The organism is Streptomyces aquilus (assembly GCF_003955715.1).
In the GTDB taxonomy this organism is placed as follows: domain Bacteria; phylum Actinomycetota; class Actinomycetes; order Streptomycetales; family Streptomycetaceae; genus Streptomyces; species Streptomyces aquilus.
Genome location: NZ_CP034463.1, coordinates 343,780 through 399,311, shown reverse-complemented (window position 1 = coordinate 399,311; position 55,532 = coordinate 343,780). Strand labels below are relative to the sequence as shown.

The following is a 55,532-nucleotide window of genomic DNA, read 5'->3' as shown; positions in this document are numbered from 1 at the left end:
TTCACCGGCCAGGTCGCTCTCGTCACCGGAGCCGGCGCCGGTATGGGCCTGGCGACCGCCCGCGCCTTCGCCGCGTCCGGCGCCGCTGTCGCCCTCACCGACATCGACGAAGCAGCCCTGAACGCGGCCTCGAAGGAGCTCACCGACGCCGGCCACCAGGTCCTCGCCCTCACCTGCGACGTCAGTGACGAGGGGCAGGTCGCCACCGCAGTGGACCGCACCGTGGAATCCTTCGGCCGCCTCGACATGGCCTACAACAACGCCGGCATCCAGATTCCGCCCAGCGACGCAGCCGACGAACCCGCCGAACGGTTCGACCGCGTCAACGCCATCAACCTCCGCGGCGTGTGGGCCTGTATGAAGCACGAACTGCGGCACATGCGCGCCCAGGGCAGCGGAGCCATCGTCAACTGCTCATCCCTGGGCGGCCTGGTCGGCCTGCCCGGCCGCGCCTCCTACCACGCCTCCAAGCACGGAGTCATCGGCCTGACCACCAGCGCCGCCCTCGAATACGCACCCCGCGGCATCCGCATCAACGCGATCTGCCCCGGCACCATCGACACCCCCATGGTCAGCGACATGATCGCCAAGGGAGAACTCGACCGCGCCGCGGCCGAGGCCGATCAGCCCATCAACCGCCTCGGAACCGCTGAGGAGATCGCCCAGGCGGTCCTGTGGCTGTGCAGCCCCGGCGCCGGCTTCGTGGTCGGCGTCGCCCTCCCCGTCGACGGCGGCTATGTCGCCCGCTAGAGACAAAACACCCGCGAAAGAGAGCTGAGAGACATCATGGAATTCATCAAGCAGCAGCCCAGCAGCAAGGCTCCGGCGGACTGGTTCACCGGCGACGTGTGGTGGGACGTCATCGTGGCCGGCCAAGAACCGTCCAGGATGCGTGCCAATCTGGTCCGCTTCTCACCGGGCGCCCGCACCAACTGGCACTCCCACGCTGTGGGCCAGACCCTCCACGTCGTTTCCGGCGTCGCCCTGATCGGCACCCGCGACGGCACCGTCTTCGAGGCCCACCCCGGCGAGACCGTCACCTGCCCGCCGAACGAGGAACACTGGCACGGCGCTGCCCCCGACCGGTTCATGGAGCACATCGCCCTGTGGGAAGGCACAGGTGACGGCACCCCCGAGACCACCTGGGCCGAGCCGGTCACCGACCAGCAGTACAACAGCCCCCGCACCCGCAATCAGTAGCCCAGGCCAACCCATCACGCGGCCCGGGATCACTCAAGGCATCAGGGCCGCCTCGCAGGAGGGCCGTTGTGGGTCCGCCGGCCAGGCATGGAGGCGGCGCGGCTCTGTCCTGCCACTCCCCGAGCGAACGTGCCCGGTGACGTCGGTCAGTTGCTCCTGACGGAGAGTAAAGGGGGAGGAAAGTCTCCCTGCCACGAGCGTGGTCGCTGGTGCAAGACTCCCCGTGCGAGCAGTCGCCGCTGCCAAGGCACGCGGTGGCCCAATTCCCTGCGGTGACGACGATTCAGTCTCCCGTTCCGCTGTCGAGTACGGCCGAACCGTCCGCGATACGAAGGCGTACGTATGTCCACTGAACTCCCTGAGTCTGCCGTTCCATCCCCCACCGGAGCCGCTGAGTCCTCCCCGGCGCCCACTCGGCGCACCTTCATCGCCACCAGTACCGCGGTCGGTGGCGCCGTCGTCGCGGGCGGCGTGATCGGAGGGACAGGCCTTTTCGGGCAGGAGGAAGCGACCGCCACCGAGGCGCCGCCCTCCAGCCACGTGTCCCTGACGGTCAACGGCACCCGGCGCACGGTGACGGTCGACAACCGCACGTCGCTGCTGGACCTGCTGCGCGAGCACTTCGGCCTGACCGGCTCCAAGAAGGGCTGCAACGCCGGTGCTTGCGGCGCGTGCACGGTCCTGGTCGACGGCCGGCGGGTCAACTCCTGTCTGACGCTCGCGGTGCGCTTGGAGAGCGCCGAGGTCACCACGATCGAGGGCCTGGCCGACGGCGATCGACTCCACCCGTTGCAGCAGGCGTTCATCGACGAGGACGCCTTCCAGTGCGGCTACTGCACTCCAGGGCAGATCGTGTCCGGTGTGGGCTGCATCCAGGAGGGGCACACCGGTTCGCCGGAGGAGATCCGGGAGTGGATGAGCGGCAACATCTGCCGCTGCGGCTGTTACGTGAAAATCGTGCGCGCGGTCGAGCAGACCGCGGGCCGGAAGTAAGGAGCGGCCGTCGTGCATCCCTTCACCTACACCCGCGTCTCCGACACCCGTGAAGCCCTCAACGCCGCTCGCAGAGGCGGCCGTTACATCGCCGGCGGCACCACGCTCGTCGACCTGATGCGGGAAACCGTCGAGCGTCCCGAGGCCCTGGTCGACATCGGCGCCCTGCCGCTCGACAAGGTCACCGTCACCGAACGCGGCGGTCTGCGGATAGGCGCCCTGGTGACCATGTCCGAGGCCGCCGCCCATCCCAAGGTGCGCACGCTGTACCCGGTCGTCTCCGAGGCGCTGGAGCTGAGTGCGTCCGCGCAGCTGCGGAACATGGCCACCATCGGCGGCAACATCATGCAGCGCACCCGCTGCGCCTACTTCCGCGACGTGACCGCCGCCTGCAACAGGCGTGAGCCGGGGACGGGTTGCGCGGCCCGGGAGGGCTTCAACCGCACGCACGCGATCCTGGGCACGTCCGCGTCCTGCGTGGCCACCCACCCCTCCGATGCCGCCGTGGCCTTCGCCGCGCTGGAGGCGACCGTCCACCTGCTCGGCCCGGACGGCGAACGCCGTATCGCCTTCGCTGACTTCCTGCTGCCGCCCGGCAGCACCCCGAACCGTGAACAGGCCCTCCGACAGGGCGAATTGATCACCGCGGTGGAGATTCCCGCCCTCCCTCGCCCTCTGAAGTCGGGTTATCTGAAGGTGCGGGACCGGCAGTCCTACGAGTTCGCCCTCACCTCGGCGGCCGTGGCGCTGCATGTGCGCGGCGGGGTGATCCGCGAGGCGCGAGTGGCCGCCGGAGGGGTGGGCACGGTGCCGTGGAAGCTGCCGGCCGTCGAACGGCACCTCGTCGGCGAGCGCCCCTCGGACTCGTTGTGGACGGCCGCTGCCGCACAGGCGGCACAAGGCGCCCGTCCTCTGCAACACAACCGGTTCAAGGTCGAGTTGCTCAAGCGGACCGTGGAACGCCAGCTGCGCGTCGTAGGAGGTACCAAGTGAGCCCCCAGCCGCAGGCCGCCGTGGGCGCGCCGCTGTCGAGGGTGGACGGCCGGCTCAAGGTCACCGGCACGGCGCAGTACGCCGCCGAGTTCGATGTCGAAGGGACGGTACATGCCGTCATCGTGGACGCGAGTATCGGCCGCGGGCGGATCACCGGCGTCGACACCGGGGCCGCCGAGGCCCTGCCGGGCGTGCTGCGGGTGATCCACCACGGCAACGCGCCGAAGCTGCCGTACCGCGACAACCCCGGGTCCAACAACCCGCCCGGGCGCAGGCTCCGCGTGTTCCAGGACGACCGGGTGCTCTTCCACGGCCAGCCGGTGGCCGTCGTGGTCGCCACCAGCCTGGAGGCCGCGCAGCACGGCGCGAGCCTGGTGAAGGTCGAGTACGACGCCGAAAGGCCCTCGACCGACCTGCACGAGGCAGAGCGGGCCGAGCCGACGAACTACGCGCGCGGCGATGCGGAAGCGGGCCTGCGCGGGGCTCCCGTACGGCTGGATCTGGCGTACCGGCTGGCGCGCAACCACCACAACCCGATGGAGCCGCACGCCACCATCGCCCGCTGGGACGGCAACCGGCTCACCGTCTGGGACAAGACCCAGTGGGTCGTCGGTACGCACGACGAACTCGCCGCGGTCTTCGACCTGCCCGCGGAGTCGGTGCGGATCATCAACCCGTTCGTCGGCGGCGGGTTCGGCAGCGGGCTGCGCTGCTGGCCGCACACGGTCGTCGCCGCGCTGGCCGCGCGGGAGACGAAACGTCCGGTGAAGCTGGTGCTGAGCCGTCGGCAGATGTACTTCGGCACCGGCTTCCGGCCCTCGTACGAGTACCGGCTGCGCCTGGGCAGCGACCGGCGCGGCCGGCTGACCGCCGCGATCCACGACATCGACGCCGAGACCTCCTCCTACGAGACGTTCACCGAGGCCGTCATGGCGGCGGGGCAGATGATGTACAGCATGCCCAACGTCCGTCAGGCGTACCGGCAGGTCGCCCTGGACGTGAACACCCCGATCTGGATGCGTGGCCCCGGTCTGGCCACGGCGTCGTTCGCCATCGAGTCGGCCATGGACGAGCTCGCCCACGAACTGGGCGTCGACCCGATCGAGTTGCGCCGGCGCAACGAGCCGTCCGAGGACGAGTCGAGCAACCTGCCCTTCTCCACCCGCCGGCTGCGCGAGTGCTACACCGTGGGAGCCCGCGAGTTCGGCTGGGACCGCCGTAACCCGAGGCCCCGCTCGACGCGGGACGGGGACTGGCTGATCGGTCTGGGCATGGCCGCCGGTGTCTACGATCCGGGCCGTTTCCCCGCGCAGGCCCGGGCCCGCCTCGATGCCGACGGCACCGCCGTGGTCGAGACGGCCACCAGCGACATGGGGCCGGGTACCTACACCTCCCAGACCCAGGTCGCGGCCGACGCCCTCGGGCTGACCATGCATACGGTCACCTTCCGGCTCGGCGACTCCCTCTACCCGCCGACCGGCCCGCACGGCGGCTCGGCCACCATGGCCAGCGTCGGCTCCGCCGTCGTCGACGCCTGCGACAAGGTACGGCAGCAGGCGATCCGCCTGGCCGTCGAGGACCGCGGGTCGCCGCTGTACGGGGTGGACGCCGGCAAGGTGGTGGTACGCGGCGGCCGACTGCACGTGCAGGGCGATCCGGCGCGCGGCGAGACGTACAAGAACCTGCTGGCCCGCAACGACCGCACCCACCTTCAGGCGGACGGCTCCTACACCGGGCCGCCCAACCCGGCACGCCGCTCGTACCACGCCTACAACGCCACCTTCGCCGAGGTCGCCGTCGACGCGACCCTGGGCCTCGTACGGGTCAGGCGCATGCTCGGCGTGTACGACGCGGGCCGCATCATCAGCCCCAAACTCGCCGAGAGCCAGGCGTTCGGCGGCATCGTGGGCGGCATCGGCGCGACCCTGCTGGAGCACACGGTCACCGACCACCGCGACGGCCGGATCGTGAACGCCAACCTCGCCGACTACCTCGTCCCCGTCAACGCCGACATCCCCGAGGTCAGGGCGATCTACCTGGGCGGCGAGGACAACGACGGCAACGCGCTCGGCGTCAAGGGGCTCGGCGAGGTCGTCCAGGTGGGGGTGGCGGCCGCGATCGGCAACGCGGTCTTCAACGCCACCGGACGGCGTGTCCGCGAACTGCCCATCACCGCCGAGGCGTTGCTCTGACGACACCGCCTCCCTGGCCGGGTCCGGCAGCCGAACCCCCCGTACGGCTGCCGGACCCTCCCGGGCCGCCGCCACGCGACGCTTTCCCCGGCGGCGCGGCGGCGGCCCGCTCACCTTCCGTTCCTGGCCCTGCCGTGGAGAACTGCCATGCTCAACATCGCGGACACACTGCACCGCTGGTGCCGCGAGGCCCGCCCCTTCGCCCTGGCCACTGTCATCGACGTCACCGGCAGCGCACCCCTGCCCATCGGCACGTCGGTCGCGGTGGACGAGGACGGCACCGCGGTCGGCAGCATCTCCGGCGGCTGCGTCGAGGGCGCGGTCTACGAACTGTGCCAACAGGTGCTCCGCGACCACGGCGCCCCGCAGCGGGCCTGGTTCGGCTACTCCGACGACGACGCCTTCGCCGTAGGACTGACCTGCGGCGGCGAACTCGACGTCCTCGTCCAGCGCATCGATCCCGCGGCTCAGCCGCATCTCGGCGCGGCACTCTCCGAGATCGCCCAGGGGCGGCCGGTCGCCGTCGCCCAGGTCGTGGACGGCCCCGAGCGCCTCCTCGGCTCCACGCTGAGCGTGCTCGGCGGTGGCCACGCCACCTACGGGCGGGTGGCCGACGGCCCGGCCGACCGGGTGGTCGCCGACCAGGCCAAGGCCCTGCTGCGGGCCGGCCGCACCGCCCGCGTCGACATCGGCGGGGCCGGGGAGGCGTGCCCCGAAGCGCTGTCCGTCCTCGTCCACGTGCACGCGTCCCGGCCGCGTCTGCTGGTCTTCGGCGCGGTCGACTTCGCCGCAGCCCTCAGCCAGGCCGGCCGCTTCCTCGGCTACCACGTCACCGTCTGCGACGCCCGCCCGGTCTTCGCCACGCCCGCACGCTTCCCACACGCGGACGAGGTGGTGGTCGACTGGCCCCACCGCTACCTGGAGCACGCGACCGTGGACGCACGCACCGCGGTCTGCGTCCTCACCCACGACGCCAAGTTCGACATCCCCCTGCTCCGGCTGGCCCTCACCCTGCCCGTCGCCTACGTGGGGGCCATGGGCTCCCGGCGCACCCACGCCGAGCGCCTGCGCCTGCTGCGCGAAGAGGGCGTCACGGACGAGGAGTTGGCACGGCTGTGTTCCCCGATCGGCCTCGACCTCGGAGCCCACACGCCCGAGGAGACCGCCGTCTCCATCACCGCGGAGATCATCGCCCGGACCAACCAGGGCACGGGCCGACCCCTGACCCGGATCACCGGCCCGATCCACCGGCCCCGCGGTTGATGAACTACCGGTAGACCCCAAGAACGACCGCACGCAAGGAGAGACATCGCGATGACGCCCCGGACCACCGACCGGCTCAACGCGATCGAGAAGACCGCCGCACTGCACATCGAGCCCCAGCGGGCCGACGGCCGGCGGCGCACGCTCACCACCATCTGGTGGTGAGCGAACGAGACCACCTCTACGTGCGTTCTGCAACAGCCCCGACGGCGCCCGGTTGCGCACCGCGAAGGCCGGCGGGACCGGCCACATCCGCTGCGGCGGCACCGGCCAGGACCTCACCTTGACCCCGACCCACGACGGCGCACTCAACGACCGCAACGACGGCGCCTACCGCACCAAGTACGCCGCCGCCCTCGCCTACGTCCCGCCGGTGGTCGCCGACCGGTGCCACGCCGCCACCCTCAAGCTCACCCCCCGCGGACCGAAGCCGGCCAGTCCCTCGCAAGGAATACCTCGTGACCACATTGGCCCTCATCCGAGGACTCGGGGTCCGGGTGGTCGGGGTGCTGGGCGCGGGTGGGATGGGCACTGTGTACGCCGCGGTGGGGGAGCGGGGTGAGCGGGTAGCGGTGAAGGCTGTGCACGCCGGGCAGGCTGCGGATGACCAGTTCCGGGCCCGATTTCAGCGCGAGGTGCAGGTTCTGATGTGCGGTCGGCGCTTGGTGGGCCGGATCCGCGTCGACTTTCCCCGGCGGCACGAGGGTGGTACTGCTTCGCGGCCAGGACCAGATCGGCGGCGCGCCGCATCACGATGACTGAGCTGACAGCCGTGGGCGGCGTGGTGGGGTTCGACTGATCAAGGATTTGGCTTCTCGCCGCAGCTTGTCATTGCGTTCTGGCCGTGCGGCTGTGGCCACGGCCTGTCACGGACTCGGATGCTGCGATGAAGGCTTGTACGAGGGGACGGTTGTCTCCTCGGCGGGTGGCCATGAAGACCCGGCTCATGGTGGGAGGTCCGTCGAGTTCAAGCCGCCGGGCACCTGGGGGGAGCAATGTCGTGACGCTGTAGGGGGCGATGGTGACGCCAAGGCCGGCGGCGACGAACATGATGATGGTGTGCCAGTTCGAGCACTCCTGCGCGGCCTGGACGTCGATGCCGGCGTCACGCAACGGCTGTGTGTTCAGGTCGAACGCCTGGGATCCTGCTGAACGCGGGAACAGGATCAGCGGGTCGGTGGCCAGCGCCGATGCTTCCACATGATCGGCCCTTGCGGCTGGGTGGTCCGCGGGGACGACGGCCACGAGTCGTTCCGTTGTCAGCGGGGAAAGGTCGATGTCGTCCCGCTCATCAGCATCCCGCACGATCCCGATGTCGGCCGTGCCCCGTTGCAGAGCCGCCAGGACATCGACGGTGAAGCCGTCGTGCAGTTTGACCTGGACGTCTGGGCGGCAGCGGGAGAATTCACGGATCCGTTCGCCGACGATCGCCGTCGCGGAGGTGATGAAGGCGACGTCCAGGCGGCCGGCTTCGCCGCGTCCGACGCGGCCGGCCTCGTCGAGGTCGGCCGCCAGGCGGCCCAGAAGGTCCCTCGCCCGTGGCTGGAACGCCGCTCCCGCGTCCGTGAGGCGGACGCTTCGGGAGGTCCGCCGGAACAGCTCAACGCCGATGATCTTCTCGAGCTGCTTGACCTGCTGGGACAGGGCGGGCTGAGCGATGTTCAGGCGCCGGGCGGCACGGCCGAAGTGCAGTTCCTCGGCCACAGCCAGAAAGTACCGCAGGTGCCGGAGCTCGATTCGCTGATCCATAGTTCAAGGTTATTGATACGGGCTACTGCGTGTATTGGACATATGAGTACGTGGGGCCGGAGGCTGGCCGGGAACTACACCCGAAGGGAAACCCGCCTCATGCCGCACCTCTCTGCTCCCACCGTGGTCTCCTCGATCGCCTCGCCATGTGATGCCGACGCGTTCCGCGTGTTGAACGAGGAGTGGATCTCTCGCCTGTTCACCCTGCAGGAAGAGGACCGGGCGGTTCTCGGGGACCCGTTCGGCCGCATCGTGGACCTGGGCGGTGATGTGCTCCTGGCACGCGAGCGGGGCAGCGGCGCTGCTGTCGGTTGCGTCGCGCTCTTGGCTTATCCGGACGCCGTGTTCGAGCTGGCGAAAATGGCCGTGGCCCCCGCCGCGCGGGGACGCGGCATCGGCCGCCAACTCGTCGCCGCAGCAATCGACCGAGCCCAGGCACTTGGTGCGGCCCGACTCTTCCTCGGTACGAACAGCAAGCTGGCTCCCGCCATCCACCTGTACGAGGAAGCCGGGTTCGTCAGGATCACCCGCAGCCGTCTGCCCGTAGCCGACTATTACGCCCGCGCCGACATCCTCATGGAACTGAGGTGACCCCGGCAGTGTCCGGGGCTCTGTGGAATGGTTGCCGTCGTGCAGTGGTGTCAGCGGCGCCCTGGAATTGACTGGCTTCGTCTATGACCAAGGTTGTCCCGCAGCACTGGGCTCGTCCCGGCGCCTGCCGTGCTGCTGACGCGCACCCCCTTCGCTCTGATGCCTACAAGAAGGTAGGCCGCACGGTGTGTGGGAGGCGCTCAGTCCAGAGCAGCGGTAACTGCCTCAGACACCGTCAGTCCCGCCTCCTGGATCCGCTGACGCATGTCTCCTTCGTACAGCCAGGCGCACGCCTCGATCGTCGGGTGGAGTTCAGCCAGGATCAACGCCGCACGCTTCGGCACGTGGGTTTCTTCCCTCCAAGCCGTTCCACAGCGATCGATCTCCTCCCGCAGCTGAAGGAGCGCCTGCTCGTTGAACCCTTCGTTCATGCGCAGGGGGATCACGAAACGATCCGCCGCCTCTTCCAGACGACTGACCGAGTCTGTCTCCATGTGTGCCTCCGTCTCGGGCCGTTCGCAGCGCAGTGGGACGATCCTCTCGCGGCTGGTGTGATCACGGCGGCACAGCCGTCATGGATGGGACCGTTCAGCGGGCTGAGCCCGCGCTGCTTCGGCAAGCTGCGCACCAACGTGACGCTGCGCCGGCTCGTGCCGCTGTTCGGAATCTCGAAGTCTGCGGCCGACCGCGTCATCAACCGGCTCGCACCGCTGCTCGCCCTGCGGCCGCGCCGCCGGTTTTGCAAGGTCGCTGTGCTCCTCGTGGACGGCACCCTGGTCCCCACGCGTGACCATGCGGTGGCCGAGCAGTCGAAAAGCTACCTCCTGGCAACCGCAACAACTGCACGGCACGGCAGTTGTCCGGAGCGAAGGCAGCTGTCGGCAGCATCACGGTGATCGCTGACGGCGGCTACCGCGGTACTGGCCTGGTGCTCCCGCACCGTCGTGAAGCAAGCCGGACAAGCGACGCAAGGCGGCGGTCACCCAAGCGTGAGTCGGCCCCAGGGGGTGGTGCCGGGGGCCGTCGGTTCACTGATCCGCGGCGCTCAGCCGACCAGTCCCGTCATCGTGTGCGGCCCTACCGCCGGTTCGAGCAGCGACAACGTCCGCTGCCGCGCATCGAGACCGACGCGGATGCCGACCGGCATCGGCAGATTCGGGCCGGCATGCCCGAACTCGACGTTTCCCAGGACCGGGATGTCACGGTCGCCGAGGACGTCGAGGACTATCTCGGACAGGGTCGGGGACGCGCCGGGCTCCAGTCCACTGACCTCGCGCGGAACGCCAACGACCATGCCGGAGATCCGATCGAGGATTCCGCAGTGTCGCATCACCTGCAGATAGCTCCACACGTGGGATGCCAGGCCGCCCGTCTCCTCCCAGAACAGCACCGCGCCATCGAACCATTCGAGCGGCAGCGCGAAACGCGTCGCCTGCGCCAGCACGATGCGATTGATCACCCCGCCGATCAGCCGACCTTCGACACGACCAGGACGCCAGCACTCCCACGACGGGCTCGCAGGCAGCGCACCGATCGCCGCGGTACCGGTCAGCAACCCGGAGTAGAGCTTCTCGAGTTCCGCTTGGCGCGCCACGGGCGCAGACTGCCAGTGCCCGCCGAAGCCAGGGACGGCCATGTCGGCATGGAACCCGACCAGACCCGTGCGCGCATAGAGCACCAGATGCAGCAGCGAGATGTCGCTGTAGCCCAGGATCGGCTTGGGGTCGGCCCTGATCGCCTCGACGTCGATCAGGTCAAGGTAGCCGAGCGCCGTCTGGCCGCCGTCACTCGCGATGATCGCGCGCACCTCAGGATCCCGCAGAAGACCATTGAGCTCCCCGGCGATCTCCGCCGGCGTGGCCGCGCTCCACCAGTGGCGGCGTCCTACTTCGAGTAGCGGAGCCCGACGCACGCGGAATCCCATGCGCTCGAGTACGACCACCGCCCGCTCGACGTTGGGCTCGTAAGCGGCCGGTAGCGGACCGGACAGCGATGCGATGACAACGAGATCTCCGGCCCTTAGGCCACGCGGTCGAAGCAGTCGTGGCAGTGCAGAACCGGTCATGGCGTCAGTGTCGCCGGTGCCATTGGCAGGGGCATGCGATTTTTTGCCGGTCGTCCGCCCCCGCGCAGGCCCTTCTCGCTGCGGATGGGGGCTCGCTTGCGGCGCTGGGCCGCGAGGACAGCTGGATGGCGGGCGTTGGTGTTGCGCCGGCGCAGGTAGGCGTGCAGGGGGTGAGTCTGGACGGTGTGGTTGCGGTGGTGGGAGTTGGCGACGGTGAATCGCCGCAGTGGCCCGAAATGGGCCTCGACAGGGTTGGTCCCGGACGCGTAAGTCGGGGTGAAGCACAGCTCGACCCGGTTCTTCCTCGCCCAGCGCCGGATCGTGCCGTCCTTGTGGGCGGACTTGTCCAGGATGACGTAGCTCGGGGCGCCGTCAGGGCGGCCGGTGGCGCACCGAGCTGGTGCTGCCGCGGCGCACGATCTGCTACCGCTTCTGCCCCTCCTGGTCGGTCCACCTGCGCACACGGACAGGTTCTGCCACCACACCCGCAACGATCGGACGGACGTCACCACACATCCAACCGGCACGACCACCAACCCGACGAACTACTAGCCATGCCAGGTCAGTTGATCATTGCGGGACAACCTTTAGCGACAGCATTTGTCGATGCGATCTGGCAGTGAACACCTCTCGGCAGGTCGAAGGACCACGATCGTGGCGCAGCCAGTCGGCCGACGCAGCGCCGACGTCGGACGGCAGCGACATGTGTTCGCTCCAGGAAGGATCGCCTTCTCCCAGTGGGCAGATTGGGGCGCGCTATCTGCGCCGCCACGGGAGTTCCGCCTGATAGTCGTCCTCGTGGGTGAGGCCCTTGATGATGGCCTCGCCGATCTCTGCGAACTGGCGGACCTGGTCAGGCGTGAGGTGGTCGAACATCGCCCGGCGCGCCGCCGCGACGTGGCCGGGGGCCGCGACGGCGAGGACGGCGAAGCCTTCGTCGGTGAGTACGGTGAGTACGGTGAGTACGGTGAGTTGGCCGCGCTGGTCCGTCGGCCGTTTCCTGGATGCGGTTACCGAGATTCGAGGCGTGATGTCGTCGGCACGAAAGGGCCGTGAACTGGGAGGCATTCCCCTCACCGAGCGACACCAGGCGGTGATCAACAATAATGGGGTGGAACATGGTGGGCTGATCGAACATGCTGGCTCGGTGCGGCACAATGAAGAACAACCGTTGTCCGGTGGGAACGTCAGCGCTGGTGTGGTCCGCGTCGGAGACACCGTTCGCCGCCCGACCGGACCGTGGACTCCCGCAGTGCACGCCCTGCTGACTCACCTGTATGAGGTGGGGTTCCGGGCGGCACCTCGCCCACTGGGCATTGACGACCAAGGCCGTGAAGTCCTGACCTTCGTGCACGGCCACGTGGTCTGGCCCGATCGGTTTTCTCTGCTCGAGTCCGCTCGGAACCTGGCCGGGGTGGCAGGGCTGATCCGGGACTTCCACGATGCCGTGCGGGGCTTCACACCACCGGCTGACGCGCACTGGCAGGTGTTGATCCCCGCCGAGGGCAGCGACATCATCGCCCATCACGATCTGGCCCCGTGGAACCTCGTGGTCGCAGGCGAGGCCGAGTGGGCCTTCATCGACTGGGACACCGCCGGCCCCGGTTCCCGCCTGTGGGACGTCGCGTACGCCATGCACGGGTTCATTCCGCTGTCCGCTCATCCGGACTGGCAACGCCCCGACGCCGCAGACCGGCTGCGCGTTTTCGCCGACGCCTACGGCCTCGACGAAGACGAACGCCGTCGCCTGGTCCCCCTACTCGGACGCCGAACGCGCTCCATGCACGTCTTCCTGCGCGAGCAAGCCACCCGGGGTATCCAGCCCTGGGCAACCCTGTGGACCGAAGGTCACGGCGACGCCTGGCGAAATGATGCCGAATACATCGAGCAGCGCGAAGACCAGTGGACGCACGCCCTGCTCGGCGGTTGATCTCGTCTCGCCTTTACTGTCGGCGACATCGCGCACGACAGCTCAGTAGTGCATCCATGCTGCCACCGCAAAGGTCCCGTGTGGGTGCGGGGCCTGGTAGGACGCTGGGTGTGACGTCCTGCGATCCGTCACTGGACTGGTACGCCTGGAGAGCGTGGAGAGTGTGGGGATGCGGGAGCAGCTGCTGATCGCCGAGCGGGTCCTGAACCGCCCGGCCGCGCAGGACCGGGCCACGGCGGAGGCCGCCGCAGTTGTAACCCCGACGCCCGCTCGGACGAAGCCTGCCCGTGGCTGGGGGATCAAGCCCCGAGTCCCACCGGCCGAACTGGCCTACGCGGAAGACTCGGGGCCCTCGCCGCCGAACCGCCGGTGGCGGGTTATCGAGCGGTGAGGACGTGTGCCCACGGCTCGTCGATGTCGGCCAGGCCCAGCACGGCGACCACGTTGTCGAGCATCCCGGCGCCGAACCAGCGCCGCACGGCGTCGTCGTCGCCCAGCAGCTGCCGGACGGTGTCGACCTGCTTGGCGTAGCACCGGCGCACGGCCTGTGCCACCAGCGGCTCGCCGACGGCACAGTTCGCGTGCATGAGGAAACGCAGGATGTTCCGGTCCGCGACGAGCGCGGCGTAGGCACCGCGTGCGGCATCCAACGCTGTCTCGGGAGCCGACCCCGCCCCACCCGACGTCGGCGCATGCGCGACCAGCGTCTCGGTCATGACGGCGGACACGTGGTCCACCGCCGCCGCGAACAGTGCTTCCTTGTTCGGGTACAGGCGATAGAGATACGGCTGAGAGATACCGACCCACTCTGCGATCTCGTGCGTCGTCGTACCGTAGAAACCCTTTTGCGCGAAGCAGTCGACCGCGGCGGCCATGATGGCCCGACGGCGTTCGTCGCTCTTCGTGCTGGTACCGGCGACAGGCATGGTCGTCAGTCAAACACGGCTCCTCTCAGCCTCCAAAAGTCACGCCGCGCTCAGAGTCGGACCGCACGTCGGAAGGCGTGAGCGCCTCGATCGCCACCAGCGGGTTCCAGTAGTCCAGGTAATGGGTGATGAGCCCGTCGTCATCGGTCCGCACGACGGAGATGCATGTCTGCTCGTACGGCTTGCCGGTCGGCAGCGCCGTGCCCTTCGAACGGAATTCGGCGATCACCAGGCTCGGGTCGACCGTGTCGTGGAAGACCAGATCGACGAACTCCACGTCGAAGGTCTCGGGAAAGTTGCGCATGTGCGCGACCAGCGCGTCGCGCCCCGTCACCCGCTGAGGCACGCCGGCCGGCGCGTAGGGGAACTCAAGCACTGCGTCCGGGGCGAACAGCTCCACCCATTCGTCGACGCGTCCTGCGGCGGTGAGGCGCAGGTGCTCGGCCAGGGCGTGCTGAGCAGCGGCGCGGCGGTTGGCGTGGTCTTCCGTGACGGTCATCTTCACTCCTGCATTAGTGGTCGACCTATAACTTACCTCATCGGCAGCGGTTGCGCTTAGGGGGCCTGGAGGGCGCCCGCAGGATGCGCACCGGCACGGTCGGGGAGGCTCTGTAGTGATGCGGTTGTCAGGGCTTGAGGACCGCCGGCACATGGTCGAGCGAAACGCTGGCGGGGTCACTCAAATCGACGCCGTCGAACGTTTCTTCGGAGTCCCACTCGACGACGAACCGCACCTGTCGCGGCGCGAGGCCACCCGTAAGGTGCGGACATTCGCCGCTGGGCGAAGAAGAACAAGGTCGAACTGTGCTTCACCCCGACCTACGCCTCCTAGGCCAACCCGATCGAGGCCCACTTCGGCCCGCTGCGGCAGTTCACCCTGGCCAACTAACACCACCGCAGCCACCCCGCACAGACCCGGGCGCTGCACCGCTATCTACGCTGGCGCAGCGCCAACGCCCGCCCCCGACGTCCTCGCCGCACAGCGCCGAGAGCAGGTCCGCATCCGCAGCGAGAAAGGCATCCGCTGGGGCGCACGCCCCCTCACCTCAGCGGCCTGAACACATCCGGCGAACCTGATGCGGTCACAGCACGAGCAGGTGGTTGGTTGCTGTCGAGGCTCAGGATCCTGGGGCTAGGAAAAGGCTTTGACGCGCGGTTCGCTGTTCATCGATGGTGAGCCGGACGTCCGGACCGAGCGGTCACGAACCGCCGCGTCGGCGACGGCTGCACCGCGGTGAGGGAGTTGTGGATGATAGTTGTGTCGGCCGCTTCGGGGGCTTTCGGCCGGCTGGTCATCGACCAGTTGCTGGCCCAGTGCCCGGCTGATCGCGTCGTTGCCGCGGTGCGCAATCCCCAAGGGGCCGCGGATCTCGCCGCTCGCGGGGTCCGTGTCCGCCTCGGTGACTACGATGACCCGGCAACGCTGCGCACCGCGTTCAAGGGAGCCGACCGGCTGCTGCTGATCTCCTCTCCGGAGCTGGAACCCTCCCGCCGCGCCGGCCAGCACCAGGCAGCCATCGACGCGGCGCGCACCGCCGGAGTCGGGGCGATCATCTACACCAGCTTCCTGGGTGCCGACACTCAGGACCAGGGTGTCACCGCAGCTCATCACGCCACCGAGCGCACCCTGTTCGCAAGCGGGCTGCCCCACACGCTGTTGCGCCACCCCTACTACAGCGAGGCATTCCTCAACGCGGGCCTGCGCGCCGCCGTCACCTCGGGTGAACTGGCCAGCGGCACCGGCGGGCGTGGCATCAATACCGTTTTCCGCAGCGAACTCGCCGAGGCCGCCGCCCGCGTCCTCACCGAGGACTGCCACCTCGGCCGCGCCTACGACTTCACCGGCAACCTGTGGACCTACGGCCAGCTCGCCCACACACTCAGCCGTATCTCCGGCAGACCCGTCGTCCACCGAGACAGGCGCGGCCGCGCGCCCGGTGCCCAGGGCTGGCTTGAGGAGCAGGTCCGTGCCGGCGCACTGGAGCGACAGACCGACGATCTCCAGCACGTCCTCGGTCACCCGGTCGCCACCCTCGACCAGGCCGTCACCGCAATCCTCACCCAACCCGCCCCACCAGCCGCCAGTCCTGCCCCGGAGTGACATCGCTCCTCAGCGGCATAGCGGCAGCCGCCGGCTCCAGGTGGTGATCGCCTGATCCGGGCGCAACTCGGCCCCGCTGACGGGTAATCCGCGGCGGCTGGGCGCTCGGATCCGTCGGAGAGAGGAGAGAAGGCATCGCTTTGCTCAGCGTCGGCTTCCGCTTCTGCGGGTGGAGCTTCGCCGGGCGGACCAGCCGGACCCCACGCCCGCCGAGTGCAGAGCGAGGAAAGCAAGCCCGGCAAGCATGAGGCTCGTCGGGCTGAAGATCATCTCGGTCGACGTCTCGGTGACACGGATGATAAACGCGATGACGAAGAGCGCGGCTGCCACGAATGCCAGCATCTGACTTCTCCTGCCGATGGACGGCGAACCACACGTGATCCCGGTGGTTGACCCGCTACCTGCGGGTTCCCCGAACGGTGCCGAGCAGTCGCGTGAATCCCGCGCAGGAGTCGGCGGCGACCCCCAATGACGTGACCTGGTGATGTGGTGAACGGGGCTACCGGGACTGCCGCTACCGGGAACATCCTGGGCTGCCCAGCCCGCAGGTCGACCCATCTCGATACATGTCGAGCTCGTGAACAGATCCGGTGGGCGGTTTCACGGACGCGATCTGTGCCAGTATGGGAACTGGACAGGCCGCCACCGAGCACCCGGATCCTGATCGGATGCCGCGGCCGGCCGTCTGCGACAGTGAGGAGCGCCCCATGGGCGCGAACACGGCCGAAGCCGCGGTACCTGACTCCATTCATGAGCTGACGGACCGGCTGACGGCCTCCTACGCCAACCTGTTGACGGCTGCGATCGTGCGGGACGTGGTACGGGACTGCTACCAGCCGCTCAGCAACGCTCGCATTCCCACCTACGTGCCGATCCTCGTCGAGCACAGCAGCCGCGCCAAGCTACGGCAACTCACCCGGCGCTCCGATCCCACGGTTCTCCTTCGCGAGCACTCCGGCGGGATGCGAGGCCACTCGATGACGCGGGCGTATCGAAGGGTTCGAGTCGCCCTGACCCGCTCGCGATAAGCGCGGCTCCCGCGCCGGTGATGAGTGGCTGTGTCAGTTTCTGCGGGAGCCATTGCGCTGCCGCGAATCGTGATTGCGTCCCCCGTGACGTGGCCGTCGTCATCTGCATGCTCGGGGTCTGTTGCCGCCGGCCGTCGTCGAGCAGTACTCCGATGGGCCGTGCAGGAGGGCGCTCGGCGAGCTGCGGACAGCATTGCAAGAGGCCGATCACGACCGGTCTTCCGTCGATCGCCTCGTCGGGGACGTGCCGCACTCAGGGCGAGTGCTCCCACGAAGAATGCCGGTCAGGCGTAAGGGATCCCGTCGTTGGTGGGGGCCGTGATCCGGATCCGGTCCTCCCCGGCTCACATGGCTCAACCTGCACGTGCGTCAACTGCGGTAGCAGCGAGGCCAGTTCGATGTCACACGCGCCCGGCCTGCCCGAACGATGTGCGCCAGTCCCCGGAAACACCGACTGGATCAACACCTGCGAAAGTCTTGCAGGACCCATATGGGCGAGGTGGGTGGCGAGTCGTTCGGGGGTGCGTGGCACGGGTGTCTGCGGCCGGCCGCAGAGGATCTCGTCGTCTGTTCCGACGCTGTAGGGCGCCACGGGTGCGGTGGCGGCCGGGGACTCCTGCCTCTGGTGGTGAAGTGCAGGTGCGCTGTTGTTGTGGTGGCCGTTTCGCTGACGTGTGAGGGCACCTTGTGCGCGGACCGACGGAGGGGGAGCTCCGGTCCCGCGTGAGTCCCGGTGACTTCGCGCCTCCCATACCCGCACCGCGCAACTGAGGGGGTTGGCAGGATCTCGGTTGCGTCGGCGGCGTTGGACCTGTCGGCCCTCGTGCCCGTGGCGCCGACACATTCCCGCGGCATCGGCGCCACGGTTCGGGCGGGACCAGCCGTGGAGGGGAGCTCGACGCGGCTGGTACTACCCACCTCCAGCCTCCTCCTAAAAGCCCGCTCGACCGGATTCAGCCTCGCGCATTTCCTCTACGCCAGGAGGCCGCACGGCCGACGGATTCCCACCCAACCGCACGCTGCGTGGGCACTTCGTCATGTCGCCCGCGCAAGCAGATCGGGGCGACTAGTCCTCCCAGCCCTCCAGCCAGTACGCGCCAGACAACTCAGCAAGCACCACACCGGATCCGCCCCGCTCACCAACCTCTCCATGCCCGCCTCAACGAGTCCCGACCGATCCGGCAAGGCCGAGTGACATCAAAAGCCATCGCGATTGATCACGCCGAGACCGGCCCAGCGACTCCCCGACACACCGCGAAACGGCTCCCGCTCGGACCTCCACAGCCAGACGGCGGTCTGGACGTCTTCTTCGCAGGTCACGTCGCAGGTCAGGGTGAGGGCTCGGCATCGGCCTTGTCGTGTTCGCGGGCGGGCATGTCGCCACGCGTGGCCCGTCGTTCAGTCCGGTATGTCGCTCGAGTCGGCGGACTGGGAGTCGTTGGCCGGCGCGGACTGCTCGATGCCGTCGTTGGTCGCGGCCCAGCTGGCCAGCAGGTTCAGGGCGTCCTGCGAGAGGGAGTGGGGCTCGGCGGTGTAGGTGAGGAGGAACTGGCTGGGGCCGTCGGGGAGCGGGAAGGTTTCGAAGGGCAGGTCGAGGTCGCCGACGACCGGGTGGTGGAGGAGCTTGACACCGGTGGTGTGCATCCGGACGTTGTGGGCCGCCCAGCGGCGACGGAATTCCGCGCTGCGGGTGGACAGCTCCCCGATCAGGTCCGTCAGTCGCCGGTCGTAGAGGTCGCGGCCGGCCTCGGCGCGCAGCATGGCGACCGTGTCGCCTGCGACTTCGTCCCAGTGGCGGAAGAACTCGGTCGCGTGCGGGCTGAGAAAGACGAACCGGGCGTTGTTCGGCGGCCGTACCGGGTCGGCGTAGACGGGCGAGAAGAGGGCGCGCCCGAGGTGGTTGGCGGCCAGGATGTCCCCGCGTCCGCTGAGGATGAACGCGGGTGTGCCGGCCATTGAGTCGAGGACGCGCTGCACCGTGGGACGTACACGCTGCTGGGCCGGGCGGCGGCGTGGCGGGCGGGTCGTGCCGGCGCCGCGCAGGAGGTCGAGCAGGTGGCTGCGTTCGGCCTCGTCGAGCTGCAGTGCCTGCGCGATGCCTTCGATGACGCTCTCGGAGACTCCGGTGGCGTTGCCGCGCTCCAGCCGGGTGTAGTACTCGCTGGAAATACCCGCGAGGAGGGCGACCTCCTCGCGGCGCAGCCCCGTGACGCGTCGGCGCTCTCCGCCGTACAGGGGCAGTCCGGCCTGCTCGGGGGTGACCCTGGCCCGTCGCGTGCCGAGGAATTCCCGGATCTCCGCACGGAAGTCATCGCGGATGTCACGGTTTGCACCGTTGGGGTCTTTTCTGCCTGCCATGCGCTTCACTCTACGAGCGCATCTGCCCGCTTGGGGGTCCCTGTCAGTGACCCCCTCATCAGGGACTCCCACCCCCGCGTGACAGCCGGTTTTGTTGGTGGTGCACCGCCCACGGCGGAGTGAACCGTCCAGACGGACGCCGCTCGCGCCGCCGGCCTCAGCCCCTTCTGCGGCGCTGTCGGCGCTGTCGGCGTCACCCCCGCACACCACGGGTGCCGGAGTACGGCACGTGAAAGGAAATCCTCCATGAGCAAGGTCATTCTCGTCACCGGTGCCGGACGCGGCCTGGGCACGGACATCGCCCGCGAGGCCCTCGCCGCCGGCCACCAGGTCGTCGCCACCGGCCGCCGCCCCGACGAGGTCGAGAAGAGCCTGGGTGGGCCGCAGGACAACCTGCTGGTCACCAGGCTCGACGTCACCAGCCCGGAGGACGCCGAGGCCACCGTGCAGGCAGCTGTCGACCGCTTCGGCCGCATCGACGTCCTGATCAACAACGCCGGGAACCTCTTCACCGGCTACTTCGAGGAGATCTCGCCCGCGCAGATGCGCAAGCAGTTCGAGACCAACCTCTTCGGCCCGATGAACGTCACCCGCGCCATCCTGCCGATCCTGCGCAAGCAGCGCGCCGGCCACGTCATCACCATCACCTCGACCGCCGGGCTGGTCGGGATGGAGTTCACCTCCGCCTACGCCGCCTCCAAGTTCGCGGAAGAGGGCTGGATGGAGTCCCTCCGCTACGACGTCGAGCCGTACAACATCCACACCACGATCGTGGAGCCCGGCTACTTCCGCACCGAACTCCTCGTGGACGGCTCCACCACCTGGCCCGAGCTGTCCATCGACGACTACGCCCCGCGCACCGCACCCCGGATCGAGGGCATGAAGAGCATGAACGGCCGGCAGCCCGGCGACCCCGCCAAGCTCGCCCGCGCCCTGCTCACCATCGCCCAGCAGGAGGAGCCGCTGCTGCGTTTCGTCGCCGGTGCGGACGCCATCGAGGCCGCCGAGGCCAAGGCGAAGGAACTCCTCGCCCAGGCCGAGGCATCCCGCGAACTGGGCGGCGCGCTGGCCTACGACGGCCACCACGCCTGAGGACCATGCCCCGCACCCCGGCCAGGACGAAGGAGCGCGCCAGGTGCGCGTTTCGACAGCACGGAGAGAGTCGACATGCCCCTCAAAGGCGAGTACGAGCCGAGCAAGGCGCAGTTTGTACGGGACCAGGTGGAGCTGTGCGAAAGCTCCGGCGGTACGCAGGGAACGACGCTGAGTGTCCTGGTCGCACGGGAGGAAGACGAGAGGCTCCGGGACCTGCCCGTCGTCATCCTGACCACCCTGGGCGCAAAGAGCGGCAAGATCCGCAAGACCCCGGTCATGCGAGTGGAGAACGACGGCGCCTACGCCGTGGTCGCCTCCATGGCAGGAGCCCCCAAGCACCCGGTCTGGTACCACAACGCGGTGGCCGACCCCCGAGTCGAGCTTCAGGACGGCCCGGTGCGCCAGGACATGCTGGCACGCGAGGTGACCGGGGACGAGAAGGCCCTGTGGTGGGCCCGAGCCGTCGAGGCGTTCCCCGACTACGCCGACTACCAGAAGAACACAGACCGTGAGATCCCCGTCCTCGTTCTGGAGCCAGCGGCCCACGAGCACTGACCCGGCGCAGCCGGTTCAGCCACGCGGACCCGCCGCAGCCTGACCCATGACGACACCCACGCCGAGGCACCATGCCAGGCCGAGGCCGACGGGTGCGCCTACGGCTCTGACCCGCTCCCCGGGCAACGGCGCCCGCGCCGGCGGCGCACGGATCACCCCTGCACGGTCCGCCAACGGGTGGCGCCCCACTACTCACGACTACCGACCGGCCTGACGTCCGTCACGACAAGGAGTACTGATGAAGCACGTATCACTGGGCGGTCTCGATGTCTCCCGCATCGGCCTGGGAGCCATGACCATGGCCGGCATGTACACCACGGGCGGAGGGCTCGACGACGCCGAGTCGATCCGCACCATCCACCGGGCCATGGACCTCGGCGTCACCCACATCGACACCGCCGAGATCTACGGCCCCTTCCACAGCGAGGAAATCGTCGGCAAGGCCATCAAGGGCCGCCGCGACGACGTCGTCGTGGCGACGAAGTTCGGCCTCGTCTCCCACGCCGGCGACGGCCCCGGCGTCATCGACAGCAGCGCCGGCAACGTGAAAACCGCGGTCGAAGGCTCACTCAAGCGGCTCGGCACCGACCACATCGACCTCTACTACCAGCACCGCGTCGACCCGAACACGCCCATCGAGGAGACCATCGGCGCGCTGGCCGGACTGGTCACCGAAGGCAAGGTGCGCCACATCGGCCTCTCCGAGGCCGGTCCCGAGACGATCCGCCGGGCACACGCCGTCCATCCCGTGGCCGCGCTGCAGACCGAGTACTCCCTGTGGACCCGCGACGTCGAGGCCGAGATCCTCCCGCTGCTGCGCGAGCTCGGCATCGGATTCGTGCCCTACTCGCCGCTCGGACACGGCCTGCTGACCGGGCAGATCCGCACCGTCGACGACTTCGCCGACGACGACTGGCGTAAGACCAACCCGCGCTTCATCGGCGAGAACTTCCAGCGCAACCTGCGCATCGTCGACGAAGTACAGGCCATCGGAGCCGAGATCGGCGCCACTCCGGCCCAGACCGCGCTGGCCTGGTTGCTGACCCGCGGCGACGACATCGCCCCCATCCCCGGAACCCGCCGGGTCGCACGCGTCGAAGAGAACACCGCCGCCGACGGCATCGAACTCAGCGCCGCTCAGCTCGACCGTCTGAACAACCTCACACCGGCCGCGGGCGAACGCCACAACGAGGCGAACATGGCCACCATCGACCGGTGATCCGACCCGCGACGTACTGACCCGTCGCACCCAACCAACCCCGCGTCCGTTCACCCATTTCACTGATCACTGAAAAGGTTCCTCATCATGTCCAAGGTTCTCCTTGTCGTAGGCCACCCCGACCTGTCCCAGTCGAAGGCCAACAAGGCTCTGGTGGACGCCGTCCGCGAGCTGGCCCATGTCACCGTGCACGACCTCTACGCCACCTACCCCGACTTCCGGATCGACGTCGACGCCGAGCAGGCACTGCTGGCCGACCACGACGTGGTCGTCTTCCAGCACCCGGTGTTCTGGTACAACACCACCCCTCTGCTCAAGCAGTGGCAGGACAAGGTCTTCACCCTCGGCTGGGCCTTCACCATGGACGGCTCTCCCTCCAAGCTGGCCGGCAAGAAGGCCGTCGTCGCCGTCACCGCCGGCGTCCCCGCCGAGCACTACACCCCCGAAGGCGCGAACAAGACCACCATCGAGACGCTCCTCAGCAACTGGCACGCAACCCTGCGGCTGTGCCAGTTCGACATCCAGCCGATGGTCAAGCTGTACGGCACCGCCTTCGGCCTCTCCGACGAAGACCTGAACACAGCCGCCAAGCAGTACAACGAACTGCTTGACTCCTTCGCGGCCTGACCGCACGCTCCTCGCCGGATCGTGCCAAGCGGCAGAAGTGTGCGAGCCACACCTGACACCCCTGGGCGGGTCATTCGAGGTCAGACCATAAAGACGCAAGAAGCAAGCTGAGGCGCGTACGGAACGAGGGCCCGGGTGCGCTGCCGGGGCCCTCGTGCGCGTATGTGTCCTGGGTGTCGTTACGCGTAGAACGGCCCCGGCGTACTCCAGGTCGTGTCGCCGAAGACGTTCGCGTCGTCGATGGTGACGTTGACGTTCGTGACCTTGAGGCCGTACTGGGTCGGTGTCATACCGTCGGGGCAATCCACCTGCACGGGCGCGAAGTTGACGTAGAAATGCGGCCCGTACTCGCCGGAGTAGTTCCGGTGCGCGTAGAGGATGTAGTTGCTGTCGGGCTCGTAGTACGTCGCCGACAGGGGCTGTTGCTGGGTACGGACCACGAAACTGGTGCTGTGGTCGAACGTGCCGTCCGCGCGCAGGCAGCCGAACGTGCGGGCCGTGTCGGCGTACGCCTGGAAGTAGCGGCCGGTGCTGCTCAGGCCCGCGATGTAGCCGGGCTGGTTGCGTACGTTGTGCAGTATGACGCTCAGCTTGAAGCCGCCGCAGCCTGCCGTCGGGTCGTAGTCGTGGTAGATGAGCTGGCACTTGCGGTAGCCGAAGTAGGCGGTGGGATCCGGGTTGTAGGGCTGGGGCACCACGGCGCCGTAGAACTTGACGGTCGCGGAGATACCGCCGTCGGTGGCCGCCGGGATCTCGACCGTGGTGGTGGCCTGGGCGGTTCCCGTACCGACCAGGACGAGCAGGGCCCCCGCCAGTAACGCCGCGGACAGCCGCCCCAGCGCTCTGCGCATGCTCCTCATGTGTGACTTCCCCCCTGTGCACGTGGTGCACGCTCACATGAACAGTGACCTGGGCACGCTATCCACCCCTGCGCTCCCACAACCGGGAAACGTCCCAGCCCTCACAACCGGAACGGGCCGGGAGGGTCTCGCGGCCGTGGGGTCCTGGACGCTCGCGGTGGTGACCAGGACGGTCAGCAGCAGTCCGGTCGTGTCGATCACGACGCTGCGCTGTGGAGTTCGACGACGACGCGGTAGCTTGCCGGTTCCGAGGTGATGTGAAGGCCGGGGTCGGCGAACATGCGCTCCAGGGAGGCATGCCACTCGGGGTTCTCGGTGGCTCTGTCGAGGGCGGTCCCCGACGTCCACTCCGCGATGTGGACGAAGCGGGTCTCCGGGCCTTCGCCGAGGGGGCGGTGCAGGCGGGAGCGGATGAAGCCGGGCTGGGCCGCCATGATGCGGGCGTTCTCCTGGTACACGACGGTGAAGTGGTCGGCTTCGTCCGTCGGCACGGTGTAGCTCTTGATGACAGTGACAGGCTCATCGGTGGCGGTCTTCGACGCGAGGGAATGACTCATGTCCTACTGACCGACGACGCCCCGCGCGTGTGACGGGTCGGCGGATGCCGATGTATGCGCTCACGTCGACACGGTCTGTGCGTTGTCGTTCCGCGGCACTCAGTAACCCGGTGTCGAAGGCCTCCCACTGGCTTGTCCGGGAAGGGGAGGGCCGGTGCTGCTGGACACGCGAGGCGAGGGCCCTCATACAGTGTGCCTGGCGGCACTTCGTGTGAGGGCCCTCTTGTGTTACTCAACTACCGTGACGTGATGCTCAGTTGCCGTCGTTCTCCCAGTGGTGGACGGCCGTGGTCGCGGTGACGTCGTTCGCGTAGACGAGGGCGACACGGTGGTTGTACTGGATGGTGTACATCTTCTTGCCTCCGATGACCACCGCTCCGCCAGAGGGGAAGTAGTCGTCGGTGGCGGCGGCTTCCCGCGTGGCCACGTATGCCTGTCCGGTCGGGATGGCGTACATGCTCAGCGGTGCCTGTGTGGAGGCGCCCAGGCCGGCCGGGTACTCGGCCTTGTCGGGGTAGCTGGAGCCGTAGAGAGGCACGGGAGTAGGGCCCGCGGGTTTGACGATCTTCACTCCGTAGCTGGTACGGGTGTTGACGCCGCCGGGGTTGTGGAACCACACCTTCGCACCGCTGAACCAGATCGCGGTCCAGGCGTCCTGGACGTCCGCGACGACGAACTGCTGCCCGGCCTGGGCGGTGCTGCCCCAGTCGTTCACCCGGTCGGTGCCGGGCGCGGTGCCGTGGATCGCCTGGTCGCCGAAGAGCGGTGCCGTTTCGCTCGGGGCGGTGTGCAGGTAGACGAAGTTGGTCGGGTGCTGCTGCTCGGTGCAGGTGGTCGTCTGGCCGGTCGGGTCGTCGGAGGGGCAGATCTGGAGGGTCTGCACGTTGTCCGCGAACGACGGCTTGATCGACACGACGGAGCCGGGCTGTGGCACCTCGGACACACCGCTGACGGGGGCGTCGAGCAGGCTCATGAAGTGGTTCCAGTCCCAGGCGTAACCCGGGTCCCAGTGCATGCCGGAGACCAGGGCGGAGTTGGGTCCGGCAACGTTGTCATGGCCGACGATGTGCTGCCGGTCCAGCGGGATGCCGAAACGTCCGGCCAGGTACTTCACCAGGTCCGCCGTGGCCTGGTACTGCGCCTCCGTGTACCAGGCGGCGCCGTGCGCGGCGTACCCCTCGTGCTCGATGCCGATCGAGTGCAGGTTGGTCGAGTAGTTCCCCGCGTGGAAGGCGATGTCCTTGGTGGGCACCATCTGGGTGACCGCGCCGGTCGAGGACATCACGTAGTGGGTCGCGGCGGGGTTCGTGGGATTGGCCAGACCCGCCACGCCGGCGTCGTAAGTGGACTCCAGATCGTGGATGACGATGGTGTCGATGCGGATGCCGTTGGCCGGCCGGTCGGCGACCTGACGGCCGACCGGGGATCCGGCGACGAAGGTGCACTCGACGGTCGTGGGGCATTCGGTGGCGGCTGCCGCCGACGCGGCCTTCAGGCGCAGGGAGTTGATCTGCGCCCGGGCGGGATCGACGGACGGGCCGGCGGCCAGGTGTACGCGCTGGCCGTCCTGGGTCGTCGCCGAGGCGCCACTGCGGATCGTGCGGAAGACGCGGTCGGCGAAGGAGGCAGCCGCCTGTTTCTGCTTGGCCTGGCTGTATCGGGCCACGGCCCCGTACCACTGGGAGGGGTCCGCGGGGGTCGCCCCGACCAACTCCTTCTCGTACGCGGCGAGCAGGGCGGCACCCCCGCGGATGTTCGCGGTGTCGTCCTCGCGCAGGGACTTGACGGACAGTCCGGTCAGCTCGGCCGCCTGGCGCAGGGTGTGCAGTGCGGGGTCCGCGGCGAGGGAGCCGAGGTCGGCCCGGCCCGCTGCGCCCGCGGCACCGCTCGCCAGCATGGCGGGGGTGACGTCCGTGAGGTTCATCGGTCCGTAACCGCCGTTGGTGCTCGGCAGGGCGCCGTGGCCCTCCCATGCCGACTCCTGGTGGGAGAGGGCGAGCAGCACGCTCGACGGGATGTCGAACTCCTCGGCGGCGGCCAGCAACGCCTGTTGGCGGGAGTCCGCGGTCGCGCTGGGGTCGTCGGCGAGCGCATGGCCGGGCTGGGAGAGCAGGGAGCCCGCGACCAGCAGGCTCACGGCGATGCCGATGGGCACGCCAAGGGCCTTCTTTCTTCTGTGCAAGGTGATGCTCCTCAGAGGAAGAAACATGGGCATCAAGGCGCGCCGGCGGCATGGCCGCGTTCGTGGGGGAAGGCCCGGGCGACAACTCGATGCGCGGATGACTATAGGGCCGTGTTTGTTGCAGCGGCCACGAAAAGAGTAGCTGTTTTCGTCACACGTGTGTTGTGGCCGAGCTGCATGGAAGGGGCATAACAGCCCTTTTGAACTAGGCGAGTTGCCGGAGAGTTCAGGCGGGGGAGGAGCCGGCGCGAAGGGGAGGGGGCCGGGCGTGGCATCTGGCGTCCGGGAGGGGGGCGGGAAGCGGGGCGGTGGATTCAAAGACAATGTGAGTGCTATACACTCTTCACAGCGACTCCAACACCGTGTGACACGCTTAGTGGCCGGTGTGGGAGCGCTCGCCCACCCGCGGACCGTCCGTCTGCGGGTGCGTGCCTCGGGCGCCTGTGCGATCCCCCGCGAGCAGGCGTCCGAGGCAACTGCGTGATTTTGTGTGCGCGGAGCCGGGAGGACTCCGGTCAGGACTTCTGGGCGCGGTAGAGACCGCGGCCGGCCCGGCGTACGCGGGACGTGCCGACCAGGCGGTCGAGCGTGCTGCGCACCGCATTGATGCTCCCGGAGTCGGTGTCCCGGCCGAGCGCCGCGGCCACGTCGCGCGCGCGGACCTCCGCGTCACCGACGCCGGCGAAGTACTCCAGGATCTGTTCGGTGAGTGCGCCGTAGCTGCGCGGTTCGTCGGCCTCCGCACGCGAGGAGGGCGTCGGCTTCTCCTTCTGCGTGGGTCCCGCCTGTCGCGGCGCTGACTGCTTCCGCGCCGGGCTTGCGGGCGTGGCGGCCGGAGTACCGGCCTTCGCCTGCTCGGGCTGCTCGGCGGCGCGGCCGCCGGACGGCTCGGCCATGAGGACCGTCAGGGCGCTCAGGGCGCGCTGGACGGAGTCGAGGTGGGCGGCAACGGCGGCCAGTTCCCGCTCCAGTGCCCGCTTCTGAATCTCCAGGCGGGCGAGGTCCTCCTGGAGGCTCTCCGCAGTGACCTCAATCTCATGCGTTGCGCGCGTTGCCGAGACCATGTCTTCCTCTCGTCCTCAACCCTCCGTGCCGCGCCTCGCTGAAGTCAGCTGCGGTGCCGCTCGGCTCGGACCCGGGGATGTATGTGGGTGCATCGTATGTCACAGCGTACGAGTTCCGAACCCGGAAGATGCAACGTGGTGATGAGAGGCCCCTGTCGGATGAGATGCCTGCCACTGTCCTTCCGCCTTGTGTGAGCGGCGCCTCAGGGGTGTGGACACGGTGCGGACCGCCCGGGTCGTTGCCTGGAGAGACCGGCTCCGCGGTCAGAGGGGCACCGGTGGCACGCAGACCGGGGGCCCGGTCCACGCGCTTTGCCCTCATCTCTCCTGCGTGGCCGCCCGGTTCCAGTGGCGGAGCTTGTCAGGGTTGAGGACCGCCCAGATCTGCACGACGTGGTCGCCCGCGACGTCCAGGCTGATGACGGCGGCGACCTCGTCGCCGTAGCGCACCACTATCCCGGTGCGGCCGTTGACGGACTGGCAGTGCAGTGTGGTGCGAGGGCGGCCGGCCAGCAGGGTCAGCAGGCTGCGGGTGGCGCGCCGTGCGCCGTGGACGGGCCGGGTCAGGGTTCTGACCTTGCCGCCTCCGTCGAAGAACACCGTGGCGTCCGGTGCCAGGAGGGACGTCAGGCGGGCGGGGTTCTCCGCGACGCAGGCCTGTCGGACCGCCAGCACCACACGGTCGTGCTGCTGTGGCGTCGTGGGGTGTGCCCACCTGGTCCGAAGGCTGTGCCGAGCCCGGGCGGCGAGTTCGCCGCATTCCTGTTCCGTCTGTCCGACGATGGCGGCGACCGTCCCCGGAGCCACCCTGAACACATCGTTGAGGACGAATGCGGCCCGCTCGGCCGGTGACAGCGTGTCCAGCGCCTCGAGAAGGGCCTGGCTCACCTCTTCCTCCAGGTCCTGAGGAGGTGCCGCGCCGACCGTGCCCGGGTGCGACCGCCCGGCCGGCGCCAAGCGCTCCAGACAGATGCCGCCGACGGTCTTCACCAGCCAGGACCGGGGTTCTGCGATGCGGATCCGGCGGTCGTCGGGCAGGCCGTACCAGCGCCGGTAGGTCTCAGCCACGGCGTCGTCGGCGTCCTGGCTCCGGCCCAGCATCCAGTAGGCCACGTTGAGCAGTCGGCGTCGCTCGTCGAGCAGCTCCGCGATCGGCACCGTCTCGTCGTCCTGTTCCCGGTCCATCCGGCGTCACCCCTTCGCACAGCACCCGACAAGGCGGTGCCATCCCTGATTCCGGCCGATGCCCGCCACGGCTCCCGGGAAGGGACAGTCCGATGTCGTCCGGCGGGTCGTACCGATGCAGTGCTGACCGGACAGGGACAGATCGTGTGACACGGTTTCCCGGCCGTACGCAGCGGCGCCCGCTCCTGCGTCGGAGGGCGCCACGGTCACCTTCGCGGCGGTCGTCAGGGCAGAAGGCTGTCGAGGGGCGTCTCGGGATCGGACAGGGCCGCGTCCGCCACGGAGGCACCGGACTCGACGAGGGCACGGACGGAGTCGATGACCTTCCACACGTTCACGCTCATGCCCGCCAGGACCCGGTCCCCGGACAACCAGAAGGCGATGAACCGCCGCTCGGCCGGATTCCCGCGGAAGACGACGCGGTCGTAACCACCGGGCTCGGTGTAACCCGTGTACTCCATCCCGAGGTCGTACTGGTCGGTGTAGAAGTACGGCAGCCGGTTGTACGCGGCCTCCTTGCCGAGCATGGCCAGTGCCGCCGTGCGGGGCTGGTGCAGGGCGTTGGCCCAGTGCTCCACCCGTAGATGCCGGCCGAGCCGGGGATGATAGGCGTTGGCGACGTCCCCAGCGGCGTGTACGTCCCGGGCCGAGGTGCGCAGACGCTCGTCGGTGACGATGCCGTTGCGCACCTCCAGTCCCGCCGCTTCGGCGAGCTCGACGTTGGGGGTGATGCCGACGCCCACCACCACGGCGTCGGCGGGCAGTCGGGTTCCGTCGGCGAGCTGCACGCCGTCGGCGCGGGTGCCGTCACCGGTGACGCGCTCGACGGCGGCGTGGGGCCGCAGGACGACTCCGTGGTCCCGGTGCAGGTCGGCGAAGACCTCGGCCGCCTCCCGGCCGAGCACCTTCAGCAGCGGCAGCTCGGAGTGCTCCAGAACGGTCACCAGCGCCCCGGCGGTCCGGGCCGCCGCGGCGGTCTCCAGGCCGATCCAGCCGCCGCCGACGATCACGATCCGGGCCCCGGGGGTGAACGCAGCCTTGAGCCGCTCGCTGTCCCCCACACGGCGCAGGTACAGCACGTTGTCCAGGTCCGCCCCGGGCACCGTCAGCCGGCGGGGCGACGATCCGGTCGCCAGGAGCAGCTTGGTGTAGGACATCCGGCGTCCGCCGGTGAGTTCGACCTGTCGGGAGTGTGGGTCGACGGCCGTGACGCGCGTTCCCGTCAGCAGGTCGACGTCGTGCTTTCGGTACCAGTTTTCGGGATGCACGAAAATGGACTCGCGGTCCTCCTTGCCGAGCAGGTATCCCTTGGACAGCGGCGGTCGGACGTAGGGGCGCTCCGCCTCGTCCCCGATGAGGACGAGCGGACCGTCGTAGCCCTGTTGCCGGAGTTCCTCGGCGGCCTTGCCCGCGGCGAGGCCGCCCCCGACGATCACGAACCCGTTCTCTCGCGACATGGTGATTCCGTCTCTGTTCGCGCGCACCGGACACTGGTGTGTCCTCATGCGGTGAGACCGCGAGAACCCGCGGGTTGTGACACCGGCCCGGGGCGAAGAGGCCGCGCGAGGGCCTGCGAGGGCGGGGCGGAGCAGCGCGACGAGGGCGCGGACGACGTCCGGTTTCCACGACCGTGGCCGAGGAGGTCCGTCGGCCCGTGCCCCTCGTCGCCGTCCGCGACGGGCTAGCGTCCGGTGCCCTGCGCCCAGTGCGCCTCGAGGGCGGCGGCCACCTCCGCGGGCCGCTCCAGCACCGTCCAGTGGTTGCAGTCGAGATGGAGGACGCGGGTGGCGCGCAGGGCGGCGCCGAGTTCGTCGCCGAACTCGATCTGACAGGCCGGGTCGCGCTCGCCCCAGAACACCAGTGCGGGTGCGGTGACGTTCGACAGGGCCGGTTCCCACTCCGTCCCCATCGTCACGGCGGACCGGTACAGCCGCAGAATGCTGTCCTTCATCGTGCCGTCGACGTGCCGGACCATCTCCTCCACCGGTTCGGCGGGCGCGTCGAAGCCGTTCACCAGGTCCTTCGCGAAGGACTCAGGCTCCAGTTCGGCCATGAACCGCTCGCCGGCGACGGGGTCCTGCCAGGTCTCGGCCAGAGGGTGCCAGACGTAGCGGGAACTGATGGGTCCGTTGCCGCCGGCCCAGGTGCGCACCAGGTCGGGGCGGACGGAGGCGACGCGGGCGGTGAGGATGCAGCCCCAGTCGTGACCGACCAGGTCCACGGGCTCGCCGACGCGCTCGAGGCGCTCGACGAGCCAGTCGACGTACTCCTCCTTGCTGGATCCGAAACCCGGGGGGCGGGGGGTGCCGAATCCGGGCAGGTCCCAGGCCTCGACGTCGGAGCGGGTCAGGTGCCGACGTACGCCGTTCCACACGCGGTGGGTGTCGGGAACGCCGTGGATGAGGATGGCAGGCATGGTCGGTACATCCCTCGTGATAGGGGCCGCGGCCGGGATCCGGGGAGGCTGTGCGGCCGCGGCGGGCCGGGACGGCGAGCATCGTGTGCTGCGCCGGATGCACGCACCATAGTGGCACACAGTGTTACGGGGTTCGCCGATCAGCACGGGGGGAGGGGAGAGGGGGGCGAGCCGGCGGAGATTCTGCGCTGGGGCGTGTGTTACCGGTCCTGGGCCCACATCCCGTCACAGATGAGGCGCCGGACCTGTCAAGTGGGGCATGCACTCGCCGTCGTCCCGTTCGCCCGCACGTCCGACGAGCGTGCCTCCGGAGAGGCTTGCGGCGTCGATGCCGAGTTCTACGACGTCCTGTAAGGCGAGGCCGATGCCGCGCACCGTGCGGGAATGGTGCGGAGAGGCGCTGGGCAACGCGCGGGTCGATGTGCTGGGCACTTTGGCCGCCTTGACGACCCGGCTCACGTCCCTGCCCGCCGACATGAGCGGACGAGTCATCGTCCACCCCTGCACCCTGCCTGAGACCGCTCTGCGCGGTGTCGCGGAATGTCGCGTTCTGCCGCAACGCCCTGGCGTGCCTCGGTCCTTCATCGTGACCGGTGTCCTGGGCGAGCACACTGAGACGTTCTGGTTGTGGACGGCTTTGCGGGACGACAGCGTCGCCGAGCCGGGCGAGCCCGGCTTCCCCCCCCGCCCGACGCGGGCGATCCCGCGATGCTGACCGTACGACGCGCGTGACGACGGCCCGTTGACGCGTCGACACGCTGTGACACACGAAACGCCGTCCGGGCGGCGGCCCCAGTGTCACACACGCGGGCCCTCACCTGTCTGTCCTTCTGCGGACCTTGCCCGAACCTCTTCGGCCACGGTCCGTTCCATCATCGGCAGGCTCACGGCGACGGCTCGCAACGACTGATCGTCGTGACCAGCGACCGCAAGGACCGATCTATGTCGACCGTCGTCCCGTACCCAGCGCTGACAGGTGTCTACACCATCGACCCGGCACACAGCACCATCGGCTTCTCCGTCCGGCACGCCATGATCGCGAACGTACGCGGGCGGTTCGGCGCGTTCGAGGGGCTGGTCAAGCTGGACGGGTACCAACCCAGCCGCTCCGAGGCCTACTTGAGCGTCCAGGCCGGCAGCATCGACACCAGCAGCCCTGAGCGGGACACCCACCTCGCGGGCCCGGACTTCCTCGACGCCGCCACCTATCCGGTGATGCTCTTCCGCTCCGCAGGCCTTGCCGACCGCGGAGACGGCGAGTTCCGTCTGACGGGCCACCTCAGAATCAAGGACGTCGAACTCCCTCTCCACATCCACCTCGCCTTCGACGGGGCCACGCAGGACGAGAGCGGAGACCACCGTGTCGGCTTCTCCGGCACCGCACTCGTGCGCCGCTCCGACTGGGGGCTCGGCTGGAACACGCCCGTCGAGACCGCCGGCGCCCTCATCAGCGACAAGGTCAGGCTCAGCTTCGACATCTCCGCCGTCCGCCTCTCCCGCACGGAAGCCGCATGACCGGCCCCGCGCCCCACCACCGGCCGCCCCGCGCGGTCCCCGCCGGCAGCGACGCCGGTGACCACAGGTCGCTCTGCAGCCGCGGCCGAACCGTACGCACGAAACCCAGGTGAGACCCTCATGAATCAACAAGACCCCACCGGCCAGGCCAGGTTCCGCTCGATCACGACGCAGGAGGGCCTGCGCGAGCACCTTCAGTGGGCCATCGAGCTGGAACACGCCACGCTGCCGCCCTACCTCACAGCCCTCTACTCGCTCGACCCCGAGCGGAACGCCCACGCCGTCGAAGTGGTCAGCAGCGTGTTCGTCGAGGAGATGATCCACCTGGCGCTGGTGGCAAACCTCCTCAACGCGGTCGGCGGGCGACCTCGCGTCGACACCCCGCGGATACTGTCCCCGCATCCGCGGCCCATGCCGCACGCCGATCCCTCCATGCAGCTGTCCCTGCTGCCGTTCGGTCAGGAGGCGGTCACCATGTTCCTCCGGCTCGAACAACCCGCCCACCCGGGCGACCCGGCCGAGGGCGACGCCTACATGACGATCGGTCAGTTCTACGACGCGATCGAGAAGGGCCTGCGACACCTGTGCGCCGAGCTCGGCGAGGAGAAGGTCTTCACCGGTGATCCCGCCCGCCAGGTGGCGGCAGGACCCTTCGGGCACACCGGTGGGCGGCTGCGTCCGGTCACCGATCTCGCCTCGGCGCTCTCCGCCCTGGAGGAGATCGTGGAGCAGGGCGAGGGCGCGGCACGCGTCGACGTATGGGACGGGGACATGGACCTGTTCCACCCGCAGACCAAGGCGGTCTCGCACTACTACCGCTTCCAGGAGCTCGCACAGGGCCGGCGCTACCAGCCGGGGGACACACCGGAGACAGGGCCCACCGGCGAGACGCTCACCGTCGACCCCGCCGGGGTGCGCCCGATGCGTCCCAACCCGCGGCTGGAGGACCATCCGGAGGGCAGCGCGATCCGTACGGCGCAGGAGGCGTTCAACGTTGCGTACGGCAAGCTGCTTCAGCTCTTGGAGCAGGCGTTCAACGGCAATCCCGCGATGCTCGGGGTGTCGGTGGGCACGATGTACGCGCTCAAAGGGCAGGCACAGAGCCTGATGTCAATGCCCGACGGCGAGGGCCTGACCGCGGGCCCGACCTTCGACTACGTCGCTCCGGAAGACCGCGGCTGACCCCCGCACACATGGTGGCCCCCTGGACCGAGGGTCCAGGGGGCCACCATGTGTGCGGGGGTCAGGGGGCGGAGCCTGCCTGCGCCTCGTGACGCGCGGCACGGGTGGGTCAGCGCACGGTCCGAGCGGCCGCCTGGATCACCTCGGCGACGTCGGCGGGGCGGGGACGCTCACGGCGTGCGAGGCCCGTACGCGCGTGATGTGGGCGTGTGCGTGCTGTGCCATGAAGATCTGGGCCCGCGCCGGGATGTTGCGGGCCTGGGTGGCGACCACGGCCCAGGACGGGATGTTCTCCCAGCCGGGCTCGGAGGCCTCGTCCGCCAGTGCGGCAGTCGTGACCGGGCCGCTGCGTGACGGCCATGAGGTCCGTGGTGTTGCGGGGGACATCAGCGGCGAACCGCTGGTGGAACGCTCGGGTTCGATCGGCAGGTCCGCATCGCGGGAGCCGTCCGGCAAGGTGACCGGCGCGGAGCGCAGTGCGTCGCCGAGGGTGCTGCCGAGGAACTTACCCGACAATCCGACCACGCTCTTCCCTCTTTCGGGGAGGAAGGCGGCGGCGAACACCCCCCGGAGTTGTCCGGGTCAGGACGCCTTTACGCCGATCCGCTCGGCGCCCTTACGCGCTGAGCGTCGTCGGGTCGCGCGGCGCTCGCTCTCCGTCGTGCCGCCCCAGATGCCCTCGACCTGCCCGACGTCCAGCGCCCACTGAAGACACCGCTCTCGCACGGGGCACCGGGCGCACACGGCCTTCGCCTCGTCGATCTGGACAAGCGCCAGACCCGCGGTGCCGATGGGGAAGAACAGGTCGGGGTCGACCTCCCGGCAGCCCGCTCTCTCGTGCCAGCTCATGGCAGCGCCTCCTTACTCGTCGCGGATGCCTCTGACGCATCTGACCGCCCGAAGGGGAGTTCTGTGACATTCCATGGCGGAGCGCAATAGTGTGAAATGCAGTGTGACACTAGGCACAATGTCTTGAGTGGGGCTCCGGGCCGCCGCACCATCGGGGAGTTGTGAACGCCACACAGGGCCCGAGGCCCCTTCCCAGCCCAGCCGTCGATCCCCGCAACCCGCTCTCCCCGGGTACCCACACCCTCGTCGTCCGGCACGGTACGGCCGTCGTCGACCAGCGCTACCACGTCGCCGGATCCGGCCCGGTGTGCGTCGCCCATCCCGGAGGGCCGGGCATCGGCTGGGAGTACCTGCGCATGTCCGAGCTGGAGCGCGGCATGACCGTCGTCTACCTCGAGCCGGTCGGCACGGGCGAGTCGGGCCGGCTGGCCGACCCACGCGACTACACCCTCGCCACCTACACCCACTTCCTGCACGCGGTGATCGAGCACCTGGGCCTCGCCGAGGTGGCCCTGCTGGGCCACTCCCACGGCGGCTTCGTCGCGCAGCGCTACGCCCTCGACCACCCCGGGCGCCTGGCGTCCCTCGTCCTGTACGACACCTCGCCGATGACGGGAGAGGAGTTCTGGAGGGCCGCCGTGGCCAACATGGAGAGTTTCGTCCAGCGGCACGCCGGCGAGCGGCCGGAAGTGGGCACCTACGTCGCGGGTCTCACCACCCGAGTCGACCGGTCCGACGACGAGGGCGCGACGAAGGTGCTGCGCCTCATCTCGCCCGCCTACTTCCACGACTACTGGGGCCGCGAGAAGGAGTTCGCCGCGGGGCGGGCGTCCCTGCGGATGTTCGCCGCACCGGCCTGGGGGGAGGAGCCCCCGTTCGACGTCCGCGGGGAACTGCCCCGGCTCACCGTCCCGACCCTGGTGCTGGTCGGCGGGGACGACTTCATCTGCGGGCCGCGCTGGGCGCACATGCTGCACCAGCTCCTTCCCGACGCCCGGCTGGTGGTCCTGGAGGAGACCGGCCATCTCGGGCACATCGAGCGTCCCGAGCGGTTCACGGCGGCCGTACGCGACTTCCTCAGCGGTTGACCGTGCGGGCGTCGTTCTCGCCGGTGAGGAAATGCCACAGGAGGGGATCCACGTCCTGGGAGCCGAGATCGCGGACCGCGTCCCGTACGACCTGTTCGTAGCGAGGCGCGATACGGCGCAGCGCGGCGTGCCCCTCCGGGGTCAGCAGCATCTGCACGCCGCGCCGGTCGTGGTCGACGGCGCTCGAGATGACCAGGCCCTGTCGGCGCAGGCGTGCCATCAGCCTGCTCGTGGCGGACTGACTCAGACCGAGCCCGTCGGCCACTTCCCCGAGCCGCATGGACTCGGGGCCGGCGTCCGCGGCGAAGCCGCTCCCCGCGTAGCGCAGGGCCTGCACTTCGCTCACCCCGAACCCCGTCTCCTCGCGCAGCCGCCGCTCCACCGTCGCCTGGACCAGGCGGTGGAGGCGGTCGAGGGTGTCCCACCGGTCGGTCACGAAGGACTGTCCGCGGTCGTCGGCAGGGCCGGTGCGCACCTCGCGCACCACGTCCCCGTGCGACGTGGCGGTCATGCGGTGGCCCGGTAGGAAGGCGCGCCGTCGCGTGCGGCCGTCCCCTCGCCGGAGTACGGCGCGTCCTGGCCGGTCAGCACGTGCTCCAGGCGGTCGAGGTCTCCGGTGCGGGCGGCGGTGAAGATCGCCTCAACGAGCCGCCGATGGGTGGCCGCGTCCACGTGCTGCCGATGCCGCCGGTTGTTGAGTCTGTCCTGCGCGCGGGAGACCTGCTGCCGTGCGTTCCCCACGGACAGGTGGAGCAGGTCGCCGATCTGGTCGTAGGAGTAGCCGAACGCCTCGCGCAGCACGTACGCGGCTCGCTGGTTGGGGGTGAGGGTCTGCAGAAGCAGCAGAACGGCATGCTCCACCGAGTCCCGGCGTTCGGCCAGGGCCTCCGGTGTCATCCCGGTGTCCGTGGACTCCGGCAGCCAGGGGGTGGCACTGGACTCACGGCGCCTGCGCGCCGACTGCAGCACGTTGATGGCGAGCCGGACGGTCGTCGTGCGCAGCAACGCACCGGGGTCGGCCACGACCGTGCGATCGGTGCCCTGCCAGCGCAGCCACGCCTCCTGGATGACGTCCTCGGCTTCGCCGGGATCTCGGAGGATCCGGTTGGCGATCTTGAGCAGTCCTGGCCGGACGCGGCCGAACACGAAGGCCGCGTCGTTGAGTTCGACGGGCGCGGCAGTGATGGTCACCATCACCGACTGCGGACTCTGCCGGGTTGCGATCACAGATGTGTCCACGATCGGCTCCTCTGCTGGCTGGGGATCGGCGGCTTCCTTCGCCGCCGACACCAACTTCGCGCCGACAGGGGCACTGCCGCGCCCCTGATGGACCGTGGGGCACCCCGTGGTCGTACCGTGGCCGACACGTGGCCTGGGCCCGCCACCCCCTGGCCTCGCACGCCCCTGGGGCCCGTCACCCCCTGGCCCCGGACACCTTGGGGCCTGTCACCCCCTGGCCCCGGACGCTCCTGGGGCCCCCATGCCTCGGGCGCCCTGGCCAGGGTCGGACCGCGACGGGATCGGTCCTCGACAGGACCGGCCATGGACGGCGTGGAGCCACGGGCCATGGTCAGCGGAGGTGCGTGGGCGCACTGCGTGGTGGGGAGGCTGTCTCCGCGGCCCGCGTGGGCTGGCGACGAGGGGCGGCGCGGCATGCGGCGCCGCTCCCGGAGGGTCAGGCGGGGGTCGCCGCCCCGCCCGGCAGCACGGCGCCCAGTTGTTTGCGGGATCGGATCCCGAGCTTCGTGAAGACCTTCCGCAGATGCCACTCGATGGTGTGCGGGCTGAGGAACAGCTGCGCGCCGATCTCGAGGTTGGTCAGCCCTTCGCCGGCCAGCCGGGCGATCTGGGCCTCCTGGGGCGTGAGCGCCTCGTCGGTGCCGTTGGCGCGCCTGCGCACGGTCTCGCCGGCGGCCTCCAGTTCCCGGCGGGCGCGCTCGGCGAAGGCCTCGGCGCCGGCCCGGTCGAGGATCTCGTGGGCGCGGGCCAGCTGCTCCCGGGCCTCGGCGCGGCGGTTCTCGCGGCTCAGCCACTCGCCGTACAGCAGCCGGGTGCGGGCGAGCGCCGTCCGCACCGGGGTGCTCTCCAGCCGGGCGATCGCCTCCCGGTACAGGGCGTCGGCCGTGTCTCCCTCACTGATCAGGGCACGCGCCGCCGCGGAGGTGCCCGTCGCCCAGGCGGTGCCACTGGCCTGGCAGATGGTTGCGAGGCGGTTGGCGGCCTCGACGGCGAGGTCCCGCTGCCGGCTGCGTGTCGCCGCCTCCACCAGCTCGACCAGGGAGGAAAGGGCGAGCCCCAGCTCCTGCGGGTACTCGCAGCCCTTGGCGGCGGCGGTGCAGGCCTCCTCGTACCGCCCGAGGCCGTTGTACAGCACGGCCAGCGCCCACTGGGGTGCCGTGAGGGCCTTTCCCTCGCCGCTGAGGGTCCGGTCGCCGGTGATCGTCCCGATCGCCCGCAGCGTCTCGGTCTCGCGGCCGCGCCAGGGTTCGATCACCAACGCCCCGTAGTGCGCGAGGAAGTGGCTGCCGGTGGCTTCGCCGATCGTCACCGCTTCGGCGGCGAGGGAGTCCGCGTCGTCCAGATCACCGGCGAAGACCCGGTTCGCCAGCCGCAGCAGGAGAGCCGAGGGCAGCACGGACAGCGTTCCGGAATCCCTTGCCAGACGGACGAGCTTGGCCGACAGGGTGCTCCAGCTGTCGAAGTCCCACACGTTGTGGGCCATGCGGCAGGCGAACGGGAGCCAGCCCAGCGACTGTTCCACGGTGAAGCCGCCGCACCGCAGCGTATTCAGCGCGTGGCGCAGAATCGGGGCGCCCGCCGCGTAGCCGTCCGTGGTGGCGATGGCCAGGCCGTCGAGGAAGAGGTCGGTGGGTCCGGGGTGAGCCGTCGGGGGCGCGGTGCGTGCGGCCCGGGCGACCTCCTCCAGGCCGGGGCCGCTGGACACGCGGCCCGCGGTGAGCGCCGCGTAGAACGCGTCCCGGTAGGTCTCGCGCGCGATGCCGGCGTCGAGCGGCTCGAACTCCCGGGCCGCCGTGAGCAGCAGCGGCACGGTGGCACCGGCACTGCGGGATCCGAAGGTGATCTGCCCGCGCAGCAGGCTGGCCTGGGCGTGTTGCAGATCGTCGAGCGCGCCCATCTCGGCCACGTTCAGCAGTTCGAGCGCGGCGTCGAACGCTCCGGCGAGGTATTTGGCCCGGGCCGCTGCCAGCGCTCTGCTGCGGCGGCGGGCGGGATCGGGCGTCAGTTCGGCCGCTCGTTCCAGGAAGGCCGCCGACGCGGCGATGCCGCCACGCGCCTGCGCGCGGTCGGCCGAGCGGGTCAGTTCGTCCGCCACGGCCTCGTCGGGCTCCGCCGCGGCGCGGGCCAGGTGCCAGGCACGGCGGTCGGGGTCGGACCGCGCGTCCGTGGCCTCGGCCAGTGCCCGGTGCACCTCCCGCCGCTCGGTCGGTCCTGCCGCGCGGTAGACGGCCGAGCGCACCAACGGGTGCCGGAACTGGACCCGGGTGCGCACTTCCAGCAGATTCGCGGCCACCGCGGGGGAGGCCTCGCTCATGGACACACCGAGGATGTCGGCGGCGCGGCGGAGCAGTGAGACATCACCGACGGGCTCGGCCGCCGCCAACAGCAGCAGCCGCCGCGTCTGCGGGGGCAGCTCCTCGACGCGCAGGCTGAAGTTGTGCTCGAGCCTGCCGATGAGCGGCCCCGTCGACGGTGGGGCGTAGCCGCCCGCGAGTTCGGCCGCGGAGGTGCTCCGGGGCAGTTCCAGCAGGGCCAGCGGATTGCCGCGTGCTTCGGAGAGAATCCTGCTGCGCACCGGCTCGTCGAACCGGCCGGGAAGCACCGAGGTCAGCAGGGCGCGGGCGTCGGGCTCGCTCAGCCCCCCGAGGGTGAGTTCGGGCAGTCCTTGCAGGGCGCGTTCCCCGTCCGCCTCGCGGACGGCGAAGATCAACCCCACGCGCTCCGCCATCAGGCGCCGGGCGACGAACCCGACGATCTGGGCCGAGACGCGGTCGAGCCACTGCACGTCGTCGACGAGGCAGATCAGCGGCGTCTCCTCGGCGACGTCGGCGAGCAGGCTGAGGACCGCCAGCCCCACGAGGAACCGGTCCGGGGGGGTGCCCGCACTGAGCCCGAAGGCGGTCTCCAGGGCCGTGCGCTGCGGCTCGGGGAGGTGCGCGAGGCGATCGAGGAAGGGTGCGCACAGCTGGTGCAGACCTCCGAAGGCCAGCTCCATCTCGGCCTCCACCCCCGCCGCGCGTACCACGGTGCAGTCCTCGGCGGTCCCGGCCACGTACTCCAGCAGGGCTGACTTGCCGATACCGGCCTCGCCGCGCAGCACGAGGACCGCGCTGTGGCCGTCACGCACCTTGGCCAGCTGCCGGTCCAGCACCGCTCGCTCGCTCTGCCGCCCGTGCAGGAAGCCTGGATTCTTGCCTTTCATGAACACCCCCGGCTGCGAGCGTATATATCTGGTCTTCGGCCACACAACTCATCTGCTCCGCTGGTCACCTCGTGGATGAGGCTCAGGGCAGTGGCTTCGGGTCGGGCCGTGGCGGAGCTGCGGCGGGGCCGGCCGGCGTGTGCTGCCGGACCGTCGGCGGTCGCGTCCGGCGTAGCCGGGCCACCGCCGTCGCTTCAGCGTATGTCCTCGAACGCCGCGGCCTCGACGATCTTCTTCACGGTGGCCAGGTAGCGGGCGGCGTCCGCGCCATCCACCAGCCGGTGGTCGTAGGAGAGCGAGAGATGGACCAGCTCGCGGACACCGATGAACTCCTCGTCGCCGTCCTGTACGACCGCGGGCCGTCTGACCGCGGCTCCCACGCCCAGAACCGCCGCCTGGTGCGGCGGGACGATGAGGGTGTCGAAGAGGGCGCCGCGCGCTCCGGTGTCGGAGACCGTGAAGGTGGCTCCAGCCACGTCGGCGGGGGTGAGCCGGCCGGCGAGGGCGTGGCCGGTGAGGTCGTGGACGGCACGGGCGATGCCGCTGACGGTCAGATCGCCCGCGCCCCGCACCACCGGAGTCACCGGCCCCTGGTCGGTGTCGACCGTGATGCCGACGTTCTCGGTGTCGTAGTACGTGAGGGTCGCGCCGCCCGTGTCGATCCTGGCGTTGATGACGGGATGTGCCTTGAGTGCCTGGGCGGCGGCCAGGACGAAGAACGGCAACGGTGTCAGGGCGAAGCCCTCGCGGGCCATGAAGCCGTCCGCTGTTCGCCGCCACAGCCGCAGCAGGCCGGTGGCGTCGGCCTCGACAGTGGAGGTCAGCTGTGCCTGCTCCAGCAGCGCCTGCTTGAGGCTGTCGCCGACGGCCTTGCGCAGCCGGGGGACGGCTGCGGTGTGCCCGCGCAGGGCGGCCGGCGGCGGATTCGTTGCCGCTGCTGGTATCGGGTGCGGGGCCGGAGCGACCGCGGGTGCGGGTGCAGGCGTCGGGGCGGGCGCGGGGTGCGGCACCGGGGCCGGGGCGGGTGCGGCGGTAGGTGCGGTTTGCGGGGCGGGCGTCGGTGCGGGCGCGGGAGGAGGTGGGAGCTGTTCGGGTTGTGGGGCGGGTGGCTGTGAGACCGGCCTCGGTGAAGGGGCGGGCTGCGGCGTGGTCACCGGCGTGGCGGTTGCCACGGTCGTCGCCGACGGTTCGGCGTCGGGCGGCCCGATGACGGCGAGCTCGGCACCCACCTCGACGGTCTCGTCCTCGCCGACGACGATGGTCAGCAGGACTCCCGTGGCGGGAGCGGGGATCTCGGTGTCCACCTTGTCGGTGGACACCTCCAGCAGCGGTTCGTCCTCCTGGACGTGCTCGCCGGGCTGTTTGAGCCAGCGGGTCACGGTGCCCTCGGTGACGGACTCACCGAGCGCGGGAAGGGTCACGGAGATCGTCATGGCGGCGTATGGCTCCTTCAGGTGTCCAGGCCGTAGTGCTTGCGGGCGCGGTCGACGGTGTCGGGGTCCACTTGTCCGGCCCGTGCCAGCCGGTCCAGGGCCGTCACGGTGATCGATTCGGCGTCCACGCGGAAGTAGCGCCGTACGTCCTCGCGGGTGTCGGACAGGCCGAATCCGTCCGTGCCCAGTGAGTAGTAGTCCTGCTCGATCCACTGGCCGATCTGGTCGGGGACCTGGCGCATCCAGTCGCTGACGGCCAGGACTGGGCCGGGGGCACCGGCGAGCGACTCGGTCACGAAGGGCGCACGTGTCTCGCCGCGCGTGCGGGCGGTGTCGGCGTCCATCGCGTCCCGGCGCAGCTCCGTCCAGGACGTCACCGACCAGACGTCGGCGCGCACGTTCCACTCGGAGGCGAGGAGTTCCTGCGCGCGCAGTGCCCAGTGGACGGCGGTGCCGGAGGCCAGGAGCTGTAGCCGGGGGCCGGACACGGCGGGGTCGCCGGGGCGGAACGGGTACAGGCCGCGGACGATGCCTTCCTCGATGCCGGGCAGCGCGGGCATGGGCGGCTGGGGCTTCGGCTCGTTGTAGACCGTGAGGTAGTAGAAGACGTTCTCGGGCTGCTCGCCGTACATCCGGCGAAGGCCGTCGCGGATGATGATCGCGATCTCGTAGGCGAAGGCCGGGTCGTAGCTGACGGCCGCCGGGTTGGTGGCGGCCAGCAGGTGCGAGTGGCCGTCGCCGTGCTGGAGACCTTCGCCGGTCATGGTGGTGCGTCCGGCGGTGCCGCCGACGACGAACCCGCGGCCCATCTGGTCGGCGAGGGCCCAGAACTGGTCGCCGGTGCGCTGGAAGCCGAACATGGCGTAGAAGATGTAGAACGGGATCATCGGCTCGCCGTGGGTGGCGTACGAGGTCGCGGCGGCGGTGAACTCGGCCATGGAACCGGCTTCGGTGATGCCTTCGATGAGGAGCTGCCCGGTCTCGCTCTCCCTGTAGTGCAGCAGTTGGTCGGCGTCGACGGGGTCGTAGGTCTGGCCCAGCGGCGAGTAGATGCCGGCCGTGGGGAACATCGACTCCATACCGAAGGTGCGCGCCTCGTCGGGGATGATCGGCACCCAGCGGGCGCCGGTGCGGCCGTCCCGCATCAGGTCCTTCACCAGACGGACCAACGCCATGGTGGTGGCGACCTCCTGGTGGCCGAAGCCCTTGAGCAGCGCCTCGAACGGCTGCGGGGTGGGCTCCGGCAGCGGCTTGGCGATCACCCGGCGCGCGGGGGCGGGACCGCCCAGGGCGGCGCGCCGCTCGCGCAGGTACCGCACCTCGGGCGAGTTCTCCCCCGGGTGCCAGAAGGGGACGACGTCACCGGCGAGGGCGCTGTCGGGGATGGGCAGGTCGAGTGTGTCGCGCAGCTCGCGGAACTGCGCCATGGTCAGCTTCTTCATCTGGTGGTTGGCGTTGCGGGACTCGAACGCCGACCCGAGGGTGTGCCCCTTGACCGTCTGGGCGAGGATCACTGTCGGTGCCCCCCGGTGTTCGACGGCGGCCCGGTAGGCGGCGTACACCTTCAACGGCTCGTGCCCGCCGCGGGAGTTCTCGAAGAGCTCCACCACCTGCGCGTCGCTCAATGTGGCGGAGAGTGTGGACAGGGCGTCTCCGACGAAGAAGTTCTTGCGTATGTAGGCGGCGTCCCGCGCGGCGAGGGTCTGCATCTGGGCGTCGGGCTCATCGCCCAGGCGGCGCACCAGGTCGCCGGTCGTGTCCTGGGCCAGCAGGGGGTCCCAGGCCTCGCCCCACAGGGTCTTGACCACGTTCCAACCTGCCCCGCGGAACCGGGCCTCCAGCTCCTGCACGATCTTGGAGTTGGACCGCACCGGTCCGTCGAGGCGTTGCAGGTTGCAGTTGATCACGAAGGTGAGGTTGTCCAGGCCCTCGCGGGAGGCGAGTGTCAGGGCGGCCAGCGACTCCGGCTCGTCCGTTTCCCCGTCGCCGAGGAACGCCCACACGCGGGAGGCGGAGGTGTCCTTGATGCCGCGCGCGTGCAGATAGCGGTTGAAGCGGGCCTGGTAGACGGCACCGAGCGGGCCGAGCCCCATGGAGACGGTCGGGAACTCCCACAGCCACGGCAAGCGCCGGGGGTGCGGGTAGGACGGCAGGCCGTGACCGCCGGCCTCGCGCCGGAAGCCGTCCAACTGCTGCTCGCTCAGGCGGCCTTCGAGGAACACCCGGGCGTAGATGCCGGGCGAGGCGTGCCCCTGGAGGAACAACTGGTCGCCCGAGCCGTCCAGTTCCTTGCCGCGGAAGAAGTGGTTGAAGCCGATCTCGTAGAGCCAGGCCGCCGACGCGTAGGTGGAGATGTGTCCGCCCAGGCCGAGCCGGGAGCCGCGGGTGACCATGGCCGCGGCGTTCCACCGGTTCAGGGCGGTGATCCTGGTTTCCATGGCGATGTCACCGTCGAACCGCGGCTGCGCGGCCGCCGGGACGGTGTTGACGTAGTCCGTGGTGAGCAGCCCCGGCACGGACAGTCCGGCGCGGGCCGCGTACTCGTGCACACGCCGGATCAGGTACACCGCCCGATCGGGACCGGCATTGCGTATGACGGCGTCGAGTGAGGCCTGCCACTCGGCGGTCTCCTCGCGGTCACGGTCGGGAAGCTGGTCGAGCTCGCTGCTCGACGGGGACGCGGTGGGCCGGGGGTCACTCATGGGCGGCCTTCCTCAAGGCATGGGGCGGGGGAGACAGGAGGGGGTGGTGGATGCCGCGGGCCGTCGGACGGTGCGGCGCGGGTGGATCGGCGGTCTTCAAGCCGCTGGGCCGTCGTGTGACGGCCCGGATGGGCGTCCGGTCCGGGCAGCAGGGTCCGCTGGCCGATCAGGACACCGAAGCACGCTGTGCGTGCGTCGCCGATCACGGGAGTCACGTGGACTTGGGCGGCGAGCACGTCGACGGCGCGGTCCTCGAACGGTCGCTCCCCGGGGCCGGCGGCCTCCAGGGCGACTCGAAGAACGGGGTGGTGCGCGCCAGGGAGTAGGGCAGTGCGGAGCGCCGGACCAGGTCTCCTGTACGGCCTTGTCCCGGAGGTGTTCCGTGGCCCTGTCCGGCGCGGCCGGCGCCCACGGCGGACAGGGCCACGTGGTGCTCGACGCCCGCCGTCCTGGCGGCCGTCAGGAGGCCGCGGGTGGTGCCGGCGAAGAACGCCGTGCTGACGTCCTGCTGTCGCGAGGGCGCGTCGGTGGCGTCCACCAGGATCTGCGCACCGCGCAGCGCCCGGCGCGGTGCGTGTGCGTCACCGGCGTCGACGCCCAGGGCGCGGGAGCGAGGCACCACCTGCGCCTCGTGGTCCTGCGGGCGGGTGACCGTTCTCGAGCCGATCCGTCCCGTGGCGCCTGCAACGACGACTTTCATTCGGTCTCCTTTGCCGGGGGCGGGACGGCCGGGCGTGACGGCCAGACGTGCCGAGAGGGCGGCCGCGAGGTCGGATGCGCCCGCGCGCCCTGCCTTGTTGACGGGACGAAAGGTGTTGTTGTGACAAGCTGCCCGATACCCGAACCCGGGGCGTCCCGACGGCGGGTGTCCCGCGACCACGACCGCGGGGAGGACGCGGGCACCGCGGGACACCGAAGGCGCGGACCTACTCCACGAAGTAGGAGTCGTGCCGGTCGAAGAACGCGGAGCGCTCCTCCTCCGAGGCGTGCGCCAGCGTCGACACCTGCTCGAAGTACTCCTCGCGCGGCGCGCCCGGTGTGAACAGCAGGAGCATGTCCGCCGGTGCGTCGGAGTCGTTGCGGAAGGCGTGCAGCCCGCCCTGCGGCACGTGCACGAAGTCGCCCTTGCGGGCATCCACCCAGCGCACACCGTCGAAGATGCGCACGGTGCCGTCCAGGATGTAGAACGACTCCGAGATCCGCTTGTGGAAGTGCGTCTTGGGGCCGCCGGCCCGCGGCCTCATCTCCACCCGGTACAGCCCGAACTCGCCGCGGGTGGTGGCGGTGGTGGCCAGATAGTGGGTGGCGTCCTTGCCCGGCCCGCTCTCGCCGAGGTCGGGTGGGGTGTCGGCGGGCCGGAACACGGCGCTGACCTCGCCGTCGTCTCCGAAGTACTTCTGTTCCGGGTAGGGGTACGACATGGTGCTTTCCTTTCCTGGGGCGGTCAGGCGGCCGTGCCCGCCCGCACTCGATGTGACCGGTGGACACGGTCCGATGTGACGTCGGCGCGGCGCCGGGCCGGTGTGCCACGCGATCGGGTGTCAGCCGGTGAGGCAGTCGTGGCGGGGGTGTCCCCGTCGCAGGGCCCGTACGTCCCGTACCGCCGCGGCGAATGCCTCGGGGCGTTCCTGCGGCATGTTGTGGCCGGCGTCCGCGACCTGAAGGTGCAGGCGGGGGCCGATGAAGTGGTGAGCGGTCGATGACCCGTCGGTCGCCGGGAAGTTGCCGTCGGCGGTGCCGTCCAGGGTGACCGTGGGGACGGTGATCGGAGGAAGGCCGGCGAGCCGGGCTTCCAGATCGGCGTAGGCGTCCGCGCCCGGTGCCAGGCCGAGCCGGTGCCGGTAGGAGTGGATGACGACATCGACGTAGTCCGGATTGGTGAAGGCCTCGGCGGCCCGCTCCAGTTCGGCTTCGCCGAAGGCCCACACCGGGGAGTTGCGTTTCCAGATGACCCTGGCGACGCCCCGCGGATCGGCTGCCAGTCCGGTGCGGCCGCGCTCGGTGAGGAAGTAGTAGAAGTACCAGAAACCCGCTTCCAGTTCGGGGGAGATGGGGTTCATGGCGGCGCCGATGTCCTGGATCAGGTAGCCGTTGACGCAGACCAGGCCGAGGACTCGTTCGGGCCACAGTGCCGCAGCGACCGTGGCCGCGCGACCGCCCCAGTCGTAGCCGGCGAGGTAGGCCCGCTCGATGCCGAGGGCGTCCAGGAGCGCGATGACGTCGGCCCCCAGGGCAGCCTGCTGGCCGGAACGGGGAAGAGAGTCTGACAGGAATCTGGTGGGGCCGTGCCCTCGCAGGTGGGGGACGATGACACGGAATCCGCCTTCGGCCAGCAGGGGGGCCACATCCACGTAACTGTGGATGTCGTAGGGGAAACCGTGGAGAAGGACGACGGTGTCACCGTCGGGGGAGCCCGTTTCGTAGTAGGCGACTTCGAGCACGTCGGTCGTGACGCGTCGCAGCGGGGCGAGCAGGGGCAGGGTTGACATGCCAATCCTCCGACGAAGGAGCGGTGGGGGAGGGAAGCCGCGGTTCCGGCCGGGCGCGGCTTGGGTACCGGGTGTCGTGGCCGGGCGCCTTACCGGGCCCGTCGTCGCCGGGGCCGGCCCTCGGACACAGTGTGCACAGTGTGCATGAGAAGGTTGTCTTGCTAGTGTCAAGAGTGTTGGCGTCATCATGGCTACGCGTGTGCACGCGTGATCTCCTCACCCAGGGGGACTGTCTCCCCGCACAGACCGGCCTCCGCCACCCGCTGTGACAGCGAAACAAGCCCTGCTCAGCGCTGTACGCGCCAACGCCGGACGGACCCCGCGGTCCGTGACGGCCCGAGGGCGCGAGCGTCCTGGGTGACCACCCCCTCCGTGTCCGGTCCGAACGGGCGCGGAACATCCGACCGACCTAGGTGATGATCATGGAAACCGAAAGTGTTCTGCATCCCAGCTTCCTCGTGCCCGTCGGGCACGTGGAGCCGGTGCCCCGCCGTATCAGGGGCGTGATCGGCGGTCGCACCGTCTTCGACACGCGGCGCGCCCTGTACGTCTGGGAATGGCAGGCGTATCCGCAGTTCAGCATCCCGGTGCGGGACCTTGTCGACGGCGTCCTCGACGACGAAGGCGTCGCCGAGGAGCACGGTGCGGGCACGGCGCACCGGCACACGCTGTCCGTGGGCGGGGACTCGCGCCCTGGTGCCGCCTGGGTGTGGGGGAAGGACGCCCCGGCACCGCTCCAGGGCACGGTGCGTTTCGAGTGGCCGGCCATCGACTACTGGTTCGAGGAGGACGAACCCGTCTTCGTCCACCCCAGGAGCCCGTACTCGCGGGTGGACGCCGTGCGTTCCTCGAGCAGCGTGCGCGTGGAGCTGGAGGGCGTGGTCCTGGCGGAGGCGCCGGCGTGCGTCAAACTCTTCGAGACCGGCCTGCCGACGCGCTACTACCTCGACCGCGCGCACGTCGACTGGACCCGACTGCGGCGGACCGACACGGTGACCCGCTGCCCGTACAAGGGAACGACGAGCGGCTACTGGTCGTTCGACGGCCCCACAGCCGTCCACGAGGACATCGCCTGGGCGTACGACTTCCCGACCATCCATGCCAACCGCATCGCGGGCCTGACGGCCTTCTACAACGAGCACGTCGACCTCTTCGTGGACGGTGAACCGCTGCCGAAGCCCGGCACACCCCGTTCCTAGCCCCCGTTCCGGGGTCCGGTCCCGGGCCGTGTTCGACGGCCCGGGACCTTTTGGTGTCACACACCTGCTCCGGGCCCGGTCCCATGGTGTGAAAAGTCCTCCTTAGTCGCCAGAGAAGGAACACATCATGAACGACATCGTTCTCGAGCCCGCCGCGCAGGACTTCGCCGACGCGACCGCCAAGCCGCCGCTGCTGTACGAGCTCGGGGTCGAGGGCGCGCGCAAGCTGCTCGACGACGTGCAGGCGCAGCCCATCGAGAAGCCCGACGTGGACGAGAAGTGGATCACTGTTCCGGCGTCGGTCGGCGACGTGCGGGTACGCATCCTCAAGCCCGTCGGCAGCACCGGCCCCCTGCCCGTCATCCTCTACGTGCACGGCGGCGGCTGGATCCTCGGCAACGCCGACACGCACGACCGGCTCGTGCGCGAGCTGACCGTCGGGGTGAACGCCGCCCTGGTCTTCGTCGAGTACGACCGCTCCCCGGAGGCCAAGTACCCGGTCGCCATCGAGCAGGCCTACGCGACCGCCCGGTGGATCGTCACCGAGGGCGCCGGCGAAGGGCTCGACGCCTCCCGCCTCGCCGTCGCCGGCGACTCGGTCGGCGGCAACATGACCGCCGCCCTGACCCACATGGCCAAGCAGCGGGGCGACGTGGCCTTCGTGCACCAGTCGCTGTACTACCCCGTCACCGACGCGGCCCAGGACACCGAGAGCTACCGGACCTTCGCGCACGGTCCGCATCTGACGGCCAAGGCCATGGAGTGGTTCTGGAACGCCTACACCACAGACCCCGCCGAGCGCGCCCAGATCACCGCCTCGCCGCTGCGGGCAACGCTGGAAGACCTCCGGGACCTGCCGCCGGCGCTCGTCGTCGTCGACGAGAACGACGTGCTGCGTGACGAGGGCGAGGCCTACGCCCGCAAGCTCGTCCAGGCCGGTGTGCCGACGACCAGCATCCGCTACAACGCCTCCCTGCACGACTTCATGATGCTGAACCCCGTCCGCGGCACCCAGGCGTCGACCGCCGCGGTCGAGCAGGCCATCCACGTGCTGCGCAAGGCCCTCGGAACCGACTGACACCGCACACCCGACCACATTCCCCCGGCACGTCGGAAGGCCATCCTCCATGAGTGCACACAAGCCCACCATCGTCCTCGTACACGGCGCGTTCGCCGACGCCTCCAGTTGGAACGGCGTCGTCGACAAGCTCCTTGCGCACGACTATCCGGTGATCGCCGTCGCCAATCCGCTGCGCGGACTGACCGGCGACGCCGCGTACGTCCGGCAGATCGTGCAGTCCGTCGAGGGCCCCGTCGTCCTCGTCGGCCATTCCTACGGCGGGTCCGTCATCAGCAACGCGGCCAAGGGGCTGCCCGAGGTCAAGGCGCTCGTCTTCGTCGCGGCGTTCCTGCCCGAGGAGGGCGAGAGCGCCGTCACCCTGTCGGGCAAGTTCCCCGGCAGCACCCTCGGCGACACGCTCCGGCCCGTGCCGGTGAAGCTGTCCGACGGCAGCCAGGTCACGGACCTGTACATCGAACAGGCCAAGTTCCACGAGCAGTTCGCCGCCGACGTCCCCGAGGAGACCACGGCCGTCATGGCCGCGACGCAGCGACCGGTAGCCGAAGCCGCACTGGCGGAGGGCGCGTCCGCGCCGGCGTGGCGGGACATTCCCTCCTGGGTGCTGGTGGCGGACGGGGACCGGAACATCCCCCCGCAGGCGCAGACCTACATGGCCGAGCGGGCCGGGGCGACCGTCATGAAGGTCTCCGCCTCCCACGCGGTCAGCGTCTCGCGCCCCGGTGACGTGGCCCGACTGATCAACGAGGCGGCGCAGGCGACCGCCTGAGCGCCGCAGGCCCGCGCCATACGGACGCGGGGTGCGGGGTCCGGCTTCACGGCCGGCCCCCGCACCCCGCGTTCTTGTGTGGGCCTGACGTCACGGCAGCGGCGCGGGCTCCGCGAGCAGCGTGGGCACCGTGATGATCGTGACGTCCTTGGTCAGCAGCCGGTGAACGGGACAGCGACCCGCGACCGCGAGGAGCTGGTCCCGCTGCGCGGGGGTCAACTCCCCGACGAGCCCGATGTTCTTGACCACCTGCCCCTGTGCGCCGAAGCGGACCGCGACGTCCACCCGGTCCAGCGGCCACTCGTGGCGCTGCGCGTAGGCCCGCACCGCCATGGACGTGCACGCTCCGAGCGCGGCCAGGAGGAGTTCGCCCGGGGTGGGGCCGGTGTCGGTGCCTACGGGCTCCGGCTCGTCGGCTGTCAGGCTGTGGGTACCGATCGCCACGGAGCGCGCGAGCTGCTTTCCTTCGGCCACGGTAACGATGCGCGTGTTCATGCTTGCCTCTCAGCCGAGGTACGGGCAGAGGCACGACCTGTGCCTCCCGAAGCTCAGACCGTGAGGGGCGGCCGTCTGTGACGGCCGCCGTGCCCGTGCCCGGCTGGAAGCGGGGGTGCGGGGCGGCGGTTGCCGCCGGGCACGGGCGATCAGCGGGACTGGTCGGTGGGGCGTACGAGGATCTCGTTGACCGCTACGTGGTCGGGCTGTGTGACGGCGTAGACCACCGCGGCCGCGATGTCCTCCGGCTGAAGGGTCCGCATCGACTCGGCCATGGCCTTGACCGCGGCACGATGGTTCGGGTCGGCGATGTGGTCGGCCAACTCGGTCGAGACGAAGCCCGGTTCCACGAGGACGACACGGACTCCCTGCTCGGTCACCTCCTGGCGCAGCGCTTCGGCGAAGGCGGTGACGCCGAACTTGGTGGCGGAGTAGACGGCGGCGCCGGCCGAGGAGATACGGCCCGAGGTGGAGGAGATCTGGACCACCGCGCCGCGAGAGCGCAGCAGGTGGGGCAGCGCGGCGTGCACCGTGTACAGGGAGCCCAGCAGGTTGGTCTCCACCATGCGGGTCCATTCTGCGAGGTCCGCGTCCAGGACGGGGCCGGTGAGCATGACGCCGGCGTTGTTCACGACGATGTCGAGGGTGCCGAAGCGTTCGACGGTCCGGTCGACGGCCTTGCGTACCGACTCGGGGTCGCTGACGTCCATGTCCAGGACGAGGATCTCCCCGGGCGCTTCCTGCGCCAGCGCTTCGAGCCGGTCGGTCCTGCGGCCGCCGACGGCGACGGTGGCCCCCGCCTTGGACAACGCCAGTGCGGTCGCCCTGCCGATGCCGGACGAGGCGCCGGTGACGAGGGCGATCTTGGGGTCGAGAACGGAACTCATGTCATCTCCGAAAGAGGTGGCGGGGTGGGACGGGCAGGCCGTGATTGTGTGCGAGGACAGGACACGGCGGCCCGGTAAGGTGACCGAGGGGTCATGTCGTGCCAGCGTAACACTGAACATGACCCACGAGTCATGTTCAGTGTTAATGTTGTGACACGCAGAGGGAGGCGTCATGACCGGGAGAACACCGGCGGTGCAGGCCAGGGCCGACAGCGTGCGCAATCGGCGACTGCTGCTGCGCGCGGCCACCGAGGCCTTCGCCGAATGCGGGGTGGATGTGTCGATGCACACGATCGCTCAGCGGGCCGGCGTCGCCAAGGGCACGGTGTTCCGGCACTTCCCGACGAAGGACGACCTTCTCGCGGCGATCATGATGCAGCTGCTCGACCGGCTGCTCGAGGCGGCGGACCGGCTCCTGCGCGCCGACGACGCCGGCCGTGCGCTGAAGGACTTCATGGCACACGGAATCGGCCTGCTCGCCGCCGACCGCGCGTTCTGTGACGTCATCGGCCGGCCCTCGCTCCAGCACGCGGACGTACGCGAGGCGATCGACCGGCTCTGCGACACGGTCGAGGACCTCACCGCCCGGGCCAGGGAACAGGGAGCCGTCCGCGGTGACATCACCGGAACCGACATCGTGCTGCTCCTCGGTGGCATCCACCAGACCGCCCAGCCGCTGCTGGACCGTGAACCGCGGGCGTGGGAACGCTTCCTGGAGATCGCGTTCGACGGACTGCGGGCCCGTGACCGCGCGACCCTGCCCCATCCGCCGCCCGCCCGGCTGCGGATGACGGACCCGTCGGGCGTCTCTGCGCCGACGGGGGATTGACACTAAGTGGCACACCATCGGTGTGTTGTGAAAACATGCCGCAGCTTCTGTCTGTGGGGGTCGCTGCATGGATCATGCCGTTGGTGCGGTACCGCTCGCCGAGTCGCTCGACGAACGGCGGCACCTGCTGGACGTCGCCTGCCGTGTGCTCGGCAGCCGCGTCGCGGCCGAACGCGTCGTCGACGAGGCTTACCGGCGGTGGTACCGCCTCACCGATCCGGAGCGGGTCCGAATGCCGTCCCCCCGCGTCTGGCTCACCAAGGTCGTGGACGAGGCGTGTCTGACGCGGCCGGCGCCGGTCCGGCCCGGCGGGGAGCAGCGGGAGATCCAGTCCCTGCGGGCGTCGTACGGCGAGGACGTGGAACCGGACGAGCGGGCCCGGTGGAGTGTGGGCGCGCGGCGTGCGCGGCCCGTGTCGGCGCGTCGCGAGCATGAGATCACCGTTGCCGTGCGGCGGGCGTGCAGCGATCAGGACCGCCCCCGCCTGCGGTCGCTGCTGGCCCCCGACGCGACGGCCTTCTTCGACAGCGGCGGCAAGATCCGGGCGCTGACGCGGCCTGTTCGCGGCGACGAGCAGGTCGCCCGCAGCCTGTTGGTCCTGCTGGCCGGACAGCGGCGCGTGACCCTGTGCACCGGATCGGTCAACGGGCGCACCGGCCTCGTCGCCCGGTGCGACGACCAGGTCGCCGCGGTGCTGACCCTCGACATCGCGGACTCGCTGGTCCTTCAGGTCTGGGCGGTTCTCAACCCCGACAAGCTGCGTAGCTGGAACCGTTCCCTTCCCGGGTGAGCTCAGGTGCCCCGGCGTCCCCGGGACGCGCGGGCGAGGTGGCGCGGTCGGCACGTGATCCGAGGAAGGCGGCGATCTTGTCGGGGGTGAACACCCACAGAACCTGGTGGATCCCCCGCCGTGTGGCGGCGACGGTCATGAAGGTGGCGGGCCGACCGTCCCGGTACAGCAGAACCCCGGCGCGCCCGTTGGCCTGCACGGGTGCGATCTCGACCGTCGGCCAGAAGCGTGACGAGGCGGTCGACAGGTTCGCCACCCGGGCACGACCGACCACGGGCACACGGGCCGCGCCGCGCAGCCCGTTGCCGTCGGACAGACTGACCGCGTCGGGCGTCAGGAGCGCTTCCAGCGAGGCCACGTCGCCTTCCTGGGCGGCCGCGACGAAGGCGTCGAGCAGCCTGCGGTGCTCCTGGACGTCGACACTGTCCCGCTCGTCGTCGGTGAGGTGCTTGCGCGCCCTGCTCACGATCTTCCTGGCGTTGACCGGGGTGAGGCGCAGGATCGCCGCGATCTCCGAGTAGCCGTACTCGAAGGCCTCCCTGAGCACGTAGGCGGCCCGCTCGGTGGGTGTGAGCTTCTGCAGGACGAGGAGCAGGGCGAGTTCCAGGGCCTCGGCGCGTTCGGCGCCGGCCACCGGGTCGATGCTGGTGTCGATGGGTTCGGGCAGCCAGGGCCCGATGTAGGTCTCGCGGCGCACGCGGGCGGACTGCGCCACGTTGATGGCCAGCCTCGTCGTGGTGCTCGACAGGAACGCCGCGGGGCTGACCACTGCCGAACGGTCGGTCCGCTGCCAGCGCAGCCACGCCTCCTGCACGACGTCCTCGGCTTCCGTCGCGCTGCCCAGGATGCGGTAGGCGATACCGAAGAGCCGGGGCCGCAGTTCCACGAAGGTGGTGACGGCCTCGGCGAGGTTCCTGTCCGCGGGGGGTGCCTCTGTGGGGGATGCCTCTGGATACATGTCCCTCTGACTCCATTCCTGCGGGGCCCGGGTTGTCGGAACGCGGCCACGAGGCGCTCACAGACCCGGCGATCGTCTCCCCCTCAACGACCGAGGGACCAAGGACGCTGTGACAGTGGTTTTGGAGCTTTTCTCATCGGCGTGGAAGCGGAATCGGGCCTGCGCGCCGGCTGGTCTACGGCGCCGTACAAAAAATAGGCCTGTCGTTCCACGGTGCGTGGAACGACAGGCCCAGAAGGAGGGCGAGTTGGAGACGTCGATCACGACGGCCACGTCCTCCAGCTGCTGCCCGCACGGGGTGTGACCGGGAATTGATCGGAGCTGTGACACCTTTCCCCCTTCCGGAAATCTTCTCCCGGGCAGGAGGATTCCTATTCGACGAGCTTTCCGTCCGTCGAGACGTCCTGCATCAGGGCCGCGATCTCGTCGGGGACAGGACTGATGGGCTCACGGGTGATGCCCTCGGTCGGGGACCAGACGAGGTTCACCTGCAGCGCGGGGTCCATGTCGGGGTAGTCGCTGCGGTTGTGGCATCCGCGCGTCTCGCGCCGCTCCAGCGCCGCTTCCAGGGTGGCCCTCGCCGCCAGGGCCGACGACTTGAGGTCGAAGGCGTGGGCGAGGTCCTGGAAGCCCGCGATGTCCGGATGGACGCCGACGTTCTCCATGCGCTTCTCGATGGCGTCCAGCTCCGCCAGCCCGGTGCGCAGCCCCTCCTCGTCACGGACCACGCCCGCGTGCTCGGTCATGGTGTTGCGGATGGCCCGTTGCAGGGCGCGCACGTTCTCCGGGCCGTCCGCGGCGAGCAGGTCGTCGACCTCCGCCCGCGCCTGCGCCACCGCGGCGGCCGAGCGCGGCTGCGCGGTCAGGGACTCCGAGTAGGCGGCGGCCGCCTGCCCGGTGATACGGCCGTACACCAGCAGCTCGATGAGGCTGTTGCCGCCGAGCCGGTTGGCGCCGTGCAGTCCGCTGGAGGCCTCACCGATGGCGTACAGGCCGCGCACGTCCGTGCTGTGGTCCTCGGGGCGGACCCACACACCGCCCATCGAGTAGTGCGCCGTGGGCGCGACCTCGATGGGATCGCGGGTGATGTCCAGCATCTGGAGGTCCAGCAGTGTCTGGTAGACGCGGGGGAGCCGGTTCATGATGGTCTGCCGAGGCAGGTGGGAGACATCGAGCCACACCCCGCCGTTGGACGTCCCGCGACCTTCCTTGATCTCGGTGTAGGAGGCGAGGGCCACCCGGTCGCGGGTGGACAGTTCCATGCGTACGGGGTCGTAGCGGTTCATGTACCGCTCGCCGAGCGCGTTGCGCAGGATGCCGCCCTCGCCGCGGGCCGCCTCGCTCACCAGGGTCCCGGCCGCGTTCTCCGGCTCGATGATGCCCGACGGGTGGAACTGGACGAGTTCCGGGTCGCGCAGCCGGGCTCCGGCCTCCGCGGCGAGCCGGAAGGAGTCGCCGGTGTTCTCGTCGCGCCGCGAGGAGGTGCGCCGCCAGATCCGGGTGTGGCCGCCGGCCGCGAGGATGACGGCGTCCGCGTGCACGAGGTAGCGCCTGCCGTCGCCGAGGCCGAAGCCGTAGGCGCCGAAGACGGCACCGTCGTGGACCAGCAGGCGGGTGATGTAGACGTTGTCGAGCACCGGTATGTCCAGCTGGTTCGCGCGCCGGATGAGCGTGCGCTG

The 55,532-nt window shown here is 69.9% G+C and carries 53 protein-coding genes and 3 pseudogenes (2 of these 56 only partly in view); 26 read left to right on the top strand and 30 right to left on the bottom strand.

Features of this window, described 5'->3' with window-relative positions:
* From EJC51_RS01935 to EJC51_RS49505, 7 genes are all read left to right on the top strand, one after another.
* Positions 1–750 carry the 3' portion of a glucose 1-dehydrogenase gene (locus EJC51_RS01935; protein WP_126269391.1) on the top strand. It extends 18 nt beyond the left edge of the window, so 750 of the gene's 768 nt are visible here — the last part of the coding sequence; the start codon falls outside the window, past its left edge; it ends in the stop codon at positions 748–750.
* 36 nt (positions 751–786) lie between these two features.
* On the top strand, positions 787–1,200 hold the full coding sequence (locus EJC51_RS01930) for a (R)-mandelonitrile lyase (protein ID WP_126269390.1): 414 nt from the start codon (positions 787–789) through the stop codon (positions 1,198–1,200).
* 342 nt (positions 1,201–1,542) lie between these two features.
* Positions 1,543–2,193, top strand: a complete 651-nt coding sequence (locus tag EJC51_RS01925) for a (2Fe-2S)-binding protein (protein ID WP_126269389.1) — start codon at positions 1,543–1,545, stop codon at positions 2,191–2,193.
* A 12-nt stretch (positions 2,194–2,205) separates the two neighbouring features.
* Positions 2,206–3,186, top strand: a complete 981-nt coding sequence (locus EJC51_RS01920) for an FAD binding domain-containing protein (RefSeq protein ID WP_126269388.1) — start codon at positions 2,206–2,208, stop codon at positions 3,184–3,186.
* Entirely contained in the window at positions 3,183–5,378 is a 2,196-nt protein-coding gene (locus EJC51_RS01915; protein WP_126269387.1) for a xanthine dehydrogenase family protein molybdopterin-binding subunit, read from the top strand. Before EJC51_RS01920 ends, EJC51_RS01915 begins: the two co-directional genes overlap by 4 nt.
* Positions 5,379–5,525: 147 nt before the next feature.
* On the top strand, positions 5,526–6,641 hold the full coding sequence (locus EJC51_RS01910) for an XdhC family protein (protein WP_126269386.1): 1,116 nt from the start codon (positions 5,526–5,528) through the stop codon (positions 6,639–6,641).
* Between the two features lie 217 nt (positions 6,642–6,858).
* Complete coding sequence (locus EJC51_RS49505) at positions 6,859–7,203, top strand: DUF2255 family protein (protein ID WP_126269385.1); 345 nt, start codon at positions 6,859–6,861, stop codon at positions 7,201–7,203.
* Between the two features lie 266 nt (positions 7,204–7,469).
* Here EJC51_RS49505 and EJC51_RS01895 read toward each other — a convergent pair whose 3' ends face one another.
* Positions 7,470–8,390 carry a LysR family transcriptional regulator gene (locus tag EJC51_RS01895; RefSeq protein WP_126269384.1) on the bottom strand — a complete coding sequence of 307 codons (921 nt, stop codon included), beginning with the start codon at positions 8,388–8,390 and terminating at the stop codon, positions 7,470–7,472.
* A gap of 99 nt (positions 8,391–8,489) precedes the next feature.
* On the opposite strand from EJC51_RS01895, the gene EJC51_RS01890 reads away from it, so the two are divergent.
* Positions 8,490–8,981, top strand: coding sequence for a GNAT family N-acetyltransferase (locus tag EJC51_RS01890; protein ID WP_166682807.1), 492 nt, complete (start codon positions 8,490–8,492; stop codon positions 8,979–8,981).
* 200 nt (positions 8,982–9,181) lie between these two features.
* Here the strand turns inward: EJC51_RS01890 and EJC51_RS01885 are convergent, their stop codons facing one another.
* Positions 9,182–9,475: a hypothetical protein gene (locus EJC51_RS01885; RefSeq protein WP_126269382.1), complete on the bottom strand. Its 294-nt coding sequence runs from the start codon at positions 9,473–9,475 to the stop codon at positions 9,182–9,184.
* An 84-nt stretch (positions 9,476–9,559) separates the two neighbouring features.
* On the opposite strand from EJC51_RS01885, the pseudogene EJC51_RS01880 reads away from it, so the two are divergent.
* Positions 9,560–9,942, top strand: a pseudogene (locus tag EJC51_RS01880) (transposase family protein); the annotation flags it as partial.
* 84 nt (positions 9,943–10,026) lie between these two features.
* On the opposite strand, the gene EJC51_RS01875 reads toward EJC51_RS01880, so the two are convergent.
* From EJC51_RS01875 to EJC51_RS49365, 3 genes and pseudogenes are all read right to left on the bottom strand, one after another.
* Positions 10,027–11,046, bottom strand: coding sequence for a S66 peptidase family protein (locus EJC51_RS01875; RefSeq protein ID WP_126269381.1), 1,020 nt, complete (start codon positions 11,044–11,046; stop codon positions 10,027–10,029).
* A pseudogene (locus EJC51_RS48515) lies at positions 11,043–11,426 on the bottom strand (hypothetical protein); the annotation flags it as partial. The gene EJC51_RS01875 and the pseudogene EJC51_RS48515, both read right to left, overlap by 4 nt.
* 376 nt (positions 11,427–11,802) lie before the next feature.
* The gene (locus EJC51_RS49365) at positions 11,803–12,114 is read right to left on the bottom strand and encodes a hypothetical protein (RefSeq protein WP_208870859.1); all 312 of its coding nucleotides are present in this window, start codon (positions 12,112–12,114) and stop codon (positions 11,803–11,805) included.
* Positions 12,115–12,217: 103 nt separating this feature from the next.
* Here EJC51_RS49365 and EJC51_RS01855 point away from each other — a divergent pair, with 103 nt between their 5' ends.
* Positions 12,218–12,976 (top strand): phosphotransferase, encoded by a 759-nt coding sequence (locus EJC51_RS01855; protein ID WP_126276755.1) that lies wholly within the window; start codon positions 12,218–12,220, stop codon positions 12,974–12,976.
* Positions 12,977–13,353: 377 nt separating this feature from the next.
* Here the strand turns inward: EJC51_RS01855 and EJC51_RS01845 are convergent, their stop codons facing one another.
* The gene (locus tag EJC51_RS01845) at positions 13,354–13,902 is read right to left on the bottom strand and encodes a TetR/AcrR family transcriptional regulator (protein ID WP_126269379.1); all 549 of its coding nucleotides are present in this window, start codon (positions 13,900–13,902) and stop codon (positions 13,354–13,356) included.
* A gap of 25 nt (positions 13,903–13,927) precedes the next feature.
* Positions 13,928–14,401, bottom strand: a complete 474-nt coding sequence (locus EJC51_RS01840; protein ID WP_126269378.1) for a nuclear transport factor 2 family protein — start codon at positions 14,399–14,401, stop codon at positions 13,928–13,930.
* A gap of 270 nt (positions 14,402–14,671) precedes the next feature.
* On the opposite strand from EJC51_RS01840, the pseudogene EJC51_RS48505 reads away from it, so the two are divergent.
* Positions 14,672–14,960 (top strand): annotated as a pseudogene (locus EJC51_RS48505) (IS630 family transposase); the annotation flags it as partial.
* Positions 14,961–15,151: 191 nt separating this feature from the next.
* Positions 15,152–16,003, top strand: coding sequence for an NAD(P)H-binding protein (locus tag EJC51_RS01825; protein ID WP_208870673.1), 852 nt, complete (start codon positions 15,152–15,154; stop codon positions 16,001–16,003).
* A gap of 144 nt (positions 16,004–16,147) precedes the next feature.
* Here the strand turns inward: EJC51_RS01825 and EJC51_RS01820 are convergent, their stop codons facing one another.
* Positions 16,148–16,345, bottom strand: a complete 198-nt coding sequence (locus tag EJC51_RS01820; RefSeq protein WP_126269377.1) for a hypothetical protein — start codon at positions 16,343–16,345, stop codon at positions 16,148–16,150.
* A 365-nt stretch (positions 16,346–16,710) separates the two neighbouring features.
* On the opposite strand from EJC51_RS01820, the gene EJC51_RS01815 reads away from it, so the two are divergent.
* Complete coding sequence (locus EJC51_RS01815; protein ID WP_126269376.1) at positions 16,711–17,031, top strand: three-helix bundle dimerization domain-containing protein; 321 nt, start codon at positions 16,711–16,713, stop codon at positions 17,029–17,031.
* A 1,398-nt stretch (positions 17,032–18,429) separates the two neighbouring features.
* On the opposite strand, the gene EJC51_RS01810 is transcribed toward EJC51_RS01815, so the two are convergent.
* On the bottom strand, positions 18,430–19,389 hold the full coding sequence (locus EJC51_RS01810; RefSeq protein ID WP_126269375.1) for a helix-turn-helix domain-containing protein: 960 nt from the start codon (positions 19,387–19,389) through the stop codon (positions 18,430–18,432).
* A 246-nt stretch (positions 19,390–19,635) separates the two neighbouring features.
* Between EJC51_RS01810 and EJC51_RS01805 the strand changes: the two genes are divergently transcribed.
* From EJC51_RS01805 to EJC51_RS01790, 4 genes are all read left to right on the top strand, one after another.
* Positions 19,636–20,481, top strand: a complete 846-nt coding sequence (locus EJC51_RS01805) for an SDR family oxidoreductase (RefSeq protein ID WP_126269374.1) — start codon at positions 19,636–19,638, stop codon at positions 20,479–20,481.
* A 75-nt stretch (positions 20,482–20,556) separates the two neighbouring features.
* Positions 20,557–21,039 carry a nitroreductase family deazaflavin-dependent oxidoreductase gene (locus EJC51_RS01800; RefSeq protein ID WP_126269373.1) on the top strand — a complete coding sequence of 161 codons (483 nt, stop codon included), beginning with the start codon at positions 20,557–20,559 and terminating at the stop codon, positions 21,037–21,039.
* A 238-nt stretch (positions 21,040–21,277) separates the two neighbouring features.
* Positions 21,278–22,258: an aldo/keto reductase gene (locus EJC51_RS01795; protein WP_126269372.1), complete on the top strand. Its 981-nt coding sequence runs from the start codon at positions 21,278–21,280 to the stop codon at positions 22,256–22,258.
* Positions 22,259–22,345: 87 nt separating this feature from the next.
* Positions 22,346–22,885, top strand: a complete 540-nt coding sequence (locus tag EJC51_RS01790) for an NAD(P)H-dependent oxidoreductase (RefSeq protein WP_126269371.1) — start codon at positions 22,346–22,348, stop codon at positions 22,883–22,885.
* A gap of 179 nt (positions 22,886–23,064) precedes the next feature.
* On the opposite strand, the gene EJC51_RS01785 is transcribed toward EJC51_RS01790, so the two are convergent.
* The 7 genes from EJC51_RS01785 to EJC51_RS01750 all read right to left on the bottom strand — a co-directional run bounded on the left by EJC51_RS01785 (position 23,065) and on the right by EJC51_RS01750 (position 31,149).
* On the bottom strand, positions 23,065–23,736 hold the full coding sequence (locus EJC51_RS01785; RefSeq protein ID WP_126269370.1) for a hypothetical protein: 672 nt from the start codon (positions 23,734–23,736) through the stop codon (positions 23,065–23,067).
* 206 nt (positions 23,737–23,942) lie between these two features.
* Positions 23,943–24,302 (bottom strand): antibiotic biosynthesis monooxygenase family protein, encoded by a 360-nt coding sequence (locus EJC51_RS01775; protein WP_126269368.1) that lies wholly within the window; start codon positions 24,300–24,302, stop codon positions 23,943–23,945.
* 253 nt (positions 24,303–24,555) lie between these two features.
* Positions 24,556–26,457: an N-acetylmuramoyl-L-alanine amidase gene (locus EJC51_RS01770; protein ID WP_425276778.1), complete on the bottom strand. Its 1,902-nt coding sequence runs from the start codon at positions 26,455–26,457 to the stop codon at positions 24,556–24,558.
* 542 nt (positions 26,458–26,999) lie between these two features.
* Entirely contained in the window at positions 27,000–27,548 is a 549-nt protein-coding gene (locus EJC51_RS01765) for a hypothetical protein (protein ID WP_126269366.1), read from the bottom strand.
* A gap of 318 nt (positions 27,549–27,866) precedes the next feature.
* Positions 27,867–28,733, bottom strand: a complete 867-nt coding sequence (locus EJC51_RS01760; protein WP_126269365.1) for a sigma factor — start codon at positions 28,731–28,733, stop codon at positions 27,867–27,869.
* A gap of 224 nt (positions 28,734–28,957) precedes the next feature.
* Complete coding sequence (locus EJC51_RS01755) at positions 28,958–30,190, bottom strand: NAD(P)/FAD-dependent oxidoreductase (protein ID WP_126269364.1); 1,233 nt, start codon at positions 30,188–30,190, stop codon at positions 28,958–28,960.
* Positions 30,191–30,414: 224 nt separating this feature from the next.
* Complete coding sequence (locus EJC51_RS01750; RefSeq protein WP_126269363.1) at positions 30,415–31,149, bottom strand: alpha/beta fold hydrolase; 735 nt, start codon at positions 31,147–31,149, stop codon at positions 30,415–30,417.
* 364 nt (positions 31,150–31,513) lie between these two features.
* Here EJC51_RS01750 and EJC51_RS01745 point away from each other — a divergent pair, with 364 nt between their 5' ends.
* From EJC51_RS01745 to EJC51_RS01735, 3 genes are all read left to right on the top strand, one after another.
* On the top strand, positions 31,514–31,864 hold the full coding sequence (locus EJC51_RS01745) for a hypothetical protein (protein WP_126269362.1): 351 nt from the start codon (positions 31,514–31,516) through the stop codon (positions 31,862–31,864).
* Between the two features lie 227 nt (positions 31,865–32,091).
* Positions 32,092–32,664 carry a YceI family protein gene (locus tag EJC51_RS01740; protein WP_126269361.1) on the top strand — a complete coding sequence of 191 codons (573 nt, stop codon included), beginning with the start codon at positions 32,092–32,094 and terminating at the stop codon, positions 32,662–32,664.
* A gap of 120 nt (positions 32,665–32,784) precedes the next feature.
* A complete protein-coding gene (locus tag EJC51_RS01735) occupies positions 32,785–33,846 on the top strand; it encodes a ferritin-like domain-containing protein (protein WP_126269360.1) in 1,062 nt (353 codons plus the stop codon).
* A 138-nt stretch (positions 33,847–33,984) separates the two neighbouring features.
* On the opposite strand, the gene EJC51_RS01730 is transcribed toward EJC51_RS01735, so the two are convergent.
* Together EJC51_RS01730 and EJC51_RS01725 are read right to left on the bottom strand one after the other, a co-directional pair.
* Positions 33,985–34,371, bottom strand: a complete 387-nt coding sequence (locus EJC51_RS01730; protein WP_126269359.1) for a hypothetical protein — start codon at positions 34,369–34,371, stop codon at positions 33,985–33,987.
* Positions 34,372–34,428: 57 nt separating this feature from the next.
* On the bottom strand, positions 34,429–34,695 hold the full coding sequence (locus tag EJC51_RS01725) for a WhiB family transcriptional regulator (protein ID WP_126269358.1): 267 nt from the start codon (positions 34,693–34,695) through the stop codon (positions 34,429–34,431).
* A 161-nt stretch (positions 34,696–34,856) separates the two neighbouring features.
* Here EJC51_RS01725 and EJC51_RS01720 point away from each other — a divergent pair, with 161 nt between their 5' ends.
* Complete coding sequence (locus EJC51_RS01720) at positions 34,857–35,783, top strand: alpha/beta fold hydrolase (RefSeq protein WP_126269357.1); 927 nt, start codon at positions 34,857–34,859, stop codon at positions 35,781–35,783.
* Here the strand turns inward: EJC51_RS01720 and EJC51_RS01715 are convergent.
* From EJC51_RS01715 to EJC51_RS01680, 8 genes are all read right to left on the bottom strand, one after another.
* Positions 35,773–36,294 (bottom strand): MarR family winged helix-turn-helix transcriptional regulator, encoded by a 522-nt coding sequence (locus EJC51_RS01715; RefSeq protein ID WP_126269356.1) that lies wholly within the window; start codon positions 36,292–36,294, stop codon positions 35,773–35,775. The two genes, EJC51_RS01720 and EJC51_RS01715, sit on opposite strands and share 11 nt — an antisense overlap.
* The gene (locus tag EJC51_RS01710; RefSeq protein WP_126269355.1) at positions 36,291–37,022 is read right to left on the bottom strand and encodes a sigma-70 family RNA polymerase sigma factor; all 732 of its coding nucleotides are present in this window, start codon (positions 37,020–37,022) and stop codon (positions 36,291–36,293) included. Before EJC51_RS01710 ends, EJC51_RS01715 begins: the two co-directional genes overlap by 4 nt.
* A 436-nt stretch (positions 37,023–37,458) precedes the next feature.
* Positions 37,459–40,224: an ATP-binding protein gene (locus EJC51_RS01705; RefSeq protein WP_126269354.1), complete on the bottom strand. Its 2,766-nt coding sequence runs from the start codon at positions 40,222–40,224 to the stop codon at positions 37,459–37,461.
* A gap of 194 nt (positions 40,225–40,418) precedes the next feature.
* Entirely contained in the window at positions 40,419–41,657 is a 1,239-nt protein-coding gene (locus EJC51_RS01700) for a 2-oxo acid dehydrogenase subunit E2 (protein ID WP_126269353.1), read from the bottom strand.
* Between the two features lie 17 nt (positions 41,658–41,674).
* Entirely contained in the window at positions 41,675–44,359 is a 2,685-nt protein-coding gene (aceE, locus tag EJC51_RS01695) for a pyruvate dehydrogenase (acetyl-transferring), homodimeric type (protein WP_126269352.1), read from the bottom strand.
* A gap of 211 nt (positions 44,360–44,570) precedes the next feature.
* On the bottom strand, positions 44,571–45,059 hold the full coding sequence (locus tag EJC51_RS01690) for an SDR family oxidoreductase (RefSeq protein WP_208870672.1): 489 nt from the start codon (positions 45,057–45,059) through the stop codon (positions 44,571–44,573).
* A 226-nt stretch (positions 45,060–45,285) separates the two neighbouring features.
* Complete coding sequence (locus tag EJC51_RS01685) at positions 45,286–45,780, bottom strand: cupin domain-containing protein (RefSeq protein ID WP_126269351.1); 495 nt, start codon at positions 45,778–45,780, stop codon at positions 45,286–45,288.
* Positions 45,781–45,900: 120 nt separating this feature from the next.
* Positions 45,901–46,848 (bottom strand): alpha/beta fold hydrolase, encoded by a 948-nt coding sequence (locus EJC51_RS01680; RefSeq protein WP_126269350.1) that lies wholly within the window; start codon positions 46,846–46,848, stop codon positions 45,901–45,903.
* Positions 46,849–47,270: 422 nt separating this feature from the next.
* Here EJC51_RS01680 and EJC51_RS01675 point away from each other — a divergent pair, with 422 nt between their 5' ends.
* From EJC51_RS01675 to EJC51_RS01665, 3 genes are all read left to right on the top strand, one after another.
* Positions 47,271–48,047 carry a DUF427 domain-containing protein gene (locus EJC51_RS01675; protein ID WP_126269349.1) on the top strand — a complete coding sequence of 259 codons (777 nt, stop codon included), beginning with the start codon at positions 47,271–47,273 and terminating at the stop codon, positions 48,045–48,047.
* Positions 48,048–48,174: 127 nt separating this feature from the next.
* Positions 48,175–49,125 carry an alpha/beta hydrolase gene (locus EJC51_RS01670; protein ID WP_126269348.1) on the top strand — a complete coding sequence of 317 codons (951 nt, stop codon included), beginning with the start codon at positions 48,175–48,177 and terminating at the stop codon, positions 49,123–49,125.
* Between the two features lie 49 nt (positions 49,126–49,174).
* On the top strand, positions 49,175–49,894 hold the full coding sequence (locus tag EJC51_RS01665) for an alpha/beta fold hydrolase (protein ID WP_126269347.1): 720 nt from the start codon (positions 49,175–49,177) through the stop codon (positions 49,892–49,894).
* A 90-nt stretch (positions 49,895–49,984) separates the two neighbouring features.
* Here the strand turns inward: EJC51_RS01665 and EJC51_RS01660 are convergent, their stop codons facing one another.
* A complete protein-coding gene (locus EJC51_RS01660) occupies positions 49,985–50,389 on the bottom strand; it encodes an OsmC family protein (protein ID WP_126269346.1) in 405 nt (134 codons plus the stop codon).
* 149 nt (positions 50,390–50,538) lie between these two features.
* Positions 50,539–51,276, bottom strand: coding sequence for an SDR family NAD(P)-dependent oxidoreductase (locus EJC51_RS01655; RefSeq protein WP_126269345.1), 738 nt, complete (start codon positions 51,274–51,276; stop codon positions 50,539–50,541).
* 172 nt (positions 51,277–51,448) lie between these two features.
* Here EJC51_RS01655 and EJC51_RS01650 point away from each other — a divergent pair, with 172 nt between their 5' ends.
* Together EJC51_RS01650 and EJC51_RS01645 are read left to right on the top strand one after the other, a co-directional pair.
* Positions 51,449–52,105, top strand: a complete 657-nt coding sequence (locus tag EJC51_RS01650) for a TetR/AcrR family transcriptional regulator (RefSeq protein ID WP_244362379.1) — start codon at positions 51,449–51,451, stop codon at positions 52,103–52,105.
* 67 nt (positions 52,106–52,172) lie between these two features.
* Positions 52,173–52,895: a sigma-70 family RNA polymerase sigma factor family protein gene (locus EJC51_RS01645; protein ID WP_126269344.1), complete on the top strand. Its 723-nt coding sequence runs from the start codon at positions 52,173–52,175 to the stop codon at positions 52,893–52,895.
* Here EJC51_RS01645 and EJC51_RS01640 read toward each other — a convergent pair.
* Positions 52,849–53,853, bottom strand: coding sequence for an RNA polymerase sigma-70 factor (locus tag EJC51_RS01640; RefSeq protein ID WP_126269343.1), 1,005 nt, complete (start codon positions 53,851–53,853; stop codon positions 52,849–52,851). The genes EJC51_RS01645 and EJC51_RS01640 overlap by 47 nt on opposite strands.
* 371 nt (positions 53,854–54,224) lie before the next feature.
* Positions 54,225–55,532 carry the 3' portion of an L-aspartate oxidase gene (locus tag EJC51_RS01635; protein ID WP_166682806.1) on the bottom strand. It continues 435 nt past the right edge of the window, so the window shows 1,308 of its 1,743 coding nt (coding positions 436–1,743); the start codon falls outside the window, past its right edge — the gene reads right to left on this strand; the stop codon is at positions 54,225–54,227.

Coding starts and splice junctions, on each gene's coding strand:
- EJC51_RS01930 (WP_126269390.1), top strand. CDS start 787: ATGGAATTCATCAAGCAGCAGCCCAGCAGCAAGGCTCCGGCGGACTGG.
- EJC51_RS01925 (WP_126269389.1), top strand. CDS start 1,543: ATGTCCACTGAACTCCCTGAGTCTGCCGTTCCATCCCCCACCGGAGCC.
- EJC51_RS01910 (WP_126269386.1), top strand. CDS start 5,526: ATGCTCAACATCGCGGACACACTGCACCGCTGGTGCCGCGAGGCCCGC.
- EJC51_RS01895 (WP_126269384.1), bottom strand. CDS start 8,390: ATGGATCAGCGAATCGAGCTCCGGCACCTGCGGTACTTTCTGGCTGTG.
- EJC51_RS01890 (WP_166682807.1), top strand. CDS start 8,490: ATGCCGCACCTCTCTGCTCCCACCGTGGTCTCCTCGATCGCCTCGCCA.
- EJC51_RS01885 (WP_126269382.1), bottom strand. CDS start 9,475: ATGGAGACAGACTCGGTCAGTCGTCTGGAAGAGGCGGCGGATCGTTTC.
- EJC51_RS01875 (WP_126269381.1), bottom strand. CDS start 11,046: ATGACCGGTTCTGCACTGCCACGACTGCTTCGACCGCGTGGCCTAAGG.
- EJC51_RS49365 (WP_208870859.1), bottom strand. CDS start 12,114: ATGCCTCCCAGTTCACGGCCCTTTCGTGCCGACGACATCACGCCTCGA.
- EJC51_RS01845 (WP_126269379.1), bottom strand. CDS start 13,902: ATGCCTGTCGCCGGTACCAGCACGAAGAGCGACGAACGCCGTCGGGCC.
- EJC51_RS01840 (WP_126269378.1), bottom strand. CDS start 14,401: ATGACCGTCACGGAAGACCACGCCAACCGCCGCGCCGCTGCTCAGCAC.
- EJC51_RS01825 (WP_208870673.1), top strand. CDS start 15,152: ATGATAGTTGTGTCGGCCGCTTCGGGGGCTTTCGGCCGGCTGGTCATC.
- EJC51_RS01820 (WP_126269377.1), bottom strand. CDS start 16,345: ATGCTGGCATTCGTGGCAGCCGCGCTCTTCGTCATCGCGTTTATCATC.
- EJC51_RS01815 (WP_126269376.1), top strand. CDS start 16,711: ATGGGCGCGAACACGGCCGAAGCCGCGGTACCTGACTCCATTCATGAG.
- EJC51_RS01810 (WP_126269375.1), bottom strand. CDS start 19,389: ATGGCAGGCAGAAAAGACCCCAACGGTGCAAACCGTGACATCCGCGAT.
- EJC51_RS01805 (WP_126269374.1), top strand. CDS start 19,636: ATGAGCAAGGTCATTCTCGTCACCGGTGCCGGACGCGGCCTGGGCACG.
- EJC51_RS01800 (WP_126269373.1), top strand. CDS start 20,557: ATGCCCCTCAAAGGCGAGTACGAGCCGAGCAAGGCGCAGTTTGTACGG.
- EJC51_RS01795 (WP_126269372.1), top strand. CDS start 21,278: ATGAAGCACGTATCACTGGGCGGTCTCGATGTCTCCCGCATCGGCCTG.
- EJC51_RS01790 (WP_126269371.1), top strand. CDS start 22,346: ATGTCCAAGGTTCTCCTTGTCGTAGGCCACCCCGACCTGTCCCAGTCG.
- EJC51_RS01785 (WP_126269370.1), bottom strand. CDS start 23,736: ATGCGCAGAGCGCTGGGGCGGCTGTCCGCGGCGTTACTGGCGGGGGCC.
- EJC51_RS01775 (WP_126269368.1), bottom strand. CDS start 24,302: ATGAGTCATTCCCTCGCGTCGAAGACCGCCACCGATGAGCCTGTCACT.
- EJC51_RS01765 (WP_126269366.1), bottom strand. CDS start 27,548: ATGGTCTCGGCAACGCGCGCAACGCATGAGATTGAGGTCACTGCGGAG.
- EJC51_RS01760 (WP_126269365.1), bottom strand. CDS start 28,733: ATGGACCGGGAACAGGACGACGAGACGGTGCCGATCGCGGAGCTGCTC.
- EJC51_RS01755 (WP_126269364.1), bottom strand. CDS start 30,190: ATGTCGCGAGAGAACGGGTTCGTGATCGTCGGGGGCGGCCTCGCCGCG.
- EJC51_RS01750 (WP_126269363.1), bottom strand. CDS start 31,149: ATGCCTGCCATCCTCATCCACGGCGTTCCCGACACCCACCGCGTGTGG.
- EJC51_RS01745 (WP_126269362.1), top strand. CDS start 31,514: ATGCCGCGCACCGTGCGGGAATGGTGCGGAGAGGCGCTGGGCAACGCG.
- EJC51_RS01740 (WP_126269361.1), top strand. CDS start 32,092: ATGTCGACCGTCGTCCCGTACCCAGCGCTGACAGGTGTCTACACCATC.
- EJC51_RS01735 (WP_126269360.1), top strand. CDS start 32,785: ATGAATCAACAAGACCCCACCGGCCAGGCCAGGTTCCGCTCGATCACG.
- EJC51_RS01725 (WP_126269358.1), bottom strand. CDS start 34,695: ATGAGCTGGCACGAGAGAGCGGGCTGCCGGGAGGTCGACCCCGACCTG.
- EJC51_RS01715 (WP_126269356.1), bottom strand. CDS start 36,294: ATGACCGCCACGTCGCACGGGGACGTGGTGCGCGAGGTGCGCACCGGC.
- EJC51_RS01705 (WP_126269354.1), bottom strand. CDS start 40,224: ATGAAAGGCAAGAATCCAGGCTTCCTGCACGGGCGGCAGAGCGAGCGA.
- EJC51_RS01700 (WP_126269353.1), bottom strand. CDS start 41,657: ATGACGATCTCCGTGACCCTTCCCGCGCTCGGTGAGTCCGTCACCGAG.
- aceE (WP_126269352.1), bottom strand. CDS start 44,359: ATGAGTGACCCCCGGCCCACCGCGTCCCCGTCGAGCAGCGAGCTCGAC.
- EJC51_RS01690 (WP_208870672.1), bottom strand. CDS start 45,059: ATGAAAGTCGTCGTTGCAGGCGCCACGGGACGGATCGGCTCGAGAACG.
- EJC51_RS01685 (WP_126269351.1), bottom strand. CDS start 45,780: ATGTCGTACCCCTACCCGGAACAGAAGTACTTCGGAGACGACGGCGAG.
- EJC51_RS01680 (WP_126269350.1), bottom strand. CDS start 46,848: ATGTCAACCCTGCCCCTGCTCGCCCCGCTGCGACGCGTCACGACCGAC.
- EJC51_RS01675 (WP_126269349.1), top strand. CDS start 47,271: ATGGAAACCGAAAGTGTTCTGCATCCCAGCTTCCTCGTGCCCGTCGGG.
- EJC51_RS01670 (WP_126269348.1), top strand. CDS start 48,175: ATGAACGACATCGTTCTCGAGCCCGCCGCGCAGGACTTCGCCGACGCG.
- EJC51_RS01665 (WP_126269347.1), top strand. CDS start 49,175: ATGAGTGCACACAAGCCCACCATCGTCCTCGTACACGGCGCGTTCGCC.
- EJC51_RS01660 (WP_126269346.1), bottom strand. CDS start 50,389: ATGAACACGCGCATCGTTACCGTGGCCGAAGGAAAGCAGCTCGCGCGC.
- EJC51_RS01655 (WP_126269345.1), bottom strand. CDS start 51,276: ATGAGTTCCGTTCTCGACCCCAAGATCGCCCTCGTCACCGGCGCCTCG.
- EJC51_RS01650 (WP_244362379.1), top strand. CDS start 51,449: ATGACCGGGAGAACACCGGCGGTGCAGGCCAGGGCCGACAGCGTGCGC.
- EJC51_RS01645 (WP_126269344.1), top strand. CDS start 52,173: ATGGATCATGCCGTTGGTGCGGTACCGCTCGCCGAGTCGCTCGACGAA.
- EJC51_RS01640 (WP_126269343.1), bottom strand. CDS start 53,853: ATGTATCCAGAGGCATCCCCCACAGAGGCACCCCCCGCGGACAGGAAC.